Origin of the sequence: Halopseudomonas oceani, from assembly GCF_963677335.1 — a bacterium.
GTDB lineage: Bacteria > Pseudomonadota > Gammaproteobacteria > Pseudomonadales > Pseudomonadaceae > Halopseudomonas > Halopseudomonas oceani.
The window spans coordinates 1,293,653-1,351,323 of the sequence record NZ_OY781932.1 but is presented as its reverse complement, the minus strand read 5'-3'; the positions used below and the strand labels follow the sequence as shown (position 1 = coordinate 1,351,323).

Annotated in this window: 53 protein-coding genes (2 of these 53 running past the window's edge); 25 read left to right on the top strand and 28 right to left on the bottom strand. The window is 61.2% G+C overall.

All coding sequences use genetic code 11. The features are described 5' to 3' along the window. The 8 genes from ACKPCU_RS06330 to bioB form a co-directional block, all read right to left on the bottom strand. On the bottom strand, positions 1-1,593 hold the 5' portion of the coding sequence (locus tag ACKPCU_RS06330) for a phenylacyl-CoA dehydrogenase (protein WP_321350756.1). It extends 213 nt beyond the left edge of the window; only the first 1,593 of its 1,806 coding nucleotides appear in the window; its start codon is at positions 1,591-1,593; the stop codon falls past the left edge of the window. Positions 1,594-1,786: 193 nt separating this feature from the next. Further along, entirely contained in the window at positions 1,787-2,524 is a 738-nt protein-coding gene (locus ACKPCU_RS06325) for a putative metalloprotease CJM1_0395 family protein (protein ID WP_321350754.1), read from the bottom strand. A 33-nt stretch (positions 2,525-2,557) separates the two neighbouring features. After that, complete coding sequence (locus ACKPCU_RS06320; RefSeq protein ID WP_104739063.1) at positions 2,558-2,866, bottom strand: hypothetical protein; 309 nt, start codon at positions 2,864-2,866, stop codon at positions 2,558-2,560. A gap of 74 nt (positions 2,867-2,940) precedes the next feature. Further along, positions 2,941-3,621: a dethiobiotin synthase gene (gene bioD, locus ACKPCU_RS06315; RefSeq protein ID WP_104739062.1), complete on the bottom strand. Its 681-nt coding sequence runs from the start codon at positions 3,619-3,621 to the stop codon at positions 2,941-2,943. Positions 3,622-3,631: 10 nt separating this feature from the next. After that, the gene (bioC, locus tag ACKPCU_RS06310; protein ID WP_321350751.1) at positions 3,632-4,426 is read right to left on the bottom strand and encodes a malonyl-ACP O-methyltransferase BioC; all 795 of its coding nucleotides are present in this window, start codon (positions 4,424-4,426) and stop codon (positions 3,632-3,634) included. Next, entirely contained in the window at positions 4,423-5,136 is a 714-nt protein-coding gene (locus tag ACKPCU_RS06305) for an alpha/beta fold hydrolase (protein ID WP_321350749.1), read from the bottom strand. The genes bioC and ACKPCU_RS06305 overlap by 4 nt, the downstream gene beginning before the upstream one ends. After that, the gene (bioF, locus tag ACKPCU_RS06300) at positions 5,129-6,295 is read right to left on the bottom strand and encodes an 8-amino-7-oxononanoate synthase (RefSeq protein ID WP_321350748.1); all 1,167 of its coding nucleotides are present in this window, start codon (positions 6,293-6,295) and stop codon (positions 5,129-5,131) included. Before bioF ends, ACKPCU_RS06305 begins: the two co-directional genes overlap by 8 nt. Before the next feature lie 87 nt (positions 6,296-6,382). Further along, the gene (gene bioB / locus ACKPCU_RS06295) at positions 6,383-7,426 is read right to left on the bottom strand and encodes a biotin synthase BioB (protein WP_321350746.1); all 1,044 of its coding nucleotides are present in this window, start codon (positions 7,424-7,426) and stop codon (positions 6,383-6,385) included. Between the two features lie 175 nt (positions 7,427-7,601). On the opposite strand from bioB, the gene ACKPCU_RS06290 reads away from it, so the two are divergent. The 9 genes from ACKPCU_RS06290 (at position 7,602) to yaaA (ending at position 20,571) form a co-directional block, all read left to right on the top strand. Beyond that, complete coding sequence (locus tag ACKPCU_RS06290) at positions 7,602-8,234, top strand: ComF family protein (protein WP_321350743.1); 633 nt, start codon at positions 7,602-7,604, stop codon at positions 8,232-8,234. A gap of 83 nt (positions 8,235-8,317) precedes the next feature. Continuing rightward, positions 8,318-9,295, top strand: coding sequence for a serine/threonine protein kinase (locus ACKPCU_RS06285; protein ID WP_321350741.1), 978 nt, complete (start codon positions 8,318-8,320; stop codon positions 9,293-9,295). A gap of 87 nt (positions 9,296-9,382) precedes the next feature. Then, complete coding sequence (locus ACKPCU_RS06280; protein WP_321350739.1) at positions 9,383-11,185, top strand: acyl-CoA dehydrogenase; 1,803 nt, start codon at positions 9,383-9,385, stop codon at positions 11,183-11,185. 162 nt (positions 11,186-11,347) lie between these two features. Then, positions 11,348-14,761 carry a mechanosensitive channel MscK gene (gene mscK / locus ACKPCU_RS06275; protein WP_321350738.1) on the top strand — a complete coding sequence of 1,138 codons (3,414 nt, stop codon included), beginning with the start codon at positions 11,348-11,350 and terminating at the stop codon, positions 14,759-14,761. A gap of 81 nt (positions 14,762-14,842) precedes the next feature. Then, a complete protein-coding gene (gene efpL, locus ACKPCU_RS06270; RefSeq protein WP_104739054.1) occupies positions 14,843-15,409 on the top strand; it encodes an elongation factor P-like protein EfpL in 567 nt (188 codons plus the stop codon). A 111-nt stretch (positions 15,410-15,520) separates the two neighbouring features. Beyond that, positions 15,521-16,177 (top strand): alpha/beta hydrolase, encoded by a 657-nt coding sequence (locus tag ACKPCU_RS06265; RefSeq protein ID WP_321350736.1) that lies wholly within the window; start codon positions 15,521-15,523, stop codon positions 16,175-16,177. A 121-nt stretch (positions 16,178-16,298) separates the two neighbouring features. Further along, positions 16,299-17,828 (top strand): ATP-dependent RNA helicase RhlB, encoded by a 1,530-nt coding sequence (rhlB, locus tag ACKPCU_RS06260; RefSeq protein ID WP_321350734.1) that lies wholly within the window; start codon positions 16,299-16,301, stop codon positions 17,826-17,828. Between the two features lie 345 nt (positions 17,829-18,173). Continuing rightward, complete coding sequence (locus ACKPCU_RS06255) at positions 18,174-19,556, top strand: PhoH family protein (RefSeq protein WP_321350732.1); 1,383 nt, start codon at positions 18,174-18,176, stop codon at positions 19,554-19,556. Positions 19,557-19,794: 238 nt separating this feature from the next. After that, a complete protein-coding gene (gene yaaA, locus ACKPCU_RS06250; protein WP_321350730.1) occupies positions 19,795-20,571 on the top strand; it encodes a peroxide stress protein YaaA in 777 nt (258 codons plus the stop codon). A 16-nt stretch (positions 20,572-20,587) separates the two neighbouring features. Here the strand turns inward: yaaA and ACKPCU_RS06245 are convergent, their stop codons facing one another. Both ACKPCU_RS06245 and ACKPCU_RS06240 read right to left on the bottom strand, forming a co-directional pair. Then, positions 20,588-21,502: an alpha/beta fold hydrolase gene (locus ACKPCU_RS06245; protein WP_321351756.1), complete on the bottom strand. Its 915-nt coding sequence runs from the start codon at positions 21,500-21,502 to the stop codon at positions 20,588-20,590. Beyond that, positions 21,492-22,265 (bottom strand): class II aldolase/adducin family protein, encoded by a 774-nt coding sequence (locus ACKPCU_RS06240; RefSeq protein ID WP_104739048.1) that lies wholly within the window; start codon positions 22,263-22,265, stop codon positions 21,492-21,494. The genes ACKPCU_RS06245 and ACKPCU_RS06240 overlap by 11 nt, the downstream gene beginning before the upstream one ends. Positions 22,266-22,430: 165 nt before the next feature. On the opposite strand from ACKPCU_RS06240, the gene ACKPCU_RS06235 reads away from it, so the two are divergent. Then, positions 22,431-23,147, top strand: coding sequence for a Crp/Fnr family transcriptional regulator (locus tag ACKPCU_RS06235; protein ID WP_104739047.1), 717 nt, complete (start codon positions 22,431-22,433; stop codon positions 23,145-23,147). A 3-nt stretch (positions 23,148-23,150) separates the two neighbouring features. On the opposite strand, the gene ACKPCU_RS06230 is transcribed toward ACKPCU_RS06235, so the two are convergent. Continuing rightward, a complete protein-coding gene (locus ACKPCU_RS06230) occupies positions 23,151-23,603 on the bottom strand; it encodes a flavodoxin domain-containing protein (RefSeq protein WP_321350726.1) in 453 nt (150 codons plus the stop codon). 136 nt (positions 23,604-23,739) lie between these two features. On the opposite strand from ACKPCU_RS06230, the gene ACKPCU_RS06225 reads away from it, so the two are divergent. Continuing rightward, a complete protein-coding gene (locus tag ACKPCU_RS06225; RefSeq protein WP_104739045.1) occupies positions 23,740-24,171 on the top strand; it encodes a PAS domain-containing protein in 432 nt (143 codons plus the stop codon). 6 nt (positions 24,172-24,177) lie between these two features. Here ACKPCU_RS06225 and ACKPCU_RS06220 read toward each other — a convergent pair whose 3' ends face one another. Continuing rightward, positions 24,178-25,095 (bottom strand): MerR family transcriptional regulator, encoded by a 918-nt coding sequence (locus ACKPCU_RS06220; RefSeq protein WP_321350723.1) that lies wholly within the window; start codon positions 25,093-25,095, stop codon positions 24,178-24,180. Between the two features lie 187 nt (positions 25,096-25,282). On the opposite strand from ACKPCU_RS06220, the gene folM reads away from it, so the two are divergent. The 7 genes from folM (at position 25,283) to ACKPCU_RS06185 (ending at position 30,420) form a co-directional block, all read left to right on the top strand. Further along, positions 25,283-26,011, top strand: a complete 729-nt coding sequence (gene folM / locus ACKPCU_RS06215; RefSeq protein WP_407651827.1) for a dihydromonapterin reductase — start codon at positions 25,283-25,285, stop codon at positions 26,009-26,011. Between the two features lie 17 nt (positions 26,012-26,028). Then, complete coding sequence (gene folE / locus ACKPCU_RS06210; protein WP_321350721.1) at positions 26,029-26,592, top strand: GTP cyclohydrolase I FolE; 564 nt, start codon at positions 26,029-26,031, stop codon at positions 26,590-26,592. A 2-nt stretch (positions 26,593-26,594) separates the two neighbouring features. Next, the gene (gene folX, locus ACKPCU_RS06205) at positions 26,595-26,969 is read left to right on the top strand and encodes a dihydroneopterin triphosphate 2'-epimerase (RefSeq protein WP_104739041.1); all 375 of its coding nucleotides are present in this window, start codon (positions 26,595-26,597) and stop codon (positions 26,967-26,969) included. Between the two features lie 103 nt (positions 26,970-27,072). Continuing rightward, entirely contained in the window at positions 27,073-27,375 is a 303-nt protein-coding gene (locus tag ACKPCU_RS06200) for a DUF1244 domain-containing protein (protein WP_321350718.1), read from the top strand. Then, the gene (locus tag ACKPCU_RS06195; RefSeq protein WP_321350716.1) at positions 27,372-27,713 is read left to right on the top strand and encodes a HopJ type III effector protein; all 342 of its coding nucleotides are present in this window, start codon (positions 27,372-27,374) and stop codon (positions 27,711-27,713) included. Before ACKPCU_RS06200 ends, ACKPCU_RS06195 begins: the two co-directional genes overlap by 4 nt. A 3-nt stretch (positions 27,714-27,716) precedes the next feature. Further along, positions 27,717-28,211, top strand: a complete 495-nt coding sequence (locus tag ACKPCU_RS06190; protein WP_104739038.1) for an RDD family protein — start codon at positions 27,717-27,719, stop codon at positions 28,209-28,211. A gap of 118 nt (positions 28,212-28,329) precedes the next feature. Beyond that, positions 28,330-30,420, top strand: coding sequence for a hypothetical protein (locus ACKPCU_RS06185; protein WP_321350712.1), 2,091 nt, complete (start codon positions 28,330-28,332; stop codon positions 30,418-30,420). A gap of 36 nt (positions 30,421-30,456) precedes the next feature. Here the strand turns inward: ACKPCU_RS06185 and ACKPCU_RS06180 are convergent, their stop codons facing one another. From ACKPCU_RS06180 to lptF, 4 genes are all read right to left on the bottom strand, one after another. Continuing rightward, positions 30,457-31,128, bottom strand: a complete 672-nt coding sequence (locus tag ACKPCU_RS06180) for a response regulator (RefSeq protein WP_104739037.1) — start codon at positions 31,126-31,128, stop codon at positions 30,457-30,459. Further along, a complete protein-coding gene (locus tag ACKPCU_RS06175) occupies positions 31,125-33,323 on the bottom strand; it encodes a sensor histidine kinase (RefSeq protein WP_321350709.1) in 2,199 nt (732 codons plus the stop codon). The genes ACKPCU_RS06180 and ACKPCU_RS06175 overlap by 4 nt, the downstream gene beginning before the upstream one ends. A 90-nt stretch (positions 33,324-33,413) precedes the next feature. Further along, positions 33,414-34,475: an LPS export ABC transporter permease LptG gene (gene lptG, locus ACKPCU_RS06170; protein WP_104739035.1), complete on the bottom strand. Its 1,062-nt coding sequence runs from the start codon at positions 34,473-34,475 to the stop codon at positions 33,414-33,416. After that, positions 34,462-35,565 (bottom strand): LPS export ABC transporter permease LptF, encoded by a 1,104-nt coding sequence (lptF, locus tag ACKPCU_RS06165; protein ID WP_104739034.1) that lies wholly within the window; start codon positions 35,563-35,565, stop codon positions 34,462-34,464. The genes lptG and lptF overlap by 14 nt, the downstream gene beginning before the upstream one ends. 151 nt (positions 35,566-35,716) lie before the next feature. On the opposite strand from lptF, the gene ACKPCU_RS06160 reads away from it, so the two are divergent. The 5 genes from ACKPCU_RS06160 (at position 35,717) to yejK (ending at position 42,406) form a co-directional block, all read left to right on the top strand. After that, positions 35,717-37,210 (top strand): leucyl aminopeptidase, encoded by a 1,494-nt coding sequence (locus tag ACKPCU_RS06160; RefSeq protein ID WP_321350705.1) that lies wholly within the window; start codon positions 35,717-35,719, stop codon positions 37,208-37,210. A gap of 95 nt (positions 37,211-37,305) precedes the next feature. Beyond that, positions 37,306-37,737, top strand: a complete 432-nt coding sequence (locus tag ACKPCU_RS06155) for a DNA polymerase III subunit chi (RefSeq protein WP_321350703.1) — start codon at positions 37,306-37,308, stop codon at positions 37,735-37,737. Positions 37,738-37,740: 3 nt separating this feature from the next. After that, positions 37,741-38,232, top strand: coding sequence for a hypothetical protein (locus tag ACKPCU_RS06150; RefSeq protein WP_321350701.1), 492 nt, complete (start codon positions 37,741-37,743; stop codon positions 38,230-38,232). 185 nt (positions 38,233-38,417) lie between these two features. After that, on the top strand, positions 38,418-41,336 hold the full coding sequence (locus ACKPCU_RS06145; protein ID WP_321350699.1) for a valine--tRNA ligase: 2,919 nt from the start codon (positions 38,418-38,420) through the stop codon (positions 41,334-41,336). 62 nt (positions 41,337-41,398) lie between these two features. Then, positions 41,399-42,406, top strand: a complete 1,008-nt coding sequence (yejK, locus tag ACKPCU_RS06140) for a nucleoid-associated protein YejK (protein ID WP_104739029.1) — start codon at positions 41,399-41,401, stop codon at positions 42,404-42,406. Between the two features lie 17 nt (positions 42,407-42,423). Here yejK and ACKPCU_RS06135 read toward each other — a convergent pair whose 3' ends face one another. Together ACKPCU_RS06135 and ACKPCU_RS06130 are read right to left on the bottom strand one after the other, a co-directional pair. Beyond that, positions 42,424-43,185 carry an ABC transporter permease gene (locus ACKPCU_RS06135; RefSeq protein ID WP_088273194.1) on the bottom strand — a complete coding sequence of 254 codons (762 nt, stop codon included), beginning with the start codon at positions 43,183-43,185 and terminating at the stop codon, positions 42,424-42,426. After that, the gene (locus tag ACKPCU_RS06130) at positions 43,182-44,141 is read right to left on the bottom strand and encodes an ABC transporter ATP-binding protein (RefSeq protein WP_321350695.1); all 960 of its coding nucleotides are present in this window, start codon (positions 44,139-44,141) and stop codon (positions 43,182-43,184) included. The genes ACKPCU_RS06135 and ACKPCU_RS06130 overlap by 4 nt, the downstream gene beginning before the upstream one ends. Positions 44,142-44,351: 210 nt before the next feature. Between ACKPCU_RS06130 and ACKPCU_RS06125 the strand changes: the two genes are divergently transcribed. Further along, entirely contained in the window at positions 44,352-45,092 is a 741-nt protein-coding gene (locus ACKPCU_RS06125; RefSeq protein ID WP_321350694.1) for a hypothetical protein, read from the top strand. Between the two features lie 59 nt (positions 45,093-45,151). Here ACKPCU_RS06125 and ACKPCU_RS06120 read toward each other — a convergent pair whose 3' ends face one another. Both ACKPCU_RS06120 and ACKPCU_RS06115 read right to left on the bottom strand, forming a co-directional pair. Beyond that, positions 45,152-46,087, bottom strand: a complete 936-nt coding sequence (locus ACKPCU_RS06120) for a glutathione S-transferase family protein (protein WP_321350692.1) — start codon at positions 46,085-46,087, stop codon at positions 45,152-45,154. Positions 46,088-46,141: 54 nt separating this feature from the next. Then, on the bottom strand, positions 46,142-46,453 hold the full coding sequence (locus ACKPCU_RS06115; RefSeq protein WP_104739024.1) for a GIY-YIG nuclease family protein: 312 nt from the start codon (positions 46,451-46,453) through the stop codon (positions 46,142-46,144). Positions 46,454-46,484: 31 nt separating this feature from the next. Here ACKPCU_RS06115 and ACKPCU_RS06110 point away from each other — a divergent pair, with 31 nt between their 5' ends. Beyond that, entirely contained in the window at positions 46,485-46,967 is a 483-nt protein-coding gene (locus ACKPCU_RS06110; RefSeq protein ID WP_104739023.1) for an asparaginase domain-containing protein, read from the top strand. Between the two features lie 161 nt (positions 46,968-47,128). Here the strand turns inward: ACKPCU_RS06110 and tldD are convergent, their stop codons facing one another. From tldD to ACKPCU_RS06070, 8 genes are all read right to left on the bottom strand, one after another. Next, positions 47,129-48,571, bottom strand: coding sequence for a metalloprotease TldD (gene tldD, locus ACKPCU_RS06105; protein ID WP_321350690.1), 1,443 nt, complete (start codon positions 48,569-48,571; stop codon positions 47,129-47,131). Next, complete coding sequence (locus tag ACKPCU_RS06100) at positions 48,564-49,421, bottom strand: carbon-nitrogen hydrolase family protein (RefSeq protein WP_321350688.1); 858 nt, start codon at positions 49,419-49,421, stop codon at positions 48,564-48,566. Before ACKPCU_RS06100 ends, tldD begins: the two co-directional genes overlap by 8 nt. Beyond that, positions 49,421-53,314: a YhdP family protein gene (locus ACKPCU_RS06095; protein ID WP_321350687.1), complete on the bottom strand. Its 3,894-nt coding sequence runs from the start codon at positions 53,312-53,314 to the stop codon at positions 49,421-49,423. Before ACKPCU_RS06095 ends, ACKPCU_RS06100 begins: the two co-directional genes overlap by 1 nt. Positions 53,315-53,329: 15 nt before the next feature. After that, a complete protein-coding gene (rng, locus tag ACKPCU_RS06090) occupies positions 53,330-54,787 on the bottom strand; it encodes a ribonuclease G (protein WP_104739019.1) in 1,458 nt (485 codons plus the stop codon). A gap of 62 nt (positions 54,788-54,849) precedes the next feature. After that, positions 54,850-55,431: a Maf family protein gene (locus tag ACKPCU_RS06085; RefSeq protein ID WP_104739018.1), complete on the bottom strand. Its 582-nt coding sequence runs from the start codon at positions 55,429-55,431 to the stop codon at positions 54,850-54,852. Further along, entirely contained in the window at positions 55,421-55,894 is a 474-nt protein-coding gene (gene mreD / locus ACKPCU_RS06080) for a rod shape-determining protein MreD (protein ID WP_104739017.1), read from the bottom strand. Before mreD ends, ACKPCU_RS06085 begins: the two co-directional genes overlap by 11 nt. Continuing rightward, on the bottom strand, positions 55,884-56,789 hold the full coding sequence (gene mreC / locus ACKPCU_RS06075; RefSeq protein WP_321350684.1) for a rod shape-determining protein MreC: 906 nt from the start codon (positions 56,787-56,789) through the stop codon (positions 55,884-55,886). The genes mreD and mreC overlap by 11 nt, the downstream gene beginning before the upstream one ends. A 140-nt stretch (positions 56,790-56,929) precedes the next feature. Next, positions 56,930-57,671 carry the 3' portion of a rod shape-determining protein gene (locus ACKPCU_RS06070; RefSeq protein ID WP_104739015.1) on the bottom strand. Its footprint extends 299 nt past the window's final position, so 742 of the gene's 1,041 nt are visible here — the last part of the coding sequence; its start codon lies off the right edge, out of view; the stop codon is at positions 56,930-56,932.

The following is a 57,671-nucleotide window of genomic DNA, read 5'->3' as shown; positions in this document are numbered from 1 at the left end:
GCAGGCGTAACCGCTGTACATCAGATAATCCACAGACGCGGCGCCGACCATTTCGCGGTCTTTCATCGCGGCCATGCCGATCTTCATGGTCAGCTCACCCCATTCCTTGTTCAGCGCAGCCAGCGGTGCGACAAACTCGGCGATGGCTTCATTGCCTTCGTTGTTCTGGCAGAACTTGTGCACGATCTTGGTGAAGCCCTTCAGCGCTTCGCCCTGGGTCATCAGAACCTTACGACCCAGCAGGTCGAGCGCCTGAATACCGGTAGTGCCTTCGTACAGCATGGAGATACGGGCGTCACGCACGTTCTGTTCCATGCCCCACTCGGCGATAAAGCCGTGGCCACCGTAGATCTGCACACCGTGGTTGGCCGCTTCAAAACCAACTTCGGTCATGAACGCCTTGGCGATCGGCGTCAGGAAGGCCAGCATGGCGTCAGCCTGCTTCTTCTGCTCGGCATCCTGGCTGTTCTTCAGAATGTCGACCTGCTTGGCAGTGAAGTACACCATGGCGCGGTTACCTTCGGTGAACGCCTTCATGGTCAGCAACATACGACGTACGTCCGGATGGACGATGATCGGATCAGCCGGCTTCTCCGGTGCCTTGTTGCCGGTCAGCGAACGCATCTGCAGACGCTCACGGGCGTACTGGATACCGCCCTGGAAGGCAATTTCGCTGTGTGCCAGGCCCTGCAGTGCAGTACCCAGACGCGCGGTGTTCATAAAGGTGAACATGGCATTCAGGCCCTTGTTCGGCTCGCCGATCAGGTAGCCGGTGGCGCCGTCGAAGTTCATCACGCAGGTAGCGTTGCCGTGGATGCCCATCTTGTGCTCGAGCGAACCACAGGTGACACCGTTGCGTTCGCCTTTCTCGCCATCGGCGTTAACCAGGAACTTGGGCACGATGAACAGGGAGATGCCCTTAGTGCCGGCAGGTGCATCGGGCAGACGAGCCAGCACGATGTGGATGATGTTCTCCGACATGTCGTGCTCGCCGGAAGAGATGAAAATCTTGGTGCCGGATACCTTGTAGGTACCATCAGCCTGCGGCTCGGCCTTGGTGCGCAGCATGCCCAGGTCGGTACCACAGTGCGGCTCGGTCAGACACATGGTGCCAGTCCATTCGCCAGATACAAGCTTGGGCAGGTAGGTGTGCTTCTGCTCGTCGGTACCGTGGGCATCCAGGGTGTTCATGCAGCCATGCGACAGACCCGGGTACATGCCCCAGGACCAGTTGGCCTGACCGACCATCTCGCTGATAGCCAGACCCAGCGACTCGGGCAGACCCTGACCGCCGTGATCAACGTTGTGGGCCAGGCTCGGCCAGCCGCCTTCAACGTACTGCTGGTAGGCTTCCTTGAAGCCGGTCGGGGTAGTCACACCCTCAGGGCTCCAGGTACAGCCTTCGGTGTCACCAACGCGGTTCAGCGGGGCAATCACCTGCTCACAGAATTTCGCACCCTCTTCCAGAATGGCATTAACCATATCCGGAGTAGCGTCTTCGCAGCCGGGCAGGCTCTGATAGTGCTCTTCATAACCCAGGAGTTCATCGCGGACGAAACGAATGTCACGCAGGGGAGCCTTGTAATCGGGCATGGTACTGGACCTCAAGTATTGATCAGTATGCACGGGCAGCCGAGGCTGCGGTTTTGAGCTGATGGCCAGCTCGAATTCAAACAGACGTTTGAAACATACGTTTACGCCCAGGCATTGTCAACCCCCGCATGAATGCCACGGTATCAACAGCAATGAGTATAAAAGCGAAGCGTTTGTATACTGCTGGCTAAGCTCAGGCCTGCGCGCGCACCGCAGATTCCGGGTTGCCTGCAGCGATGCTGCGATAGAGAGACAAGTCCGCGCTGGAGGCATCACCTGCTGAACTGGCGTCCGCCTGCTCTTCGTCAGCCGCGGTAGCGGCGACCGAGCCCTTGTCGTCAGCCGTATCAGATGCCGTGGATGCCACTTCAGCCCTTGCCTGAGCAATCAGTTGGGCGGCCTGCGCAGCAATCGAGCGATCCTGCGCAGAGGGCTCTGCCGGCGCCAGTGCCGCGCGGCGCACCTGCTCCATCTTGTCGATGGTTGCCTGCGGATCACCGGGAACCGGGCCGGTATCAATAGGCACCTCGCCACCCACCGCATACATGCGCCCGTCAGGGCCACGCTGGTAGGTAAAGGATGCAGAGCCTGCATGTTGACCACCAACCGACATGTGCGCCTGTTCGTGCGTACGCACCTCACGATCACGGGCGGCAAGATCCCTGATTTCGCTCTGCTCGGACTGCGCCAGCTCCGCTTCAACCTTGGCAAGCCTCGAACGCTTGCTGCGCTCGGCTTCAGCCAACTCGGTGTCGCGAGAAGTATCAGAGGGGGCCGTTCCAACCGCCGCTTCGCCGGCTTGCTCTATCGGCGCAAAGCGGGTGTTGGCCTCAGCGGGCGGAACGTTATCATTGACCGCGATGGAACGCGCAGTCTGCGTAGTAACTGCGGAGGGGATATAGCTACTGTAACTGCTGCCGACAGGGGTCATCTGGGTGCAACATGCCGGTGAGCCTGATCAGGCTCAGGCGGTGACATCCAGCAAGGTACCAAGCACTTCGTCAGCCGTGTCGATCACCGACGCGCCGACCTCAGCCTCCTGGCGGCCTTGTTGCAACTCGACCAGACTGTCGACCAAGTTCACCGGGCGAGCGGTTTCTACCGGCGCAGAAGCGGCTGCTTGTCCGGTTGCAGGTTGAGCCGGCTGAGCGGTGCCTGCTGCCGGGTCGACTGGCAGCGCAGCACGGGCGATGTCAGACGCCGCACCGCTGATGCGGTTCTGGCCCTGACGCACACTGGTCAGGCCAGCGGAAATCAAGTCAAGGGTAGCCATGGCATGGTCTCTGGATAGATTGACACCCACATTCAAGCACAGACGGGGCCGCGCGCCCAGCACCGCTGGTCGCGTCAGACCAGCGGCGTCACATCCAGATACCGGGCCACAGAAGCCGCGTCAGCAGCTTCCAGCCAGGGTACGACGCCCAGACATGGCGCGTTGATCAGTTGCTTGAGGGTAGCCAGATTTTCTTCCGGCCGACTCATTTCCGGATCAACTTGGTTGGCGACCCAGCCCGCCAGTTCCAGCCCGTCAGCGACGATGGCGCGGCAACTAAGCAGGGCGTGGTTGATGCAGCCCAGGCGCATACCCACCACCAGCACCACTGGCAGCTTTTGGGCAACGGCAACATCCGACAGTAGCTCGGTAGCGTTGAGCGGCACACACCACCCTCCCGCGCCTTCCACCAGGGTCAGATCCGCACTACGTGCGAACACCGTCTCGCAAGCACCGGCCAGCCCCTGCGCCGAGAGTGCGACCTGCTCCTCTTGTGCTGCAATGTGCGGAGCAATGGCCGCTTCCAGCGTGACCGGGTTTATCAGTTCATAGGCCAGCGGCGGATTGCACTGGGCCTGCAGCGCGAGCGCGTCTTCGTTGCGCAGCCCGTCAGCCGTCCGCTCGCAACCTGCAGCAACCGGTTTTACCCCAGCCGTGGTCAGACCGCGCTGACGCGCGGCGCAAAGCAGACCAGCCGCGACGGTGGTCTTGCCAATTTCAGTATCGGTACCGGTGACGAAGTAGCGTTTGCTCATGAGGGTTCCTTCAGGCCTGGTGGCCTTTATGCAGAATGATCTGGGCGACCTGATAGGTCGCCGGCAAACCCGCCGACTGGCGGAAGGATTCATAGGCAGAGGTCAACGCCCGCAATCTGGCCCGCCCGGTCAACCCACCCGGCCGGCCCGCGTTCAGGTTGTGAGCGCCGAGTGCTTTCAGCTCATGGGTCAGGGCGCTGAGCTGCGGATAGTGCAGTACGTGGGTTTCGACCTCGCAGGACCAATGGGTGAAACCAGCGCTGGCAAGAATCTGCTGCAATTGTGCCAACGGCATAAAACGATTGACGTGCACGTAGCCATCGACCGCTTGCCAGGCATCGCGCAGCTCCTGCAGCGTGCCGTCAACCAGTGTGTTGAAAACCATGTGCCCGCCCGACTGCAACACCCGATGGGCTTCACGCAGCGCCTGCCCCAGGTCAGGACACCACTGCAACGCCAGGCTGGAAAACAACAACTGCTGGGAGTCCGAACGCAAAGGCAAGGCCTCGGCATCAGCCGTTACCCACGCACAAGAAGCCGGCCCCTGGCTGCGAGCGTAGCGCAGCATGCCCTCGGCGATGTCCAGCCCCAGCACCGGCTGCTGAAAGCGCGCGTTCAGCGCACGGGTGAAATACCCGGTGCCACAACCCAGATCGACAAGACGCTCTGCCTGCAGGTCCTTAGGCAAGCGCTCCAACAAATTAGTGCCGACGCTGCGCTGCAGCTCGGCGACCTGATCATAGGTTGTCGCCGCCCGACTGAAGGAGGCGGCGACGGCCTGCTTGTCGATCACCTCGGCGGTCATTGCGCTTCCAGCCACTCGGCGATTTCACTCGCCAGCCAGAGAGGCGCTTCCAGCGGCAGCGCGTGGCTAGCCTGCGGCAATACCCTGACCTGCGCTTTGTCGTTAAGCGCCAGCAGGTCTGACTCGACGGCTGCAGGCACCAGCGCGTCGTTACCACCGAGGCAATGCAGCACCGGCTGAGCGCAGCGCTGCAACGGAATTCGGTTATCAATGACGCCGAGCAGTGCCAGTTGGTTAAGCCGCTGCAGCGGGTCCGCATCACTCCACTGCAATTGCTTACTCAGCTCCCGGGCATTTTCGCTGCCTTGAGTGACCAGCAGGGAAAAACGCTTGAGGATACGCTCGGGGTGCTCACGGGCATCCCCGAGGAAAGCCTTGAAGGTATCGACCGGCATCGCCTGTGGCCACCCGGCGCGCACCGCAAAGCAGGCATTGCTGGCGATGGTGATGACGCCACAAAAGCGCTCGGGGAAACGCCGCTGCAGCTGCACCGCCAGCATGCCGCCGAGCGACCAGCCGGCCAGCCAGCCCGCAGGCAGTGCCTCGGCCAGCGCCGTCAGATCGGGTTCCAGCGTCGACATCTGCAATCGCGGCGGCAGCTCCGCCAGTTGAACGGTCAGCGAGGGGAGCCGCTCCTGCAGCGCCTGCTGTAACGGTCGCAGGTTGTCCGCGGACAGCGCCCAACCAGGCAGCAAAGTAAGGTTATTCATCATTCAGTTCCTTGTGCGCCTGCCCAAGCGCATAGAGCAGGCGATCAACCTGTTGTTCGGTGTGGGCGGCGCTGAGGGTAACACGCAGTCTGGCAGTACCCTGCGGCACGGTCGGCGGGCGAATGGCGGTCACCAACAGGCCGCGCGCGCGCAGCGCAGCGGACAGCGCCAGTGCACGCTCGCTGCTGCCGACCACAATCGGCTGGATCGGCGTTGGGCTGTCCATCAGTTCCAGCCCGAGCGCACTCACGCCTGCCCGAAAGCGGCTGATCAGCCCAGCGAGGTGGTCACGGCGCCAGTGTTCTTCGCGCACCAGCTGCAGGCTGGTCAATGTGGCATGGGCAACGGCGGGTGGCTGGCTGGTGGTATAGATGTAGGGACGGGCAAACTGAATCAGCGACTCGATCAACGCCTCACTGCCGGCGACAAAGGCGCCCGCGGTGCCGAACGCCTTGCCCAGGGTGCCGACCAGCACCGGCACCTGCTCAGTCGACAAGCCGAAGTGCTCAACGATGCCCCCACCCTGTGCGCCCAGACAGCCGAAACCGTGGGCGTCGTCCACCATCGTCCAGGCCTGCGCCGCCGTCGCCTCGGCGCACAGCGCTGGCAGATCAGCCAGATCACCATCCATGCTGAACACGCCATCGGTGACCACCAGCGTATTACCCTGGGCCTTGCTCAATCGGCCGCGCAGACTGCCGGCATCGTTATGCAGATACCGCGAGAAGCGCGCGCCACTGAGCAGACCGGCATCCAGCAGCGAGGCGTGATTGAGCCGATCCTCCAGCACCGTATCACCCTGCCCAACGAGCGCCGTGACCGTCCCCATATTGGCCATGTAGCCGCTGGACATCAGCAGGGCCCGTGGCCGACCGGTGAAGTCAGCCAGCGCATCTTCCAGCGCGTGATGAGCAGCCGAATGGCCAGTTACCAGATGGGACGCACCACCACCCGTCCCCCAACGACGCACACCATCGACGAACGCCTCGTTGATGCGCGGATCGTTGGCAAGGCCAAGATAGTCGTTACTGCAAAAGCTGAGCAATTGCTCGCCATCAACCTGCACCTCGACGCCTTGCGGCGTCTGCAGCAGCGGCCGTTGACGGTAGAGGTGCGCGGCGCGGCGTTCAGCGAGGCGTGCAGAAAGGTCGAAAGACATAAAAAAGCTCCAAGCGGCAAGCGGCAAGCTTCAAGCCACATCAGCGCTCGCTTGAGGCTTGCAGCTTATGGCTTGAGGCTGCCGTCGTCAGACGGCCGAATAAAACAGCTTGCTGTCCCGCTGCTCGACCAGCGCCTGCTCAATCGCCGCCTGATGCACCTCGTCCGCGTGCTCTTCGCGTTCTTCAGGCTTGATGCCGAGACGGGCGAACAGTTGCATGTCCTTGTCGGCCTGCGGGTTGCCGGTAGTCAGCAGCTTCTCACCGTAGAAGATGGAATTGGCGCCGGCGAAGAAGGCAAGCGACTGCATCTGCTCGTTCATCTGCTCGCGACCGGCAGACAGCCGCACATGCGACTTCGGCATCATAATCCGAGCGACCGCCAGCATGCGGATAAAGTCGAAGGGATCAACGTCCTTCTCCTCGGCCAGCGGCGTACCTTGAACCTTGACCAACATATTGATCGGCACGCTCTCCGGGTGCTCCGGCAGGTTGGCCAGCTGAATGAGCAGACCGGCTCGGTCTTTCAGCGACTCACCCATGCCAAGGATGCCGCCCGAGCAGATCTTCATACCCGCGTCGCGCACGTGCGACAGGGTTTTCAGCCGGTCGGCGTAGGTCCGGGTGGTGATAATGTTGCCGTAGAACTCGGGCGAGGTATCGAGGTTGTGGTTGTAGTAGTCCAGCCCTGCCTCAGCCAACGCCTCGGTCTGTTCCTTGCTCAGCTTGCCCAGGGTCATGCAGGTTTCCATGCCCAGCGCCTTGACGCCCTCGACCATCTTCAAGACGTACGGCATGTCCTTGGCGGAGGGATGCTTCCAGGCGGCGCCCATGCAAAAGCGAGTGGAGCCGATGGCTTTCGCGTCTGCGGCGGCCTTGAGCACCTTCTCGACCTCCATCAGCTTTTCCTTGTCCAGCCCGGTGTTGTAATGACCGGACTGCGGGCAGTACTTGCAGTCTTCCGGGCAGGCGCCAGTTTTGATCGACAGCAGCGTGGAGACCTGCACTCGGTTGGGGTCGAAGTGCGTGCGATGCACCGTCTGTGCTTGAAATAACAGATCGTTGAACGGCTGATTGAACAGCTCCAGCACTTCTGCCAGAGTCCAGTCGTGGCGGGTCACGGATGCAGTCATGGGGTCTTGTCCCTTCGAATTGGCAGGGGAACCGGGCGGGTTCCAAGTCTGCCGAGCATCATAACGACGGCACGGAGGCTGTCAACCATTGAAAACATCAAAGGTTTACAAGTGGACAAAAAACAATCTATTTACACAATGCATACTTTGTCTTGGTGCCAACCCACAACCTGGCATGCAACTGTGCGCCGGCTGTGAAGCTGACTTGCCCTGGCAACAGGCCTGCTGCCAGCGCTGCGCCCTGCCATTGCCGCAAGCGGCCGCGCAGTGTGGGCGCTGCCTCAAAGCACCGCCGCCGTTCAGCCATGCGTTGGCTCCACTGATCTACCGCTTCCCGGTCGACAGCTTGGTACCCGCCTTCAAGTATCACGACCAGACAACCATCGGCCGACTGCTTGGCCAGTTGCTCGCCGAGGCAGCTGCAGACTGGTTGCAGCAGGACATCGCGCCCTGCCCCGACCTGCTGCTGCCGGTGCCGATGCACCGCAAGCGACAGGCGCAGCGTGGCTACAACCAGGCTTACGAGCTGGCCCGCGATGTTGCTGCGCGGACAAACCTGAGCTGTCGCCCCGACCTGCTTGAACGCACCCAGGCCACCCTGCCACAGCAGGGGCTGGACGCCAAAGCCCGGCGCCAGAATTTGCGCGGTGCTTTCAGTTGCCCTGAACCCGGGCAACTGCAGAACCGACATCTGGCACTGATCGATGATGTTATGACTACCGGGGTCACCCTCGGAGAGGCCAGCCGCACGCTGCTTAGAGCAGGAGCCGCTTCGGTTCAGGTCTGGTGCGTCGCGCGCACGCCCTGAAACCCGTCTGTAACAAGCGATTCCACGGCCAACACCTGCTACCCTGTGCGGTCCAACCACGCTTTGCCGCCGAGTCGATCGCCATGTCCAGCCACCCCTTTTCCACCCTCACGCCCGACACCGTCCTGGACGCGGTCGAGTCGCTTGGCTACCTGTCGGACGCTCGCATCCTGACCCTGAACAGCTACGAGAACCGGGTATTCCAGGTTGGCATCGAAGACGCCGCACCGCTGATCGCCAAGTTCTATCGGCCAGGCCGCTGGAGCGACGCGGCGATTCTTGAAGAGCACACCTTCAGCCTGGAACTGGCTGAACGCGAGATCCCGGTGATTGCCCCCGAGCAGATCGACGGCCGCACGCTGTTCGAGCATGCCGGGTTTCGCTTCAGCCTGTTCCGCCGGTTTGGTGGCCACGCCCCCGAGTTCGACGATCCGGACCATCTGCTGATGCTCGGCCGGCTGATCGGCCGCCTGCATGCGGTCGGCTCAATGCGCCCATTCGAGCATCGGCCGACCCTCGACTGGCAAAGCTTCGGCGGCGACAGCCTGGATTACCTGCGCAGCGCCAATGTCGTCCCTGCCAGCCTGCAGCCCGCCTACTTCTCTGTCGCAGAAGACCTGCTGCAGGTCGTCAAACATCAGTTGGATGCGCATCCGGCCAAGCAGATTCGTCTGCACGGCGACCTGCACGTCGGCAACCTGCTGTGGCGCGACGACAGCCTGTATATGGTCGACCTGGATGACTGCCGCATGGGGCCGGCAATGCAGGATCTGTGGATGATGCTGTCAGGGGAACGCGACCAGCGACAAGCGCAGCTGTCCGAACTGATTGACGGCTACAACGAGTTCTACGATTTCAACCCGTCCGAGTTGGCCTTGATCGAGCCCCTGCGCAGCCTGCGACTCGTGCACTACAGCGCATGGCTGGCACGCCGCTGGGAAGATCCTGCCTTTCCCATGCACTTCCCCTGGTTCGCCCAGGAGCGTTACTGGGCCGACCAGATCCTGACGCTGCGCGAGCAGCGCGCGGCGCTGGACGAACCTGCGCTTCGCCTGTTCTGATTTGCGCATATCAAGGGCATCAATGGCCGTTCCCTGACTGAAACCGACTCAATACACTGCCCCGCGATTCCTATAGAGGTAAGAACTATGTCCGAACTGCTGATTGACCAACGCAACCTGGCGTTTGAACTCTATGAAGTGCTCGACGCCGAGGCGCTGACCGAGCGCCCGCGCTTTGCCGACCACAACCGCGAGACCTTCGACGCGGCCATCGGCACCGCCCGTACCATTGCGGAAAAGCTGTTCGCACCGCACAACCGCAAGAATGACGAGAACGAGCCGAAGTACGTCAACGGCGCGGCCGAGCTGATCCCGGAAGTCAAACCGGCGGTCGATGCCTTCCTCGAAGCGGGCTTTCTGAACGCGACCCGCACCTTTGAGCAAGGCGGCATGCAAATGCCGAATCTGCTGTCGCAGGCCTGCTTCGCCCACTTCCAGTCGGCCAACGCAGCGACCTCGTCCTACGCGATGCTGACCATGGGTGCAGCCAACCTGATCGAGAGCTTCGGCACCGAAGAGCAGAAAGAGCGCTACCTGCAGCCAATGATCGAAGGCCGTTTCTTTGGCACCATGGCACTGACCGAACCGCACGCAGGCTCCTCACTGTCCGACATTCGCACCAAGGCCGAACCGGCCGGTGACGGCAGCTATCGCCTCAAGGGCAACAAGATTTTCATCTCCGGCGGCGATCACCCGCTGTCCGAGAACATCGTCCACATGGTCCTGGCCAAGCTGCCCGACGCACCGCCCGGCGTCAAAGGCATCTCGCTGTTCATCGTGCCCAAGTTCCTGGTCAACGAAGACGGTTCCCTCGGCGAGCGCAACGATGTGGCCCTGGCCGGCCTGTTCCACAAGATGGGCTGGCGTGGCACGACGTCCACCGCACTGAACTTCGGTGACAAGGACAACTGCGTCGGCTATCTGGTCGGCAAGCCGCACCACGGCCTGTCCTACATGTTCCAGATGATGAACGAGGCCCGGATCGGCGTCGGCATGGGCGCGGTAATGCTCGGCTACGCCGGCTACCTGTACTCGCTGAACTACGCCCGCGAGCGCCCGCAGGGCCGCCTACCCGACGGCAAGAACCCGAGCGCGCCGCAGGTCTCGATCATCGAGCATGCCGACGTCAAGCGCATGCTGCTGGCCCAAAAATCCTACGTTGAAGGCGCGTTTGACCTGGGGCTGTACGCCGCCCGTCTGTTCGACGACACCGAAACCCTGGAAACCGAAGAGCAGCGCAAGACCGCACTTGAGCTGCTGGACCTGCTGACCCCGATCGTCAAGGCTTGGCCGTCCGACTACTGCCTCAAGGCCAACGAACTGGCGATCCAGATCCTCGGTGGCCACGGCTATACCCGTGAGTACCCGGTCGAGCAGTTCTACCGCGACAACCGCCTGAACCCGATCCACGAAGGCACCAACGGCATCCAGTCGCTCGACCTGCTGGCCCGCAAGGTGACCATGAACGGTGGCGCCGCGCTCAAGCAACTATCCGGCCTGATTCAGAGCTGCTGCAAGCGTGCTGCCGAATACAGCGACCTGAACGATCTGCGCGAGCCGCTGGAAAAACTGCACGCGCACATCGGCAGCGTCACCATGACGCTGCTGGGTGACATGGGTCAGGGCAAGGTCAACGAGGCACTGGCCAACTCGGCGCTGTACCTCAAAGCGTTCGGTCACATGGTCATCGGCTGGCGCTGGCTGGAACAGGCCGTCAAGGCTCAACAGGGCCTGGCTGCCGGCAACGACGCAGACACCGCGTTCTATCAGGGCAAGCTGCAGGCCGCCCGCTACTTCCTGCGCTGGGAAGTGCCGTCCTGCCACCATGACCTGAACGTGTTGGAAAACCGCGACCTGACCTGCTACGACATGCAGGACGCCTGGTTCTGATCGATCTGTGACCTCCATGCCGCTCGCGGCATCCCAGCAGGCCACCTTCGGGTGGCCTGCTGCGTTTGGGCCTGCGGGAACCCGGGAGTAGCAGCGTGGTCAGCTTCCCAATCGGCAGCAGGAGGGCTAACCTTGCGCACAGACTCATTCAGGAACATCACCATGCCGCTACGTGCGATCGTGCTTCTGAGCTGTCTGCTGCTCAGCTCGTTGAGCTGGGCTCAGGATAACCAGCAGACCGGTGATCTGGATCAACGGATTGAAAGCCTCACTGCGGAGATCGACAGCACCAACAACAGCAATATGCAGGAAGCGGAAAAGCGCGAACTGAGCGATCTGCAACAGAATACTCTGGGTTTTCTGAGGCAGACCCGGCAGACCCTGGATGAACAACAGGCCCTACAAGAGCAAATCGCCGAAGCCCCACGCCTGACCCAAAGCGTGCGTGCCGAGCATAACCGGCTGGCAAAGAAGGACGACAGCCTGCAGCGCGCGGCACTGGAGCGCCAGTCACTGGATCAGTTGGAAACCCTGCTCAGCGACAAGGTCAACCAGATGTTCACCTGGCAGAATGAGCTGACCGGCGTCAATGGCCAGTTGATCGCCGCCCAGACCCGGCCGGAGCGCACCCAAGCCAGCGTGTCCGAGAATCAGCGCCGCAGTCAGCAACTGAATGATCAGTTGCGCACCCAGCAACGCCTGGCCCCTACCACCCTCACCCGAGCCCGCATTGCCCTGCTGCAGTCGGAACTGGAATACCTCAGCGCCGACAGCGAACTGCTGCGCCAGCGGCTGGCCGGCAACAACGTATTGCAGGACCTGGCCACCCAGCAGAAGAACCTGCTGACGCTGCAGATTCGGGAAATTGAAGACGATATCAAGCTGCTGCAAACCGTCATCAATGACAAACGTCAGTCGGTATCCGAGAAGGCCGTCAGCGACGCCACCCTGCCGGAGGAAGCAAGTCAGAACAAGGTGCTGCAGGGCCAGAGCAGCATCAACCGCCAGTTGAGCGAGGAACTGCTGAACGCGACCAGACAGATTGGTGTGCTGACTCGCCAGAACATCGAGACCAAACAACAGACTGAGCACCTGACACAGATCGACAAGGCGCTGGAGCAACAGATCGAGGTGCTGGAAGGCAGCCTGCTGCTGTCGCGCATCCTGCACCAACAGAAGAACGAACTGCCCCGGGTGGAGGTAGACAAGGACCTGCCCAACCAGATTGCCGACTTGCGCCTGCGCCAGTTCGAGCTCAACCAACAGGCACAGAACCTGGCCAGCCCAGACGCCTACCTTAACGAACTGCTGCTGCAAATCCCGGTCCGCCAGCGCGATACGCTACGCCCGGAACTGGAGAAGATGGTCAACGCCCGGGTCAACCTGGTCGAGCAGCTTAACGGCAATATCAACAGCCTGATCAATCTGGCCATTACCCTGCAGATCAACCAGCGCCAGCTGCAGCAACTGAGCAGCGACCTTAAACGGACCATCGACGATCAGTTGTTCTGGGTTGCCAGCAGCCGCCCCATCGAACGCAGCTGGCTGACCAGCCTGCCCAAGGAAGTTGCCCGCCAGGTCAACAGCATGAACCTGCCCCGCCAGTGGGACAATCTGTTTGACGCTGCCAAGCGCCACCTCCCCTGGTGTCTGGGCACACTGCTGTTGCTGGCGCTGTACCTCTGGCGCCGACCACGACTGCGCAGCAGCCTCAATACGCTGCATGACGAGGTAGGCCATTTTCGCCGTGACAGCCAATGGCACACCCCGCGCGCGCTCCTGCTGACCGCGCTGCTGGTCAGCCCGATGCCCGCGCTACTGGCTGGAGCCGGCCTGCTGCTGCGCCTCGATAGCCAGCAAAGTGCTCCGGCACTGGGTATCGGCCTGCTCAAGCTTGCACTGGCCTGGTTCGTCCTGCACATGCTGTACCGGGTGTTCGATCCGCATGGTGTCGCGACCCGCCACTTCCGTTGGGACGACGATCTGGTTCACCGGCTGCGCAAACTGGTGCGCAATGTGGCCTGGATTCTGATGCCACTCGTATTGATGCTCGGCTTGCATGGCTCCATGCCCGACTACAGCGGTACCGACCCGATCGGGCGCACCGGCATGCTGGTCGGCATGGTGGCGCTATCACTGCTGCTGGGGCGCTTCCTGCTACGCAGTCAGCCGCTATACAGCTCCCGCGTGGTGCACTCTGTCGCCACCGCTCTACTGATCATCGCACCGCTGGCCCTGGCAGGCATGACAGCAATGGGTTACCACTACACGGCGGTCAAGCTGGCCGAGCGCTTTATCGACAGCCTTTATCTGATTGTGCTCTGGATGCTGGTCGAGGGTACCGTCGTGCGCAACCTGAACGTTGCCGGGCGACGACTGGCCTACCAGCGCGCCATCAGCAAACGTCAGGCCGCGCAGGCACGCGAAGGGCAAAGCGACACCGAGGTAGCCGTCGAGATCCCGGAAATGAACCTGCAGCAGATCAATCAACAGTCGCTGCGGCTGGCCAAGCTGACCCTGCTGCTGGCTTTTGGTATTGCCCTCTACTTCACCTGGGCCGACCTGATCAGTGCCACCTCCTATCTTGAGTCCGTCACCCTATGGCACTACGAAGGCACGGGCCTGAATGCCGGCGAAGCCGTACCGATCAGCGTCGGCGACATTCTCGGCGCACTGGTTACTATCGTCCTGACCATCACCCTGGCGCGAAACCTGCCAGGCCTGCTTGAGATCCTGGTGCTCTCGCGCATGCAACTGCGTCAGGGCAGCAGCTACGCCATTACCACCCTGCTGAGCTATGTCATCGTCGGCTTTGGCTTGGTGTCCTCTCTGTCGACCCTTGGCGTCAGCTGGGACAAACTGCAATGGCTGGTCGCCGCGCTCGGTGTTGGTCTGGGTTTTGGCTTGCAGGAGATCTTCGCCAACTTCATTTCCGGCCTGATCATCCTGTTTGAACGCCCAGTGCGCATTGGTGACGTGGTCACCCTCGGCAATCTGTCCGGCACCATCAATCGAATCCGGATTAGGGCAACGACGATTACCGACTTTGACCGCAAGGAAATCATCGTCCCGAACAAGAACTTCGTGACCGAACAGATCGTCAACTGGTCGCTGCAGGACACCATTACCCGGGTCATCATCAAGGTCGGGGTTGCCTATGGTTCGGACGTCAGGCTGGTTCGGGAGTTGCTGATGCAAATTGCCCAATCCAACAGCAGGGTCCTGAAGGACCCTGAACCGCTGGTGTTTTTCCTCAACTTTGGCGAAAGCACCCTGGATCACGAGCTGCGCGTGCATGTGAAGGAACTGGCCGATCGCAACATGGCTATCGACGAGATCAACCGCGAGATTGACCGCCAGTTCAAAGAGCACGGTATCGAGATCGCCTTCCGCCAGCTGGACGTCAACCTGCGCAACAGCGAGGGCCTGGAGAAGTTGGTGCACAGCTACCGCATCGAAGGCAATCCGGGGGCCGAGCCGTTATCCTCTCCGGCCACGGGCACCAGCGCTGATCCAATCACACCGGCCGATCAGGAAGGAACCGACAACACGCCTGACGCCCCGTCGGACCGCTGACCACGGGGCCTGTAGCCGCTTGCCCACGAGCCGCGGCTGCGGGCAGAATAGCGCCTCTTTTCATCCCCTGAGTGCGCCGTCATGCCCAAAGCTGCCGAACTGAAAAAAGGCCATATCGTCCAGATCAACAACCAGCCGTATATCGTCAGCCAGATCGAGGTGAAGAGCCCGTCCTCGCGCAGCGGCACCACCCTGTACAAAGTCCGTTTCAACCACGTACAGACCAAGCAGAAACTCGACCAGAGCTTTACCGGCGACGACATCCTGACCTTCATCGACTTCCAGAAGCGCCCGGTTCAGTTCCTCTATCTGGATGCCGACGGTTACACCTTCATGGATAATGAAGACTTCGCCCAGTTCACCCTGACAGCCGACCAGTTGGAAGACCAACTGCCCTACCTGCACGACGGGATCGAAGGTCTGTATGGCCTGCTGGTCGAAGGCAATCTGGTCGGTATCGAACTGCCTGCAGTAGTAGAAATGGCCATCGAGGAAACACCCCCAGCCATCAAGGGCTCCTCCGCCAGCGCACGCACCAAGACTGCGCGCTTTGCCACCGGCCTGGAAATCCAGATCCCCGAGTACCTGGAAACCGGCGAAGTGCTGCGCATCAATACTGAGTCCGGCAAGTTCATGTCCCGCGCCTGAGTACCCAGCTCGCCTGCAGCCCGCCAGCCGACGGGCTGCACTTGCGCTTGGTATTAGCCCCGCGCAGCAGTATAAAGGGCGTCCGAATTCGCTTTCCTGCAAGGAGCCCGCATGTCACCGCACATCATCGAACCCGCCTCGCCCGCCACTCGCAGCGTTATCTGGCTGCACGGTCTGGGCGCCGACTGCTACGATTTCGTGCCGGTGGTTGAAGCCCTGCAACTGCCCGCTGATCACGGCATCCGCTTCATCTTTCCGCAGGCCCCGACCCGCCCGGTGACCATCAACGGCGGTTTCCCGATGCCCTGCTGGTACGACATCCTCGGTATGTCACCGGCCCGCGCCATCAATCAGGCACACCTTGATGAAGCCGTCGCACTGGTGCGCCAGTTGATCAACGAACAGTGTGCACAGGGCATCGCGCTGGAAAACATCATTCTGGCTGGCTTCTCCCAAGGCGGCGCGGTTGTACTCTGCACCGCCGTCAGCAGCGAGCTGCCGCTCGGCGGTGTGATGGCGCTGTCGACCTACGGGCCCGGCCTTGAGCAGCTGTTGCAGCAGCACCCCATGCAGCATCCGCTGGAGCTGTTCTGCGCCCACGGCCGGTTTGATGAGGTACTGCCGCTGGCCATGGGCCGCGAAGCCCACGACCTGATGCAGAACGCAGGCCACCAAACGCGCTGGTTCGAATACCCGATGGGCCATGAGGTCTGCATGGACGAGATTGCCGACATCCGCCGCTGGCTGGTCGAGCGCCTCGGCCTCTGAGCTGTGTCGCGCCTCGACGCGCCGGTCACAGCTGTTCAAAAAACAACCGCAAGGCTTCGCGAACGCGCGGCCTTGCTTTACACTGCCTGATCTTTAATTTCCATGTAGTCGAGAGAAGCCTGTGCTCAAAGCACTGAAAAAGCTGATTAGCAAGACAGAAGAGCCGGCGCCGCAAGCGGCCGACACCAGCCCCAACCAGGCGGCACCCACTCCTGCTGCCAAGCAGAATGAAGGCGGTAATCGCGAACGCAAGCCACGTAACCGTGACCGCAAGCGTCCAGCCAAACCACCGGCGGCCCCGGTCAAGCCCTGGAGCATCAGTGACTTTCAGGTGCCACCGGCCGAGGGTAAAACCCGCTTCCACGATTTCCCGCTGCCTGACAGCCTGATGCGCGCCATTCAGGACCAGGGCTTCAGTTACTGCACCCCGATTCAGGCCGCCGTACTGGGCAGCACCCTGCGCGGACACGACGCTATCGGCCGGGCTCAGACCGGCACAGGCAAGACCGCCGCCTTCCTGGTGTCGACCATTACCCAGTTGCTGGAAACACCGCCGCCGGACGAGCGCTTCATGGGTGAGCCTCGGGCGCTGATCATCGCCCCAACCCGCGAACTGGTGATGCAGATCGCCAGTGACGCCGAAGGGCTGACCAAGCATTGCCCGCTGAACGTCATGACCTTCGTCGGCGGCATGGACATCGACAAGCAGCTCAAGCAACTGGAACAACGCTACTGCGACATTCTGGTTGCCACCCCGGGCCGGCTGCTCGATTTCTGCAACCGCGGCGAAGTCCACCTCGATCTGCTTGAAGTGCTGATCCTCGACGAAGCCGACCGCATGCTGGACATGGGCTTCATCCCGCAGGTACGCCAGATCATTCGCCAGACCCCGCGTAAGGGCGACCGTCAAACGCTGCTGTTCTCCGCCACCTTCAGCGACGACGTGATGAACCTCGCTCGCCAGTGGACGCACGAACCCGCGGTCGTCGAGATCGAGCCAGAACGCCCGGCCTCCGAGAACGTGACCCAGAAAGTCTACGCCGTCAGTGGCCGCGACAAGTACAAGGTGCTCTACAACCTGATCACTCAGCTGGAACTGGACCGGGTAATGGTCTTTGCCAACCGCAAGGACGAAGTGCGCCGGGTGCAAGAGCGCCTGATGCGTGACGGTATCAATGCCGCCCAGCTGTCCGGCGATGTGCCGCAACAAAAGCGCGTGCGTACGCTGGACAACTTCAAGAGTGGCAAGCTGAAGGTGCTGGTAGCAACCGACGTCGCGGGCCGGGGTATCCACATTGATGGCATCAGCCATGTGGTGAATTACACCCTGCCGGAAGACCCGGAAGATTACGTCCACCGCATCGGCCGCACCGGCCGTGCCGGCGCCAAGGGCACTTCCATCAGCCTGGCGGGTGAAGACGATGCCTTCCAGGTACCGCCGATCGAAGAGCTGCTGGGCAACAAGCTGGAGTGCATTCCGCCGGAAGAACGCTTCCTCAAGCCGGTCCCCAAGCGCGAGCAAAGTACGGAAGAAAAAGCCGCTACTGACGCCAATGAAGCGGAGCAGGCTGCGGCCGCAGCTGCAGCTCGTCGGCGCTCCGCAGGCAGCAATAGCCGCCGCGGCGGTGGTCGTACACAGGGTCGCCACTGACCTGACTCAGGTTGCGGCTCGACAGAGCCGCAACCTGCCCAAACCCTTGAAAAACTGACCATTTGGGCAAAAAAAACGGCCGCTTTCCAGTGACCGGGCTCATGACTATATCGCGCTTTTTTCTCCTCTGCCCAGCCCCTTTGATCAATTTTCGAGTTTTTTTGCCTTAAGCATTTTCCGCGCTTGTGAAGGTCATTCTGTTTGCGTTATACGTCGATCAACCGGTCCACGCCGTCGTGGTGATCCCTTGATACCCGAGTGCTGTGCGAGCCGGCCCAGTGGACTGCCAGGCGCAGCCGATGCTGCCTGATACAGTCGCGTCACCGGCACTGCGAGGTACAGCATATGGAAGCGTGCGGACCGACCGAGCACACCTTCTACGTTCTTGATACCAACGTACTCATTCACGATCCCAACGCACTGCTTAACTTCGAAGAACACCACGTCATCATCCCGATGACCGTTCTGGAAGAACTCGACAAACTCAAATCCGGCAAATCCAGCACCGCAGCAGACTGTCGTCAGGCGATTCGGCTGATCGATAAAACCCTCGGTGACGCACCACCCGATCAGGTAGAACAGGGCGTTGCCATCGAGCGGGGCAAGCTCGGCCCCAACGGCACACTCGCCATCCTGATGGACAAGGCCCCGATTCCCGCCCACTGCCTGCCCAACGACCTTAACGACAACAAGATCATCAACCAGCTCTGCCAATTGCAGAGTCTGCATCCCGATGACAGCATCGTGCTGGTGTCCAAGGACATCAACATGCGTCTGAAGGCGCGGGCTTGCGGCATTGACGCCGAGGACTACCACACCGACCAGTTGCTCGATGACATTTCCCTGCTGGCCCGTGGTTACCATGAAATCGAAGGCTCATTCTGGGAGCGGGTGGCGAAGGTGGAGACCCGCCAATTGACCGGTCAGACCGTGCATGAGGTTCAGCTCACCGACAACCTGCCTGCGCTGCACATCAACGACTTCATCATCGATGATCAGGGCTTTATCGGCTGGGTCAAAGGCATCGACGGCAGCAACCTGACCATCCGCGACCTGCACCAGGAACCTATGCTGCATCAGGAGTGCTGGGGGCTGCGCCCGCGGGACATCTTCCAGGCGCTGGCCATGTATGCCTTGATGGACCCGGACATCCATCTGGTCAACCTGACCGGCGCCGCAGGCTCGGGCAAGACGATTCTGGCGCTGGCTGCCGCCATCGAGCAAACCATGGTCACTAAGACCTACCGACGCATCATCGCCACCCGCAGCACCCAGGGCCTGGACGAAGATATCGGCTTTCTGCCCGGTACCGAGAAAGAGAAGATGGAACCCTGGCTCGGGGCGATCACCGACAACCTTGAAGCCCTGCACATGGATGACGAGAGCACCCACGGCAGCGTGGAATACATCCTCGATCGCGTACCGTTACAGTTCAAATCCCTGAACTACATCCGCGGCCGCAGTTTCCAGCAGAGCTTCATCCTGATCGACGAAAGCCAGAACCTGACCCCGCACCAGATCAAGACCATCATTACCCGTGCCGGCAACGGCTCGAAGGTGATCTGTCTTGGTAACCTGGCGCAGATCGACACCCCTTACCTCAATGCCACCAGCTCAGGCCTGACCTATCTGACCGAATGCTTCAAAGACTTTCCTCACGGTGTGCACATCCACTTGCAGGGCGTTCCACGCTCGGCACTGGCTGAGTACGCAGAAACGCACCTCTGACCGAGCTTTGGCCGGTAGCTGCAAGCCGTAAGCTTCAAGCTGCAAGAAAAACCCGCGTGGTGTCAGATCACGCGGGTTTTTCATAAGTCGAGCGTCCTCAACGTACCCGATAGCTCACCCCGGTTTCGCTTCTCGCTTGTAGCTGCGAAGCCCGATAGCCCCCCTCTATCCAACCCATTACCCATCGCGGCGCAGCTTTGCGGCATAATCCACGGCTAAAGCTGACAGGAGTACGCCCATGCTGATGGTGATTTCCCCCGCCAAGACCCTTGATTACGACACGCCCCCGGTGATCGAACAGAACACCCAGCCGCGCTTTGTCGAACACAGCGTCGAGCTGATCGAAGTACTGCGCGAAAAGTCGCCGCAGGAGATCGCCAAACTGATGTCGCTGTCGGACAAACTGGCCAGCCTCAACGTTGCCCGCTACGGCAGCTGGGAGCGGGAGAGTACGCCGCACAACGCCAAACAAGCGTTGCTGGCGTTCAAGGGCGATGTCTATACCGGCCTGAATGCCGAGGATTTCAGTGCCGACGACTTTGCCTTCGCCCAGCAGCACCTGCGCATGCTCTCCGGCCTTTACGGCCTGCTGCGTCCGCTCGACCTGATGCAGCCCTACCGTCTGGAAATGGGCACGAAATTGGCCAACCCGCGCGGCAAGGATCTTTACACCTTCTGGGGTGAGCGTATCAGCCAGTGGCTGAACGAGGACCTGGCGGCGCAGGGCGATCAGGTGTTGATCAACCTGGCCTCGCAGGAGTACTTCGGCGCGGTCAAACCCAAGGCGCTGAATGCGCGGGTTATCGATACGGTGTTCAAGGACCGGAAGAACGGGCAGTACAAGATCATCAGCTTCTATGCCAAGAAGGCCCGTGGCCTGATGGCCCGCTACATCATCAAGGAACGGCTGCAGGATCCGGAAGGACTGAAGGACTTCAACCTGGACGGCTACCGTTTCGACCCTGCCTCCAGCAGCGAGAACAAGCTCGTTTTCTTGCGCGAAGAACAGGCCTGAATACAACAACCCCGGCTCAGGCCGGGGTTGTTGCTTCTTCGGTCACATCCACCCGCTGCTGACGAAACGCCAGGTAGTGCTTCAACACCCGTTCAGGCGCCTCAACCTGCGGGTAATGGCCGATATCTGGCAGCAGTACGGTATCCGGGTTCGGAATCAGTTGCCGATAGCGCTCAACCATATGCGCACCGGAAACCGGGTCAACCGCACCATCAATGACCCGCAGCGGCAGGCAGGTTGCTTGCATTGCCTGCACCCAGCGATCACGATGTTCTCGGCGATCCGCCATGTAACGGATCAGCAGATGCATGATCTTCGGCCCCTGATTGAACTCGATCAGACGCCAGAAACCGTCGAGCTCGCGCTCATCGGGTTGCGTCTGCGGTCCAAAGACGTTGCCGAAGGTCCGCGCCATCCGTGCTCGGTTGTAGCGTCTACCGATAAGTGGACCAATCGGGCTCATCAGCAGTTTCTGCAACAACACAGGATGATGGGTCTCCGGGAACAGCCCACCGTTCAGAAAGCACATCGAACACAGAAAACCATCACCGGCTTCATGCCGCGCCAACAACTCCTGCGCGACGCTATCGCCGTAGTCATGCGCCAGCACGTGATAGCGGTCAATACCCAGGTGCTGCATCAGCGCCTGCTGAAGATCCGCCTGATCGAGCAAATTGTAACGGTACTTGCGCGGTTTTTCGGAGAAGGCAAAACCGATCATGTCCAGCGCAATGACCCGATAGCGCTCGGCCAGCGCCTGCCAGAGATAGTGCCAATCCCATGATCCAGTAGGAAAACCGTGAATCAGCAGGAGCGGCTCACCCGCTCCTGCTTCCCACCAGCGAATCTGATGCCCTCGATAATCGAACACCTGGCTCTGAGCGAGCCAGTCGTCCAAGGCAATGCCGGTAACAGCCACCTCAGGCGTCATAGCCCGGATTGACACGATCCAGCTTGCGCAGCAGCGCCGGCCAGGCAATACCGGCGCCAGCACCGTTGGTGGCCTTCTTCATGCTGGCAGCAGCACCGTCCAGCACCGACTGCGGAATCGGAATCAGCTCGGCGTTCTGCGCCTGGGCACGCACCTGGATTTCACAGCAGCGCTGCAGGGTGTACATGGTCAGGAAAGCATCAGCGACCGATTTGCCGCAGGTCAGCAAACCATGGTTGCGCAGCACCAGGTTGTTGGCGCGACCCAGGTCGGCCTGCAGGCGCGGCTTCTCTTCATGGTTCAGCGCAACCCCTTCGTAGTCGTGATAGGCCAGGCTGCTGAGTACAAAGATCGACTGCTGGGAGATCGGCAGAATGCCATCCTTCTGGGCGGACACGGCAATCCCGGCGGCGGTGTGCGTATGCATCACGCAGTTGGCATCATGGCGCACCTCATGAATGGCGCTATGAATAGTGAAGCCCGCCGGGTTGACGTTATAGGGAGATTCTTCAACCTTGTTGCCCTGCAGGTCGATCTTGACCAGATTGGACGCGGTGACCTCTTCGAACATCAGACCATAGGGGTTGATCAGAAAGTGCTCAGTGCCCGGAATCTTGGCAGAGATGTGGGTGAAGACCAGGTCGTCCCAGCCGTACATGGCGATCAGACGGTAAGATGCGGCCAACTCGACACGGACCTGCCACTCTTCGGCACTAACCTTGTTCTTCAGGCTGATTTCGGACAGAGCATGTACTGCATTCATGGGGAGTAATCCTCTATTGTTGGAATAATGTAATCGGGCCCGTACAGGCGGCTGACGCTACAGGACATCCCCAGCGCTCGTGCGGCATACTGTGGGACGTTCAGTATCAGTGGAGTCTAGACGGTGACGGCAAAGCGGACTGTCAAACACATTACAGTGTCCGAGATGGGCAACAACCCGCAGCTGGCCAAGCTGTTGCAGCAGAATCGCTGGTTTGGAGAATTGCCGCAGGACGTGCTGGATGAGCTGTTGGCGCTGGCGCGAATACGTACCTTGCAGGACGGTGAATTTGTCTACGCCAAGGACGACCAGCCCGATGGGCTCTATGGCGTAATCAGCGGCAGCGCCCGCATCAGCAATATCGGTCAGGACGGTCGTGAAGCAATTTTGGCCATTCTCAGCCCCGGCAGCTGGTTCGGTGAAATCTCGCTGTTCGATGGCCTGCCGCGCTCCCACGACACCGTCGCCAGCGGCCCGACCGAGCTGCTCATGATTCCTCGCCCGGCCTTTCATCAAATGCTGGAACGGCGCCCGGAGCTCTACCCGATGTTCATGCGCATCCTCTGCCGGCGCATCCGCATCTCCTTTGCAATGCTTGAAGACAGCGCGCTACTGCCACTGTCCTCACGGCTGGCCAAACGGCTGCTGATGCACGCGCACAACTATGGCCAGACGGATGACGAAGGGCGACGGCCCTGCGTGCAGCTGTCACAGGAGTCACTCGGCCAGATGCTCAACAGCTCAAGACAGAGCATCAACAAACTACTCAAGCGCCTGGAAAGTCTTGGCTGGCTAAAGATCCAGTACGGTCAGATCATCCTGCTGGAAGAGGACGCGCTGACGCAGTTGGCCAGCGGCGCTCCTTTGCCCAGCGAGGACTGACCCTCAGTCCTGCAAAAGACCGACCAGTTCCTGCAGCCAGGGTTCGGCATCGGTTTCCGGGGTAACGGTTTCGCTGGCATCCAGCCGCAGCATGGGCAGCGCCTCGCTGGCCTGCAGCTCCAGCAGCAGCTCACGAAACTGTTCGCCCGCCAGGCAGAAGGTATCGCCGTAGGCCGAGTCTCCGAGCGCGATCACGCCGAACGGTTTGCCGGTCAGCAGCGGGAAGCGATCCCGCATCTCGTGAAACAGAGGCACCAGGGTGTCAGGCAGCTCACCCATACCGGTGGTTGAGGTGCAGACCAGCAGTACATCCGGTGCCAGCGCCAGCAAGGCATCCAACGACAACGGCTGCAAGCGACTGACTTGCACACCGGCATTGCTCAGCAGGGTCTGTGCTTCGTCCGCTACCAGATTCGCGGTCCCGAATACCGAACCGCTGATGATCACCAGATGCATGAATTCTGTTCTCCCGAAATAATCACGAGGCGGCATTATGCCTCAAGCACAAAGGAACTGCCGGTACGCACTGCCTGCTGGACACCCCGGGGCCTTGCGATAGAATGGGCCGACACGCAACCCGGATAGATAACGCATGATCAACGCGAAGCTGCTGCAGCTGGTCGTCAACGCTTCCAACGACGGCATTGTCGTCGCAGAGCAGGAAGGTGACGACAACATCCTCATCTACGTGAATCCGGCCTTTGAGGCGCTCACCGGCTACAGTGCCGATGAGATTCTCTATCAGGACTGCCGCTTTCTGCAGGGTGATGACCGTGATCAGCAGGCACTTCAGGATCTGCGCGAAGCCATTCGCGACGGGCGCCCATGTCGCGTCACGCTGCGTAACTACCGCAAGGACGGTAGCCTGTTCTGGAATGAGTTGTCTGTTACCCCGGTGCTGAACGACGCCGACCAACTGACCTACTTCATCGGCATTCAGAAAGACGTGACCGCACGGGTCGAGGCAGAGCAGCGGGCCGACGCACTGCAAGCACAACTCGACGCACTGCGCGCAGACAGCTGAGCGATCTCAGCTGTCGAACTGTCCGGCCAGCAGCAACCGGGTGCTGGCGCACAATTCCTGCCCCAACCCACCCATGCAATGCACTCCTGCCGCAGCCAGCGCATCAGTCTGCAGCGCACAACAGCCACCCGCTACCGCAAGCTCACATTCCAGATGCTGGTTCAAAGCGCTCAACTGACGCTGCAGAAAAGCAGTTTCCAACGGCCCTTCGCTGAACATCACTAGTAGCTTGCAGCCAGACTGTTCAGCCGCAAGCAGCAAGCTTGGCAGCTCCGGCAGTGCAGGAAGGAACCCCAGATTGACCTGAGCGTCAGCGATCAGCGCGGCGGTAGCCAACGCTTCGACCTCACTCTCGGCGCCCTGCAGATTGACCAGCAGGACCGACGGCCGCCCCTCCTCCCGATGGGCACAACGCTGCAGCAGCCGACCGCGCAACACGCCGTCGAGCAGCAACGACTCGGACGTACCGCGACGCTGGCGCCGCAACACCGGCAGCAGCACGCCAGTGAGGGCCGAAGCCAGTGGCATTACCGCCAATAGCTGCTCATAGCGGCGCTCCAGCAGCGTCAGGTCGAACGCGCCCAGCGCGTCCTCCAGACTGCTCTGCCACTGGTCCAGCACCGTCGGCACTTCCGGGGTGGCTGCCGGACGCGGCGCGTCCAGACCACCCCGATCAATGATCGATGCCACCTTACTGACCGCAACGCCCTTGGCGATCCAGTTGGTAATCGTGCGGACCCGCTCAATATCTCGCTGGGAATAAAGCCGGTGACCGCTATCGGTGCGATGCGGTACCAGCAGGCCATAGCGTCGCTCCCACGCCCGCAGGGTAATGGGGTTAACACCCGTCAACCGCGAGACTTCGCGGATCGGGTAAAGAGTCTCAAGGGCGATAGACTGCTCGCCGTCAGCTGCTTCATTCATCGCATCATGTCCGTAGCGAACCGAAGCCCAACCGGGCAACTTGTACGGACATTGTACATGATCAGGCGTTTGGTACTGCCCTGTTACATGAAGTTGTCCGACCAACGTCTGCCAGCGTGTTAACATGCCCGCCGAAACCTGTGCAAAGACGCAGCATCCGCACTGCGGACCAAGGAATTCGAACTTCATGCAGACGAGTATGCCGAGCACATCGGCCGCTCCCGATACCATTGTCATTACCGGCGGTGCCCAACGTGTCGGGCTGCATTGCGCCCGCCGCCTTGCCGCTGACGGTTATCGGGTGTTGATTACCTGCCGTCGTTTGCGCCCTGAGTGGGAAGAGCAACCGCTGCCAGCCGGCATTGAAGCGATGCTGGCAGACTTTTCCAGCACGGCCGGTATTCAGCAGTTCATCGACCAGTTGCGCGCCCGCGCGCCGCGCCTGCGTGCCATCATCCACAACGCCTCACTCTGGATGGATGACAGTGCCAGTGCCGACGCCCTGCAGCAAATGTTCATGGTGCATATGCAGGCGCCTTATCTGATCAACCTGCAATGCAGCACACTCTTCGTAGCCGGCGCCCCCGCTGACATCATCCATCTTGGCGATGATGTCACCCGCAAGGGCAGCGCGCGCCATATCGGCTACTGCGCCACCAAAACCGGCCTTGAAGGACTGACACGCTCCTTTGCCGCCAGTCTGGCGCCCGCAGTCAAGGTCAATGCCATCACACCGGCGCTGATCATGTTCAACCCAGAGGACGATGCCGACTACCGCGCCCGGGCGCTGGCCAAGTCGGCAATGGGCATCGAGCCCGGACCGGATGTCGTCTACCAGTCCATCCGCTTTCTGATGGATAACCCCTATATAACCGGAAGCTGCCTGCCCCTGAACGGCGGCCGGCATCTCAAGTAAGCCGACGAGACAACGCCATGAGCCTGGAAAAACTGACGAAAAACTACCTCGACGTCCTCACCAACCTGGGAGAACAGCCGGACCGTGATGGCCTCAAGGGCACGCCGGAACGCGCTGCCAAGGCCATGCAGTTCCTCTGCCACGGCTATAACCAGTCACTGGACGAAATCGTCAACGGCGCACTGTTCGACTCCGACAACGATGAAATGGTGATCGTCAAGGACATCGAGCTGTACTCACTGTGTGAGCACCACATGCTGCCGTTTATCGGCAAGGCGCATGTCGCCTACATACCGACCGGCAAGGTGATCGGCCTCTCCAAGGTCGCGCGCATTGTCGACATGTTCGCCCGTCGACTGCAGATTCAGGAGAACCTGACCCGCCAGATCGCCGAGGCCATTCAGCAGGTTACCAATGCCAGGGGCGTTGCTGTCGTCATCGAGGCTAAACACATGTGCATGATGATGCGCGGCGTCGAGAAGCAGAACTCCTCAATGCACAGTTCGGTGATGCTCGGTGCCTTCCGTGAATCGGTCAACACCCGCCAGGAATTCCTGCAACTGATCAGCCGGGGTAACTGACCATGAACCAACTGCCACCGGGCCTGGCCCGCATCCGCATCAAAGATCTGCGCCTGCGCACCTATATCGGTATCAAGGAAGAGGAAATCCTCAACCGGCAGGATATTCTGATCAACGCCACCATTCTCTATCCGGCCGCCGACGCGGTCAGCGTCAACCAGATAGAGCAGGCGCTGAATTACCGCACTATCACCAAGGCACTCATTCAGCATGTTGAAGAAAACCGCTTCGCGCTGCTGGAACGGCTAACTCAGGAGCTGCTCGACATCGTCATGCAGCACGAGCAGGTCCGCTATGCCGAAGTGGAAGTCGACAAGCCACATGCACTGCGGTTTGCCGAGTCGGTATCGATCACCCTCAGCGCCGCGCGTGACTGAGGCTGATTGACAATACCCGGTAGCCAATTATCCTTGCGCTCAGAGTCGGTGCGCCGTATCGACGCGCCATGCCCCGCCATCGCAGCATGAAGGAAACCCGATCATGACCAAGCAGGAGCGTCTCGAACTGGAAGCTGCCGCCTTCCGCAACCTCGTCAGCCATCTGCGCAACCGTAAGGACGTGCAGAACATCGACCTGATGACCCTCGCCGGCTTTTGTCGCAACTGCCTGTCAAAATGGTACAAGGCGGCGGCTGATGACATGGACATCGAGGTGAGCATGGATGAAGCGCGCGAAGCGGTCTACGGCATGCCTTACGCCGAGTGGAAGGCAAAATACCAGACCGAAGCCAGCCCGGAACAAAAAGCCGCCTTCGACAAGGCGCAGAAACAGGACAAAGCATGACCCCCGAGCAGTTCATTGCCCGCCTGGGCAACCCAGAGCACCAGTTCGCCGAGACACTGGCCTTTATCGACGCGAACTATGACCACCAGCCCACCGCCTTTGACAACGGCCCGGTGCATAACAGCGCTGAACAGAATCAGGGCTCCTGCAAGGTGCTGGCAATGGCACTGGACCAGGGACTGAGCGATGAGCAGGCATTGCAGTGCTTTGCCGAGCACTACCGCTCGGTCGTGCAGACACCAGAGGGGAGCGACCATGGCAACATCCGGGCGCTGATGCAGGGCGGGCTGAGCAAGGTTCGCTTCGCCGCCCCCCCATTGACCCGCCGCCAGAGCTAAGCCATGGCCGTCAAACAACTACAGCCGGTTGGCGATTTCCCGCCGACCGGGCTCTTCCGCCGGCTGTTCGCCGCTGGCTACGATCTGTTGCTGCTACTCGCGGCGCTGATGGTCGCGACCCTGATCTATCTCAGCGTGCATATCTGGATCAGCGGTGAAGCGGTGGCTCACGCCGAGGCCGAACAGGGCGCCTACGTCGGCGACCCAATCCTCACCTTGATCGTGATAGCCATCACCATCGGTTTCTACAGCTGGTTCTGGACCAAGAAGGGGCAGTCCCTGGGCATGCAAGCGTGGCGTATTCGCCTGCAGCAATCAGACGGCAGCTCGATCACCGGTCGCCAGGCGCTGATCCGTCTGGCGGTGGCACAGCTGTCCTGGCTTTGCGCTGGGCTCGGCTTTCTCTGGCAACTATGGGACCGCGAGTCTCGCAGCTGGCACGACATCGCCTCCGGCACCCGCCTGATCACCCTGCCCAAGGGCACTTTCAAAGACTGACCCATGCGTACCCAGTTCTGGGTACGCTGATGGCAAATACCCATTATTGGGTACGACACTGCTCCTGCCCCCCTCCTACAGTCCCGCCTGCGATCACTCACATCAAGGGACTATCTGCATGCATACATTCAGGACCTGGCCGCTGGCTGTTGCCATCTCATCTGCCCTTACCCTCACCGCCTGTGGCGGCGGAGGTGGTGGCGGTAATGGCGGCGGAAATACTGCGGCGACAACCACATTCAACCTGAGCGTCGGCACACCCACCACCGTCACAGCCACCCCGGTTACTGCCCAGGAGCGCCTGGCTGCCGCGCTGATAGACTTTCTCATCACACCCGCACTGGCCCAGACGTTTGATGAGCTGGACCCGGGTACCTTCCGGGTGCTAACCATCAATGCCGACGGTACCACCAGCGAATTGATCAATGGCGAGGACTTTTCCGCGCAGGGCAGCGGCGGGACATATACCCTCGAGCTACCCTTTAGCAGCCGTTTCAATAGCTACGTGGAAGTCCCGCTGCCGGGCAACATCGTCTATCAGGTCCCGACCACCCGCACCGATTTGCTGGCCAATCCGCTGACAACCTTCGTCACCCAGCAGATTGCCAGCCGGGTGGCACAGTTCGACCAACTGACGCTGGAAGAAGTCGACGACATCATCGCCACCGTCATCGAAATGGCCGCAGACCCGCAGGTGCAAGCCCAGCTGGAACAGGCCATCAACACCAGTTCCAGTACCGAACAACTGCTTGCTGCGGTGGGAGAGCAACTGTCCGCCAGCATCGAGCAGGCGCTGGACGACAAAGCCGCACCACCCCTTACCAGCGCGCAGACCAACGCAGCGTCTGGCGACTACTACAGCTCCTCCATCACCATCGGCGGCTTTTCCGACCAGGCCTCAGGCCTGTTGGTTGGCGGCTTCAGCACCGACGATATTGCCTTGAGTGTCAGCAGCGGTACCGGCAGCTACGGGGTTGCTGCCAACGGCGACTTTGACTTCGAAATCATCAGTTCGCTCGGCCCCTACGCCGGAACCAGCGCCCGCGCTGAACTCGACGACGAGGCCAGCGGCGGCAGCTTCCCGGTCGACAGCAGAGGTTTCACTTTCCCGGAAAGCGAAGATTTCGGCCCTTACGAGAAAGGCAGTGACAACGTGCTGACCTGTGAGACCGTCAACGCCGCCTGCACAGACCGGGAATATCAGGCTGGCAGCCGCACCACCGCCGCCGGCTCGGCCAACGCACCATTCAACACGCTGGTCAGCACCGGCTTTTTCACCCGAGACGTCCGAGACGCCGGGAACGTACAATTGCTTCAGGTGTTCAACGGCGACATTGGCCTGTTGATCAAGAAATCGACCAGCACCCCGCCACTGGATGGACATTATGGCTCGGTTGAGCTGCTGACCGCCGGGGGAGGCCACGCTCTGGACCTTGAGGTCTACACTACCGAGCTGCAGTTCAACAACGCGACCGGCGTCGCTTACTGCGAAAAGGCGCTGCGCTGGATGGAGCTCGAACTCGACACCCTTAGCAGCGAATCTGATATCGAGCACACTGCCGACTGCCTGGACTCCGGCAGCAACCCGGTTGAGCTGGGGAGTGACGGCGCGCTAGACGTCGACCTGGGGTTGACCGGCTGGTTGTCGCCAGATGGGCTGACGCTGGTTACCAGCCTCGAAGAACCGATGGACCGGCAGACGCTGCTGGGTCAGCAGGAAACACACCTGCAGACCGACAACGGCCTGCGCCAGTATGTGATGGCCGTTAAGACGGCACAGAACGCCGATCTCAGCAACCGCCAGTACCGTATGGTCGCAGTAGGGCTGTTGAGCGAGTACGGCGCCGTGGTCGAACCACACCGACTGAACGCAGGCTACCTGAGCTTCGACGGTCAGGGTCAGGCCAGCCTGTCGACCGCCTGGATGTGGCAGAGCATCGACGGCAACGGCTTTGGCAACGCCTCACTAAACGACCAGGTGCGCTTTGAGTTCAGCGCTGAGGATATTGAGCTGGACGCCAACAGCGGTGGGCTGTCACTCAATACCAGCGTGAACACTGGTAGCGATACCACCCTGTTCAGCGCCGACGGCTGGGTACAGGAAGGTGGCCAGCTGATCATCCTTGGCTACGATGTGCAGCTCACCGGTTCGGTTGACGCCAGCATGCTGGGCGTAATGATTGGTGTCTGCACCAACTGCGACCAGTAAGCAGATGCCGCCGGGCCTTGCGCCCGGCGGCACCCTTCAATTAAGCAACCCCATCCGAATGGCTTCCTGCACCGCTTGGGCACGGCTGCTGATTCCGAGCTTGGCGTAAATGTTTTTGATGTGCTTGGCGGCGGTGTGATAACTCACACCCAGCATATCGGCCGCCTCCGCCGTCTTGTATCCATTACCGATGACCAGCAGAAACTCGCGCTCACGGGCGCTGAGACAATCAGCCGCCTCCTCGTCGGCCGGATCACGCCGCGCTGTTTCGGCGGCCGCACCGCTGGGCAGTTGCTGAAAATACCCCAGCATGCGCTGGGCAATTTGCGGTGACAGCGGCGGAATTCCGCGTACGATTCCCTGCAGTGCAAGCGCAATCTGCTGCTGAGAGTCTTCCTTGAGCAAGTAGCCATTAGCTCCCGCCTGCAGCGCCGGAAACAGGTGCATGTCATCATCGTACATGGTGGCGACCACCAACTGCGCCGCTGGATAGCGTTGCCGGCAGCCCGCAATGAAGTCGACCCCAGATCCATCCGGCAGCTGCAGATCGACCAGACACAGCGCCGGCTCTTCCTGCTCAAGAGCTGCCAGTGCCGAATCCAGCCGGGCATACAGCTGAATGCCTGCCTCTGGCCAGGCCAGTCTGACCGCCTCGCTCAACCACACCTGCGCGTCACGCAAATCTTCCAGAATCATGACTCTGTTCATGTTCGCCCGCCCCCTCCCATCGGGACCTCACAGTGCACAGCCAAGCCACCCTGCAGTGGCGACCAGAGCGCCACCTCTCCGCCCAGCTCCTCACAGCGCTGGCGGATACCCGCCAGCCCCAGGCCATCCAGCCCGTCCAGTACAGCAGCCGCCAGTCCACGGCCGTTATCGGCGTACTCCAATGCCAACCGCCCCGCTGTCATCCTTAAGCTGACCGTGATTGACGTTGCCCCGGCATGCCGAAAGCTGTTCGACAGGCACTCGCGCAGCACGCGCGACAGGTTACGCTCCAAGCGCGGACTCAGCAGGTAGCTGCCGATATCCGGGGCCAGCTCCATGCTTAGTTCCACGCCGAACAATGTGCAGCGCTCACGCGCTTCGGCGTGCCAGCGTGAATAGCTCTGCAGCAGCGGCACCTCGCTTTTCTGCAGCCCCTGAATGACCTCACGCAGCTCACCGAGGCACTCTCGGGCCAGACGCTGCAACCGCTCATCGCCCTGGGCGCGATAGACCACTGACAGCAGGCGCGCCCCCACATCATCGTGCAGGTCACGCGCTACTCGCCGACGTTCACTGATCACGCCATTCTGGAAGGACTGGTGATAGTCGCGCGCATAACGAAACAGGGTCAGGGCTTGTACACTGAACTGCAGATCACGCGGGTTGAACAGGCGTCGGCCGCCAGCGGCATAACTGAGCAAATAGCTTCCCTGCGAAGCTACCGCAGGCACCGCCATGCGCAACCCGTTGTCACGCAATTGTGGCGTATCTATCCGTTCGCTCGACGACTCGCAGCTCAGTGGATGGTAGATATCCTGCAGCGCCTGCCCCCATTGCTCGGCAACCGGCCGCTGGTACTCGAACGCCTGCTGCAGGATCGCCGGTAAACGCTTGTGCAGCGTCTCGGGTGCATCACGGGGTGACAGCCAGTTCATCATGCTGTTGCGCAGCGGCAGGTAAACCCAGCCGACCAGCGCCAGCGACATCAAAACGCCGATGCTGGTCTGCAGATCCAGCAGCAGCACCAGACTGGCGTCAATCGCGACAAACACGATCCCGAAGGCAAACCAGAACCACGCCATCAGTATCCAGCGGTCCAGATCAAACAAGCGGTAGCGGACAATACCCAGCGCAATGCCCAGGTAGCTGACAACAAACAGCCCCCAGGCATACTGCTGAGGTATGAGTGGCAGGAAACCCATTACCTGTGGCGCAATCACTGCACCAAGGTATCCCACTGCGCCGGTAAACCAGGCCACCAGCATCCATTTCAGGCGCGCCCGCTCAACCGGCTCAAACCGGGTCCGCTGCCATTGCAGAAAGGCAAAAACGAAGTCGACTATCAACCAGACTAGCAGCGGATAACGGGCCGCCAGATCCAGGTTCGGCCACCACTGAAGCCAGTTTCCGATCAGGGTCAGCAGCACCAGCGGCAGCATCAGGTACTCGAATGCCAGCCGCCCCAGCCTGACCGGGTAGTACCAGAACAGCGTGGTTCCCATACCCGCGAACAGCATGGCACCGGCTTGATTAAGCCTCGATAGCAGCAGGAACCAGTCCGGCGCGAGCGTGAGTTCACGGCTGGTGTAGATCGCGCTAGCCGTCATCGCCACAGCAACCACCAGACCTGCCATGGCGTAGAGTTGAGGCCCGCGTTCGGTGTTGACGAAAGCCCAGGCGGCAACGCCCATCAGCAGCACGGCGAGGGCGCAAGCCATCTGATACCAGAACGACAGCGGTAGCGCGCCAATACCGCGCAGCGGTGCGGGTGTCAGCGCAAGCCAGCGCGGTGGCGGTGGCTGCCCCTTGAGCACATACGGCTGTACCAGCACCTCAAGCCCTTCACCGTGAATGATCTGCCAGAGGGCTTCATGGCGCTGAAAGAAACGGTTGTAGGTCGCATACTCGACAGCATCGTCGGGCTCGGCAACGGCGTCCCAGCCTTCCAGCGCCATCAGTCCTGCACTGCTACGCAGGGCCAGCACAAGATCTCCCGGTGTTATCTGCTGTGCCAGCAGGCTTCGCTCATCAACCGAGCGGACAGCCACGCCGCTGGCCGCAGATCCAACAGAAAAGCCCAGCCCGGGCTGGCTTGAGGCGACATGAATGGCGAGAAGAAACAACAACAGTGCAATCGCCAGTCCGGCGGACAGCACACTGGATGGAGGTGTTTCCTTGAGCATTGGACGGAGCAACCCTGCTTACCTGTCGGGACAACTGCTTCGGCCCAAGCATGCCTGAGCCACAGCTGGTGGTCATCCCCCAATTGCGTCAAAGGGCCAGCGTCACCCGGCCCTGCGCAACAGATAGCTCCCCAACAGCACCAGCACCAGGATCGGCAGTAGTACAGCGATCAACGGCGAAAAGCCGAACACCAGACTGGATGGCCCCAGCAGGTCCTGACCAATCTGGAAAACAAAGCCCACCAACACCCCGGTAAACAAGCGCTGGCCCATAGTCACAGAGCGCAACGGACCAAAGACGAAAGACACCGCCACAAAAACCAGCGCAGCGGTTGCCAGCGGCTGGAACAGCTTCTTCCAAAACGCCAGCCAGTAGGGCTGATTGTCCAGCCCTTGGTCGGCCAGATACTTCTGGTAATGCCAGATCCCGGTAAGCGGCAGAGCGTCGGCGTCCAGCACCACCACCTTGAGCAACTCAGGTGACAGATGAATGCTCCAGCGCTCCTGCAGATTAACCGTCACGGTACTCTCACCCGATTCGGCAAAGTGGGTGGAGCGAACGTCTTCCATCAACCAGTCATCTTCCTGTACCGAGGCGCGACTGGCAAAACTGGCATCCAGCAGGCGGCGCTGGTCGTCAAAGCGATAGCGGGTAACGCCGTACAGAACGCCATTGGGCTGGACCGCGTTGATGTGCAAAAAATCATTGCCCTCACGGTGCCAGAGCCCCTTGGACTTGAGCGCTTCGTTACTGCCCACCGCGATTGCCTTGCGGCTGGCGGCCATGTTCTCGCTGTAGGGCGCAACATACTCGCCCACCAGCACACCCAGCAGCATCAATACCAGCAACGGCTTCATGACCGAAAAGGTAATGCGCGCGATGGACACGCCAGCGGCGCGCATGATGGTCAGCTCGGAGTTGCTCGCCAGTGTACCCAACCCGACCAGACAGCCGACCAGCGCGGCCAGCGGCAGCAGGTCATGCACCCGGCGTGGCAACGACAGCAGCGTATAGCTCAGGGCCTGGGCCGCGCCATAGCCACCCTTGAGTTCGTCCAGTTCGTTGATGTAGGCAAACAGCAGATCCAGCCCGAGAATCACAGCCAGCACTACCAGGATGCTCAGCAGTACCGCACTGCCGATATGTCGATCAAGCCGCCGCATGCGCACCTCCCTGGGCACGGCTGGGCGCAGTCAACGCCCGCCAGTTGAATCCCAGCCCTATCAGCAGGAACAAACCATGCACCCACCACAGACCGATCTGCGGCGACAGCTTGCCCGACTCGATCCAGCCGCGAGCACTGATCAGCAACGCCAGATAGGCCATATACAGCAGAATCGCCGGTAGCAGCTTAAGGAATCGTCCCTGGCGCGGATTTACCCGCGCCAGCGGCACAGCGAAGAAAGCCACAATCGGCACCAGCAGCGGAATAGCAATGCGCCACTGCAACTCGGCACGCTCATCAAGCCCGTCTTCGCTCAGCAGTTGAGTCGTGCTCATCGCTTCGCGATCACTGACTTCGGTCTGCACTTCCGGCTTGGGCAGCAACACACCGTAGGTGTCATAGGAAATACTGCGAAAATTGGCCGCACCGGGCTGACCTTCGTAACGGAAACCGTTTTTCAGCACCAGATAGCGACTGCCATCCGGATTCAGCTCCTGGGTACCGGACTCGGCCACCAGCACCCCCAGTACCGCGTCTTCGCCCTGGCCGCGGCGCTCGGTGATGAAAACGTCCTGCAATTCGGTACGGTCATCCGACAACCCGCCCGCGTAGGTTACCCGCTGGCCGCTGCCGAGCGCTTGGAAACGGCCGGCAGAGAGTGTGTCGAATTCGGTCAGAGCATCCTGCTGATTGAGCAACTGTTGGGTTTTCAGCACCCCGGCCGGAGCGCCCCAAAAACTCAGCAACGCGACCAGCAGCGCAACCAGCAGCGCCGGTCCCTGGGTATAGGCCAGCAGCTTGCGGTCGCTCATCCCGGTCGCCGAGAGCACCGTCATCTCGCTGTCGAGATACAATCGCCCGTATGCCAGCAGGATGCCGAGGAACAGCCCAAGCGGCAGGATCAGCACCAGAAAGCCGGGCATCCGATAGGCCATGATGGAGAACAGCACCGCTGCGTCGAGCTGACCGGCGGCGGCCTGCGCCAGATACTTGATGAAGCGCCCACTGACGATAATCAGTAGCAGTACACCGCTCACCGCCGTCAGGGTCAGCAGCACCTCGCGACTCAGATAACGAAAAACAATCACGGATAAGGTCCTTGGCTCCGGGGTCTTTAAGGGGCTGCACGAATAGGCCAGAATGCAGGACTGACATGTCTGCCAGCAGCAGCCCGACAGACACCCACGGGAATTTGCCCGTATTATCAGCCAATCATCTCGATTTGTCTTGGGGAGTACCATGGAGTTCAACGTAAAGCACGGCGCACTGGAAACCATCAAATGCGGCTGTCTGGTTGTCGCGGTCAACGAAGGCAAGACCCTGAGCGGCCCGGCCGCTGATCTGGACAAGGTCTGCGGCGGGCAATTGAGTGCCGCGCTGAAGAATGGTGACCTCAGCGGCAAGAGCGGCAGCAGCCTGATGCTGTTTGCCCTCCCCGGCGTCGCCGCCCAGCGCGTGCTGCTGCTCGGCAGCGGCAAGGAAGAAGCACTGAGCGATCGCGCCTGGCGCAAGCTGGTGCAACAGGCCCTGACAGCAGTCAAGGCCGGGCCGGCGACCGACGCCGTGTTTGCGCTCAACGCCAGCGGCGTGAAGAACCGCACCACCGCCGAGCAAACCCGCCTGCTGGTCGAAGCCTGCTACGACAACCTCTACGGCTTTGACCAATTCAAGAGTAAGAAGGCCGATAAGCCGAAGCTGAAAAAGCTCAGCCTGTGGGCAGCCGACAAGGCCGATGCCGACGCGCTCAAGCAAGCCATTGCCGAAGGTACTGCCATCAGTGACGGCATGTCATTGACCCGCGACCTGGGCAACCTGCCGGGCAACGTCTGCACTCCCACCTACCTGGCCAACCAGGCCAAGGCGCTGGCGAAGGCGCACAAGGGGCTCGAAGTCGAAGTGCTCGACGAGAAAGCCATGAAAGCCCTCGGCATGGGCGCCCTGCTGGCAGTCAGCGCCGGGAGTGCCGAACCGGCCAAACTGATCCGCATCAGCTACAACGGCGGCAAGGCCAAGGACAAGCCACACGTTCTGGTCGGCAAGGGCATCACCTTCGACACCGGCGGCATCAGCATCAAGCCAGCCGCGACCATGGACGAAATGAAATACGACATGTGCGGCGCGGCAACCGTACTCGGCGTGGTCAAGGCGGTCGCCAGCCTGCAGCTGCCGATCAATCTGGTTGGCCTGATTGCCTCGGCCGAGAACATGCCGAGCGGCACCGCGACACGCCCCGGCGACATCGTCACCAGCATGTCCGGCCAGACCATCGAGATTCTCAACACCGACGCCGAAGGCCGTCTGGTGCTGTGCGACGCACTGACCTACGCCGAACGCTTCAAGCCCGCCAGCGTAGTCGACATCGCCACCCTGACCGGTGCCTGCATCGTCGCCCTTGGCAGCAACGCCTCCGGCCTGATGGGCAACAACGACGAGCTGATCGCTCAGTTGCTGGATGCCGGCACCCGCGCGGGCGACCGCGCCTGGCAATTGCCGCTGTTTGAGGAATACCAGGAGCAGCTCGACAGCCCGTTTGCCGACATGGCCAACATCGGCGGCCCGAAGGCCGGCACCATCACCGCCGGTTGTTTCCTGTCGCGCTACGCCAAGGCCTACCCGTGGGCGCACCTGGATATTGCCGGCACCGCCTGGATCAGCGGCGGCAAGGACAAAGGCGCCACCGGCCGGCCGGTTCCGCTGTTGATGCAATATCTGCTTTCTCAGGCTGGCGCCTGATAAAGCAGTCGCAAACTGCAAGCGACAAGCCTCAAGCCGACCTGGTGTTGTGGTTTTAGCTTGCAGCTTGCCGCTTAAGGCTTGAAGCTACCGTTATGACCCGCATCGACTTCTACCTGCTATCCAGCGATCAGCCGGACACCCGGCTGGCATACGCTTGCCGCCTGGCTCAAAAGGCCTGGCACAAGGGCCACCGGGTGTATCTGCACTGCCCGGACGAGGCCATTACCCGTCAGGTCGACGACCTGCTCTGGTCATTCCGACGCGAGGCTTTTGTGCCCCATGTGGTGCTGGGCGAAGGCCCGGAAGAGCCAGTCGCCTGTGGCTGGGCCGACCAACCCGGCAGCTACAACGATCTGCTGATCAACCTCTCGGACCAACCGCCAGCGTTCTTCAGCCGCTTCCAGCGTATGGCTGAGATCGTCATCGAACACGACCCGGTGCGGCTACCGGCGCGGGACCGCTTCCGTTTGTACCGTGAACGGGGCTATCCTCTGAATTCACACCCCATTCGCACAGCAGGATGAATGATGAAGCAGCGCGATCCCTCGGAGCCATCACGGCTGCTGGAAGATCTGGAGTCCATCCGTACGCTGCTGGATGAGCACCCGGAAGCACCATCAGGAGACCAGGCGGCTGATGGCCAACTGGACATCCCGCTGCTGCAGGACGTGATCATCAACCCGAATGAAGCACCGTTGAGCGCGCTCGACTCCACCGAACAGCCAACCCCCCAGGCACCGCTAAGCAAATCGCATAACCCATTCCTGCCCTATGCCTCGCTGGCCCGGCTGGCTGAAGAACGTATGCAGCTAGACCAGTTGCTGACCCAGCCGACGCCAAGCCAACCAGTGCCCGCCACCAGCAGTGCCCGTGAGATGCGACTGGAAGCCCGGCTGCAGTCCGAAGCCCAACTACTGCTGCAGGAAGTGATCGACGATCTGATCCCAACCATCGAGGCAGAACTGCGCAAACGCATGCAGGGCCGACTGCAACAGATCATCCGCGAGCAGCTCAAGTAAGCCGCTGATTTCCGCGTCAGAGCCGCAGTTAGCCGCTCACTGGTAATTATTCCTCGCTTCACGCGCCCGACGGGCTGGGCCTTGATCGCCTCAGCCCGCTATAATGGCGGCTTTTCCTGCGCGCTCGACGCCTGCCGCGTCTCCAGCGCCTGCCACTCCTGAACAGCCGGATAGCCACGACACCCATGGACAAGACTTACCAGCCCCACGCCATCGAAACTTCCTGGTACCAGACCTGGGAGCAGAACAACTACTTTGCCCCCCAGGGCTCGGGCGAGTCCTACACCATTGCCCTGCCGCCGCCAAACGTGACCGGCAGCCTGCACATGGGCCACGGCTTCAACAACGCGATCATGGATGCGCTGATCCGCTTCCGCCGCATGCAAGGCCGCAACACCCTGTGGCAACCGGGCACCGACCACGCCGGTATCGCCACCCAGATGGTGGTCGAGCGCCAGCTGGCCGCACAGGGCGTCAACCGCCACGATCTGGGCCGCGAGAAGTTCCTTGAAAAGGTCTGGGAGTGGAAAGAAGAGTCCGGCGGAAACATTACTCGCCAGATTCGCCGACTGGGCAGTTCGGTCGACTGGAGCCGCGAGCGCTTCACCATGGACGACGGCCTGTCCGAGGCGGTCAAGGAAGCCTTCGTGCGCCTGCATGAAGACGGTCTGATCTACCGCGGCAAACGTCTGGTCAACTGGGATCCGAAACTGCACACCGCGATTTCCGATCTGGAAGTGGAAAACCACGACGAGCAGGGCTCACTGTGGAACCTGCGCTACCCGCTGGCTGACGGTGCTACCACCGCTGATGGCAAGACCTACCTGATCGTCGCCACCACGCGCCCGGAAACCATGCTGGGTGACAGCGCCGTTGCGGTTAACCCGGAAGACGAACGCTATCAGGCGCTGATCGGCAAGTTCGTCGAGCTGCCTCTGGTGGGCCGCCGCATCCCGATCATCGCCGACGACTACTGCGACCCGGAGTTCGGCACCGGCTGCGTGAAGATGACCCCCGCCCACGACTTCAACGACTACGAAGTCGGCAAGCGCCACAGCCTGCCGCTGATCAACGTCCTCGACCAAAACGCCGCCGTACTAGCCCGCGCCCAGGTGTTCAACATCGACGGCAGCGTCAACAACGAGATCGACGCCACCCTGCCCGAGGCCTACGCCGGCATGGACCGCTTCGAGGCGCGCAAGAAGATCGTCGAGGACTTCGATGCCCTTGGCCTGCTCGAGAAGATCGAGCCGCACGCCCTCAAGGTGCCCAAAGGCGACCGCTCCGGCGTGGTCATCGAGCCGTGGCTGACCGACCAGTGGTACGTCTCCACCAAGCCGCTGGCCGAGCCGGCGATTGCCGCCGTCGAAGACGGCCGCATCCAGTTTGTGCCCAAGCAATACGAGAACATGTACTTCAGCTGGATGCGTGACATTCAGGACTGGTGCATCTCCCGTCAGCTGTGGTGGGGCCACCGCATCCCGGCCTGGTACGACGCCGCTGGCAACGTCTACGTTGGACGTGACGAAGAGGAAGCCTATCGCAAGGCGCTGGAAGCCAACGACCGTGAAGCGGAAGCCGAGCTGCCGACCCTGGAGGAACTCAAGAGTGCCGCCTCGGCCTGCGGTCTGGGCTTGCTGCGTCAGGATGAAGACGTGCTCGACACCTGGTTCAGCTCCGGCCTGTGGACCTTCTCCACCCTCGGCTGGCCGGAACAGACAGAAGCACTGAAAACCTTCCACCCGACCGACGTACTGGTGACCGGTTTCGACATCATCTTCTTCTGGGTGGCCCGCATGATCATGCTGACCATGCACCTGATGAAGCATGACGACGGCACGGCGCAGATCCCGTTCAAGACCGTCTACGTGCACGGTCTGGTGCGCGACGGTCAGGGCCAGAAGATGTCCAAGTCCAAGGGCAACGTGCTCGACCCGCTGGACATCATCGATGGCATCGACCTCGAATCACTGGTCAAGAAACGCACCAGCGGCATGATGCAGCCCAAGCTGGCGGCCAAGATCGAAAAGCAGACCCGCGCTGAATTCCCGGACGGTATCGCCGCCTACGGTACCGACGCGCTGCGCTTCACCAACTGCTCGCTGGCCTCCACCGGCCGCGACATCAAGTTCGACATGGGCCGCGTCGAAGGCTACCGCAACTTCTGCAACAAGATCTGGAACGCTGCGCGTTACGTGATGATGCAGTGTGAAGACAAGGACTGCGGCGCCGCTGGCGAAACCGTCGAGCTGACGCTGGCTGACCGCTGGATCATCTCCCAGCTGCAGCGCACCGAAGCCGAAGTCACCCGCCAGCTGGACCAGTTCCGCTTCGACCTGGCCGCCAACGCGCTCTACGAGTTCATCTGGAACCAGTACTGCGACTGGTATCTGGAACTGTCCAAGCCGGTGCTGTGGGACGAGAACGCTCCGGCCGAGCGCCAGCGCGGCACCCGTCGCACCCTGGTGCGCGTACTGGAAGCGGCCCTGCGCCTGGCCCATCCGTTCATGCCCTTCATCACTGAGGAAATCTGGCAGCGTATCGCGCCGCTGGCAGGCAAGAGCGGCCCGACCATCATGCTGCAGCCGTGGCCGGAAGCGGACAACAGCCGCATCGACGCCGGCGCCGAGGGCGATGCCGAGTGGCTGAAATCGCTGATTCTGGGTGTGCGCAACATCCGCGGCGAGATGAACGTGGCGCCTGGCAAAGAGCTGGAAGTCATGCTGCGCAAGGCCAGCGACGAAGATATTCGCCGCCTGACGGAAAACGAAGCCTTCCTGAAGAAGCTGGCCAAGCTGTCCAGCGTGCAGGTGCTGGCGGAGAATGAAGAAGCGCCGCTGGCCGCGACCGCACTGGTCGGCGAACTGGAAGTGCTGGTGCCGATGGCCGGCCTGATCGACAAGACCGCCGAGCTGGCGCGTCTGGACAAGGAAATCGGCCGCCTCGACGGCGAGGTCAAACGGATTGGCGGCAAGCTGTCCAACGCCGGCTTCGTCGACAAGGCTCCGGCTGCGGTGATCGACAAAGAGCGCGCCAAGCTGGCCGACGCAGAACAGGCCCTCACCCAGCTGAGCGAGCAGCGCGCCCGTATTGCCAGCCTGTAACCCCACCTGACCCTGCCGCTCACCGAGCGGCAGGGTCGCCCTGAGTGATTGCGGACCGTCCCATGCCCATCGACAACAGCATCGTTCATCAGATTCACAAGAAGCCCGACGGCCAACCGGCCAGCCTGACCCTGCGTGACGCCGAGCTGGCCAGCTCCGAAGCACTGGAGCAACTGCTGGCCGGTCTGATTGAGGCTTACAACAGCAAGCCGAACAAGGCCTGGGGCTACTTCCACGAGGAAAGCGGCGCCTACCCGTTCAGCGGCTGGCTGCAGCAGTTGGTGGATCAGGAGCTGGACTTCGTGCGCTTCTCCAGTCAGGCGACCGAGCACCTCAAGACCCTGATGGAAGGCTCCAATCTGGCGCTCGGCGGCCACGTGCTGTTCATCCGCTACCGTCAGGGCATGACCGCGTTTCTGGTCATCGCCCTGCTGCACCACACCGAAGGCGTCACCGTAACCGATGAGCTGGATGTGGCTGCTGCCCGTCACCTGGACCTGTCCAGTCTGAACATGGCGGCACGCATCAACCTGACCGAGTGGAAGCAGAACGCCAGCGCGAAGAACTATATCTCGTTTATTCGCGGCCGCAGCGGCAAGCGGGTGTCGGACTACTTCCGCGACTTCATCGGCTGCGTGGAAGGCTCAAACCCGGAAGAAGACACCAACACCCTGCTGCAGGCCTTCAGCGACTACGTCGGCGAAGCCTCCCTTGAGCCCGAGCTGGTCAAGGACAAGGCCAAGGCGATGAGCAGCTACGTCAACAGCCAGAGCCGTGCCGGTGAGCAGGTCGCACTGGAAGAACTGTCGGGCGTGATCGACGAAGAGCATCCCCGCGCCTTCTACGACTACATCCGCAACAAGGACTACGGCCTGAATCCGGAGATGCCCGCCGACAAGCGCGCAATCAACAATTTCATGCGCTACTACGGCAAGGCCGATGGCTTGTCGATCAGCTTTGAGTCACACCTGCTTGGCGAGCGGGTGGAGTACGACGAAAGCGAAGACGCCCTGGTTATCCGCCACCCGCCCAAGGGGCTGGTACAGCAACTGCGCAACAAGCGGCGCTGAGCGCCGCTTGCCTCACCTCAGGGCTTGATCCGATATCCGGTGCGGAAGATCCACCAGACCGCAGTGGTGCACAGGGTCAGAAACACCAGCGTCATCCCTACGCTCACGCCAATGTGCACATCAGCCGCGCCGTAGAAGCTCCAGCGGAAACCGCTGATCAGATACACCACCGGGTTGAACAGCGTCACCGTCTGCCAGAATGGCGGCAGCATGGTGATCGAGTAAAAGCTGCCACCCAGAAACGCCAGCGGCGTCACAATCATCAGCGGGATGATCTGCAGCTTCTCGAAACCATCCGCCCAGACGCCAATGATGAAACCGAACAGACTGAAGGTCACCGCCGTCAGGATCAGAAAGCCGAGCATCCAGACCGGGTGCTGGATTTCGTAATCGACAAACAACCGTGCCGTAAGCAGTACGAGCAAGCCGAGCAGTACCGACTTGGTCGCAGCCGCGCCGACATAACCGACGACTATTTCAACCGGCGATACCGGCGCCGAAAGCACTTCGTAGATGGTGCCGGTAAAGCGCGGCATGTAGATGCCGAACGAGGCGTTGGAGATGCTCTCGTTCAGCAGCATCAGCATGATCAGACCCGGAATGATGAAGGCACCATAGCTGACCCCGTCCACCTCGGTCATGCGCGTACCGATTGCAGCACCGAACACGATGAAATACAGCGAGGTCGAGATTACCGGCGAGGCGATACTCTGCAGCCGGGTACGCATCATCCGCGCCATTTCCGACAGATAGATCGCCTTTACCCCATACAGATTCATGCCGATTCTCCCGCTGCCTGTTGATCCGTCTGCGCCCGGCTATGAACGAGGCCAACAAAGATGTCCTCCAGCGAGCTTTGGCTCGAATGCAGGTCACGCACCTCGATCCCCAACTGGTCGATGCGCTTGAGCAGCTCCGCAATGCCGCTTTGCTCAGCCTTGGCATCAAAGGTATACACCAGCGCATAGCCCTGTTCACCGAGCGCCAGTGGATAGCCGGTCAGCGCTTCGGGCACCGCCTCCAGCGGCTGCTGCAGCTGCAAGGTCAGCTGGCGAGTACCTAACTGCTGCATCAGGGTGTTCTTGTCTTCGGTGAGAATCAGCTCGCCCTGACGAATCACCCCAATACGGTCGGCCATCTCCTCGGCTTCTTCGATGTAGTGGGTGGTGAGGATGATGGTTACCCCACGCTCCTGCAGCCGGCGCACCATGTTCCACATATCGCGCCGCAGCTCGACATCAACGCCGGCGGTCGGCTCGTCGAGGAACAGCACCTCAGGCTCATGGGCCAGCGCCTTGGCAATCAGCACCCGACGCTTCATGCCGCCAGACAGCGCCATGATCCGTTCGTCACGCTTATCCCACAGCGACAGCTCGCGCAGGATCTGCTCCAGCAGCGCGTCATTGCGCGGTTTGCCAAACAGACCACGACTGAGGCGGACCGTTGCCCAGACGCTGTCGAACATGTTGTTGGTCAGTTCCTGCGGTACCAGGCCTATTCGACTGCGTGCCTTGCGATACTCACGCACGTTGTCATACCCGTCGACCAGCACTTGGCCGCTGCTGGCGTTAACCAGGCCGCAGATGATGCTGATCATGGTGGTTTTGCCTGCTCCATTGGGTCCGAGCAGGGCGAAAATCTCGCCGCGCCGGATGCTCAGACTGACACCCTTGAGCGCCCGAAACCCGGTCTCGTAGGTCTTGGTCAGGTTGTCTACAACGATGATGCTGTCCACACGCCCCCCAACAATCATGACTCGAATAGATCACTACGCCATTTTCGCAGCGCACCCAGCGGTCAGACAGCATACGCCGATCTGCCCATGCACGCAGCCGCCCGGCACCTTGCCGTTGACCTGTCGGTGATCCTGAACTAAACCTTTTCCACAGCGATGGTGATCCTTTGCCCCCATCATCAAAAGAACAATAAATGGGAGGAACAGGCCGTGTTTAACCTGTTGCTGGTGGTCCTGTTTGTACCTCTGATCGCAATCAACGTGATCGGTCCGTGGCTGGTTATGCGCACCCAGCGAATTCCTGCCAGGGTCCGCTTCAGCGATACCGACCGCGAATGCTTCCTCGCCGAACGCGGCGACGTCTTCCAGCAACTCGATGAACAGCTGCAGGAACTGCAGTTTGCCCACGTAGGCTCTTCCGCTCTGCCTTCCAGCCACACGGTCAGCCACTTTTCACTGTACGTTCACCCGCGGGATCAGGCGGCGGCCATGCTGGTCACTATGACCAGCGGGAAGCGACGGGTAACCTACGCCGAGTTCACTCAACTGTACGCCGACGGCAGTTTGCTGGATGTGCACAACGCGCCTACCTTGTCGTCATACCCGAGCATGCCATGCCGTCTGGGCGTCCGTCTGAGCGAGGTCAACAACCTGAAACTGCTGTTTGGCACCCTGCAGCGGTTGCGCAAACGACTACCCAACTCGGCGCCCGCAATCCCCTACCCCAGCGATCAGGGCTTTCAGCCGATCGAGGCGTTCATCGCCCGCGAGTCAGATGAGCTGGTTCGACTCGGCTACTGCAAACCCGAAATAGACGATCAGGGCAGGCGTGCTTTGACACTGAAGGGTGCACTGTTCCTGACTTGGAAGAACGCCCTGCCGGGCAAGCTGATCTTTAACCTGCTGGAGCAGCGCCACACCCGGCTCCTGCTGGCCGGCTCACACCCGTAGGCCGGAGACGATACTGCTCATAAGGATTGGCGGCGTGACAAGCACGCCGCACGCAAGGATCAGACCGCGCGAATACGGAACCCGAACCGGGGGAAGTGGACGTGCACCAGACCCGCGCGCTCGTCTTCGCGGGCAATGATAATCTCTTCCTCACCCTCGAACACCAGCGTACCTGAGACTTCATCCGTGCCGTAATCAACGGCACTGACGGTCACTACCTGACCGGTTTCGAAGCCACCGGGACTGGCAATCGCATCCGCTGGCAGTGCTGCCGGCGCGCTGTCGCGAGCAATGACAATGGCCTGCTCACCAGCCATCTCCGTGTGTGAGCCATGACCAAAGTCAGCCACTCGCTGCATCCAAGCGCGCACCGCAGGGTAGGGTTCAAGCGCCGCAGCAACAGCACGGTTGCTGGCAACAAACCAGAGTGCATGGTAATGGGCAAAGTCAGCGACGCTGGCGTGCTCGCCGAGCAGGAAGTCGCCATCGCGCTCCAGCTGCAGCTCCAACCGCGACAGCAGTGCCGGCCATTGGCTAAGAGCCACTTCAGTCTCCAGTCGGCTTGCCGTGCCGCCGCTGAACAGTTTCTGGCGGTCTGCCACAAACGCCTTGACCACCTGCTCTGGCAGGCCGGCAAAGCGCTCGGCTAACCCCTGCGGCTGGAAGTTGATCGCAACCGCGTGCTGAAACAACACCTGATCGGCCACCTGAGCCAGACCGGCGGCAGCAGCTTCCTGCCCCTCGGGGAACAGCGCCGGACCGGCCTTCTCCTGCTCCAGGCGGCGGGCGATAAGCGCAGTATCACAGTAGATATCAGCGCCGATTTGCAGAACGGGAGTGCGACGATAACCACCGGTCAGTGCTGTCAGGTCCGGTTTTGGCATCACTGGCGGAATCATCACCGAGTGCCAGGACAAGCCTTTGAACCCCAGCATCAGGCGTGCCTTTTCGGCAAAGGGAGATTGCGGGTAATGGTGCAGAATCAGATCAGTCATGACAGCTCTCCGGCAAATTGAGCAGCCACTTTAGACCCGCAAGCGGCGCGCTGACTAGTCTCTCGCCGCAGTTGATGAAGGTTCATCCAACTGACTGATGAGCCGCTCCTTGGCCTTGCGCGTGAGCGCCTTGATGGCGATTTCCTGCCGCAGCGCATCGCCGTGGTCGGCACACTCGCGGCGCCACACCAATGCCGCCGCCGGGCTGCGATTAAAAAACCTCGCACCCTTGCCGCGCTGGTGCTGGGCAAAACGGCGCTGCGGATCAACGCTGATCCCGGTATAGAGGTGACCATTCTCGGCGCGCACCATATACACCCACCAGGTCCGCATCGGCGCGGTACACTGTTCAATATCAGCAGACATGTGCAGACAGACTCATCAGCAAGGAAACAGGATGTTTATTCAAATTTTCTCTACCGGTGGAACCATCGACAAGGTCTACTTCGACGCTCTCAGCGACTTTCAGATTGGTGAGCCGATGGCGACGGACATTCTGCAGCAGGCCCGCGTCGGTTTTGAGTACAGCGTCGAATCGCTGACCCGCAAGGACAGCCTGGAGCTGACCGATGCCGATCGAGACCTGATTCACGCCAAAGTCGCCGCCTGCCCCTACGAGCATATCCTCATTACCCACGGCACCGACACCATGACGGTAACCGGCGCCGCACTGGCCGATATCGACGACAAGGTCATCGTACTCACCGGAGCCATGCAGCCCGCGCGCTTTCGGGACACCGATGCCAGCTTCAACCTCGGCCTGGCAGTCGGCGCGCTCAACTGCCTGCCCCACGGAGTCTATGTCGCCATGAGCGGCAAGGTGTTTCCAGTCGACCAGGTCCGCAAGAACCGGCTGGCCGGACGGTTTGAGGGGCGATGATAGCTGCAAGCCTCAAGCTGCAAGCAAAAAACCGTGCGAGGCAGACCTTGGCTGTAATCAAAACATCATTGGGTAACAGCACCAGCTGAGAACCCAAACCAAAGCACAATCCGGTTTGACTTGAAGCTTGCCGCTTGAAGCTTGTGGCTGCGGGACCGGCGTCAGCCGGTGCCGCCTACCGTAATCTGATCAATCTTCAGCGTCGGCTGGCCGACGCCGACCGGCACCGACTGTCCATCCTTGCCGCACACACCGACGCCGGTATCGAGCTTGAGGTCGTGGCCGACCATCGACACCCGGCTCATCGCCTCAGGACCATTGCCAATCAGCGTTGCGCCCTTGACCGGCGCGGTGATCTTGCCGTCCTCGATCAAATAGGCCTCGCTGGTGGAGAACACGAACTTGCCGCTGGTGATATCCACCTGACCACCGCCCAGATTGGCGCAGTAGATACCCTTCTTGACCGACGCGATGATTTCTTCCGGATCGCTCTCGCCAGCCAGCATGTAGGTGTTGGTCATGCGCGGCATGGGCAGGTGCGCGTAGGATTCGCGGCGACCGTTGCCCGTCGCGGCCACACCCATCAGACGGGCATTGAGCTTGTCCTGCATGTAACCCTTGAGTACGCCGTTCTCGATCAGCGTGGTGCAGTTGCTCGGCACGCCTTCGTCATCCATCGTCAGCGAGCCGCGACGACCGGGCAGAGTACCGTCATCGACGATGGTGCAGAGACTTGACGCAACCTTCTCGCCAACACGACCGCTGTAGGCCGAGCTGCCTTTGCGGTTGAAGTCCCCCTCAAGACCATGACCGACCGCCTCGTGCAGCAGCACGCCGGACCAGCCGGGGCCCATTACCACCGGCATGCTGCCAGCTGGCGCCGCAATGGCTTCAAGGTTGATCGAAGCCTGGCGCACTGCCTCACGGGCATAACCAAGGGCACGTTCTTCGGCTGCAAAATAGAGATAGTCGGTTCGCCCGCCGCCACCGCTGCTGCCGCGCTCGCGGCGGCCATTGTGCTCCATGATCACGCTGATGTTCATGCGTACCAGCGGACGAATATCACCGGCCCAAGTGCCATCACTGGCCGCCACCATAACGGTGTCGTGCACACCACTGAGGCTCACGCTGACCTGAGTGATGCGCGGATCAAGGCTACGGGTGAAGGCATCAATGCGCTGCAGGAAGCTGACTTTGTCGGCCTGCGGCATGACATCCAGCGGGTTGACCGCCGAGTACAGCGGCGAGCATTCAGGGCGCCGCCAGGCCTGTACACTGCCAGACTGACCGGCCCGGGCAATCGAGCGGGCGGCACCGGCGGCCTGGGTCAGCGCGGGCAATCGAATATCATTGCTGTAGGCAAAACCGGTTTTTTCGCCAGACAGGGCACGCACGCCGACGCCTTGGTCAACGTGAAAGCTGCCATCCTTAACGATGCCATCTTCCAGCACCCAGGACTCGCTCAGCTGATGCTGAAAATACAGGTCAGCGGCGTCGACGCCCGGTGCCTGCAGCAAGGTACCAAGGACGCCGGCAACGGCATCGGCGGAGAGATCGGCAGGCTGCAGCAGCGCCTGCTCGGCGCGGGTAATCAGGTCACTCATGTTCGGACTCCTTGGCCACGGGCAGCGGCTGGGCTGCCAGGGCAAAACGACGGTGGCTGAGGATGGGCATGCGTGTGCGCACGGCCTCGAGCTGAGCAGGATCCAGTTTGCCGACAACGACCCCTTCGCCGCTCGGCAGGCAGGCCTGCACGGCTCCCCAGGGATCAATCAAACAACTGTGGCCAAAGGTCTGACGACCACTGGGATGCTGACCGGTCTGGTTGGCCGCCAGCACCCAGCACTGTGTTTCGATCGCCCGCGCGCGCAGCAGAACTTCCCAGTGCGCAGCGCCGGTAACCGCAGTAAACGCTGCCGGGACCACAATCAGCTCGGCACCATCGGCACGCAATGCCTGATACAACTCGGGAAAGCGCACATCGTAGCAGATACTCAGACCAACTCGCCCAACCGGACTGTCGACACACAACACCTGCTCACCAAAGCCGTAATCACGGGACTCGCGGTAGCTGCCGTGGCTGTCGGCCACATCCACGTCAAACAGATGCAGCTTGTCGTAGCGCGCCACCTCGTGTCCCCGCTCGTCCACTACCAGCTGACATGCCAGCGGTTTGCCGCTCGCACTCACCGGCAACGGCAAACTGCCGCCAATCAGCCAGAGGCCGTGGGCCCTGGCCTGATCGGCAAGGAAACGGCGAATCGGGCGCTCAGCCCCCCACTCTGCCTCAGCAATGGCCTGCAGCGAGCGGTTACCGAAAGCGCCAAAACACTCGGGTAACAACACCAGCTCAGCGCCCTGCTCCGCCGCCTCGGCGATCAACTCGGCGGCCCGCCTCAGGTTATCGGCCACCACCGGGCCACTGGTCATCTGAATCGCAGCAACCGTGGACATCAGTCTTCCTCCAGTGCGGCCTTGTCATCAAACGCGCGGTCAAACTCGACCGTGGGCTGCTGCCAGTCACCGCTGATCTTGTATTTCACCGAAGCAAAGCGGGCGACCTTGTCGCCGAGGATCTTGTCGGCCAGAAACAGTACGCCGCCAATCTGGGGGGCGCCGGCGATCAGCGCCGCCAGAGGCAGGTTGTTGGTCACCGGCAGGGTCACCACCATGCCCATATCAACCTGATTGTTGCGCAGATCGAGGCTACCTTCGCCCTGAATCTTGACGCCGGGCCCTTCCAATACCATCGGCTGTTCACTATGCAGCACACCGTTCTCGACATACAGCCCTGCGTCCAGGGTGTCGTAGGCTGTGCCCTTGCTGAAGATATCCGAGAAATCGAGTCGCAGGCGCCGGGTCAAGGCATTGAAATTGAGCAGTCCAAATACCCGAAGCGCCTCGGCGCTGGTCTCGCCGCTCTGCAACATGCCATCACGGGCCTCAATACCCAACGTACCCGACGCCCGGCGCAGCTTGAATGCCGCGGGTGAGCCCGTCCAGTTCAATGCCGCATTGACCACAAAGCGCTTGCTAGTGATCGTCGGCGCATACCCCCAGGCCTTCAGCGCCTTTCCAACATCTTCCGTTTCCAGACTACCCTCAAAAACGCTGTGAGCCGGCTGTTCACGCCAGCCCATCGTACCCTTGAGGACAAGCCCGCGAAGATTTAGCTCCAGATCAGGCAGCCGCGCCCCGGTTGCGTCCGGACGCAGGTTGAACCGCGCCAGGCCGATGGGCTTATTCCCCCAGGAAAGCTGTTCAATACGAACATCCAGTGGCGGCAAGGTAGAGGGTCGGAAATCAGCGAGAGGGTCAGGCGGCTCGGCTTCGCTTGCGACGTCGCTTGGCATTACCACCGGCAGCTTGCTTATGTCTTCATCTACCGCGTTTAGTCGCAGTCTCTGCAGCGCGATGTCAATCGGCTGCGCCGAGTCGTCCGGTACCAGGATCCGACCAGCGACATCGGCCTGATCAACAGTCACGCGCCAGTGCGCGGCCTCACGCGCAACCAACGCGTGGGTATCAGCGAGAGTCAGGCCAAATCCGGTAAAGGTGTCGGCACGCACGTCAAGCTGACGCACGAGCTCTGCCAGTACGCCGCCATCGGCGCTGGCTGTCCGGCTGGTACCATTGGCATTGCTGAGGCCTGCAGCCCAGCTACGCCAGCTTTCCCAGTCCAACGTCGGCACCCGCGCCTGAAGGTTTAGCCCCTGGCCGGTCGGTTGCTGCGGCGAGCCACTGGCGTAACGCAGATCTCCCGCAAGTTGACCGTTACGATAGCGCAGCAGACCGCGCAGGCCATCGTCTGAACTAACCTGCCATGTCTGCGTCCCCCTGGCCAACGTCATCTGTAGCGTCAGTTCTCGTGGTGTCTCGGCCGACTTGGCGAAAGGCTCAGGTACCGTCAACTCGACCCCTTTGAGGTCGCTGGTCACAGTCAGATCCTGCTGACCAGCGCGAATATCCAGTACCGCCTGCCAAGCCACCGCCCCCTTGGCGATCCCTGAGGGAATACGCGGCAACAGTCGCCACTGGCGCAACGCCTCAACCGGGTGTTGCCCGTTAAGCCGCAAACGCTGACCACGCGCGCCTCTCGGCGCCATACTGCCGCTGACGGCAGCACCCAGAAAGCGGCCGTTCAGGTTGTTGGCACTCAGCCCGTCTTCACGTGAGTAGTGCAGATGACCGCTGGCGTTCTCGATGGGTGCCTGCAGCATTGGAATATCCACCCGACTGGCCTGTACGTCGGAGCTGAGATCAACCGCAAGCTGCGCTGCCGGATCTTCGGTACGCTGCAGCGGAATGGCAAGTTCAAGGGTTCCGGACACGGTTCCGTCACCGCGCCAGCCGACCAGAGGATTACCCGTCAGTTCTGCCAGCGGACCATCCTGCATCAGCTTCAGCGCGTCAGCGAGCGGGCCGCTGAAATTGGACTCGACAGCGAGTACCGCCGGACCGGTTCGGTGTAACAGCTGAGCCTGCGCCTGCGCCTGGGTCGAAACCGAATCCAGCAAACGGGCATGACGACTGGACACGGTCAACTCGCCGTCACGCAGCAGCAGTTCACCATCAATCTCAGTCAGAGCAGGCCAGCCCGGCTGAAAGTGCATCTTGCCGTCACGCAACTGCGCATACAGACCGATTTGCCGTTCCTCCGGTGTAGCCCCCTTTAGCAACGAGCCGTGATACTCGAAGATCGCCAGCGGGACGCTGCCCTTGACCTCACTGGCGGCCAGCCACTTGGCCAGAGCAGGGCTAAAACCCGGCGAGCGCAAAGGGAGATAGGGTTGATGCTGGTCGGCCGTCGAATTGCGCAGGGCGACGCGCAAATCCATAGTCGGCGTCTGCCCCTTGGGCGGCAGGTGCAGGTCAAGCAGCGCACTGCCTTGCCCCTGCGGGCCGGTGACAGCCATGCCCGGCACATTCAGCAGCAGGCCCTGCTCGCGGGACCAGCTCCAGTGGAGGGCACCCTGAGCGCGATCATACTGCCAAGCCTGCGGAAACAGGTTCGGCAGCTGCATGCTCCACACATCGCTATTGACACGCAGCTCGCCCTGCGCCGGGCTGCCGCTGAGGGTGCCACTGACACCGCTGAACGCCGGTGCATTATGAAACGCCTGCACTCCTACCTGTTCCAGCGCTGCGTCGAAGCGCATTGACTGCCAGTCAGCTAGTGCCCCCTGGCCGCTGACAGACAGCTGACGCAAAGTGCCCTGCGGCGCGAGTTCAGTGACGAGATCAGCAACAGGCTGGTTGGGCGCCAGCGTCGTCAGCCAGAGCGCCGCACGGTCAAGCAGCAGCCGGTCCAACGCCAGGGACCAGCGCCCCGAGCTACGCTCGCGCTGGCCTTGCAGGTTGGTCGTCGGCCACACATCCTCACCCAGGTGCATGCTGAAGTCCTGCACCGTCAGGCTTTGCCGATCGCCGTCATCCCGGTATTCAAAGCGGGCAAAGAGATCATTAAGTGCCGGTTCCGAGGTTTCTGTCCGCAGACCGATCTCGGGAGCAACGAGCGTGCCTTGAAAACGCTGCAGACGCTGGTCCTGCCAGCTTCCCCAGAACCGCCCGCCAGCCGAAAGCTGACGTAGATGAGCTCGATCAAGCCAGTCTTCCGGCAGCCAGCGACTCCAGTCACTGGCCGGGATTTCCAGAAAGAAGCCAAAGGACGCAGCGCTCAGGTCATTGCCGGGCACCAGTGCACTGATTTGCCAGTGCAACTGCTCACCATCCGGCAAGCTCACGCGGCCATCCAGCCGCTGCCAACCCAGCCCGTTTAGCAGTGTCATTTCGCCGTGCTCAAACTGCCACTCAGGCTCACCGAACGGGCTCACCCGAATCTGGGTGTCGAGCAGGGTAATACGGTGATGCTCACGCAGTGCGGTGAGCGCCTTTTCCAGCCCGCCAACCTGCCGTGTTCGCTCGCCCAGCCCCTGCAGATGCCAAAGCCCCTGCTCATCTTCGCTCAGCGCCAGCGCCAGACCGCGAATCTGCAGCGCGTCCATCACCGGCCGGCGTAACCAGAGACTGCGCCAGACATCCAACCGAGCAGTCACATCATCCAGATCAAACAGCACCGGACTATCGGGGTCGGCGTTTTCATGCACCCGCAGCCCCCGCAGCGTCAGCACCGGCTGGCTACCCTGCATCTGGCCACTGAGCGAGCGCAGCTCGATGTGCCGGCCAGACAAGGACTCGGCCTTGGCCACCAGTTCAGCCTGATAGTCGGCGACCACCGGCACCAGCTGACGGCCAAGGCTGACATAGGCAGCCGCCGCCAGCAGCCAGGCGACCAGCAGCCAGATCAGACCGTTAAGGCCTCGGGTAAGCCAACGTTGCCAAAGCACCGGATCAGCGTCCCATTACATCAACACCACATCATACTGCTCTTGGGTGTACATGGTTTCCACCTGAAACTTGATCGGACGTTCGATGAACAGCTCCAGATCAGCAACGTTTCCAGATTCCTCATCCAGTAACCGGTCGACTACAGACTGTGAGGCCAACACCATGTAGGCACCGGCCTGATAGGCGCGCGCCTCGCGCAGAATTTCGCGGAAAATTTCGTAGCACACGGTTTCTGGCGTTTTTTGAATACCCCGCCCCTGACAGCTCGGACAGGGCTCGCACAGCACCTGCTCAAGGCTCTCACGCGTGCGCTTACGGGTCATCTGCACCAGCCCCAACTCAGTAATGCCGATGATATTGGTCTTGGCGTGATCGCGCTCCAGCTGCTTCTCCAGCGTGCGCTGAACCTGACGCTGGTGCTCCTCGTCTTCCATGTCGATGAAGTCGATAATGATGATGCCGCCCAGATTACGCAGCCGCAGCTGACGGGCAATCGCGGTCGCCGCTTCCAGATTGGTCTTGAAGATGGTTTCCTCAAGGTTGCGGTGACCCACGAAGGCGCCGGTATTGACGTCGATGGTGGTCATCGCCTCGGTTTGATCGATCACCAGATGACCGCCGGACTTGAGCATTACCCGACGCTCCATCGCACGCTGGATTTCATCCTCGACGCTGTATAGGTCGAAGATCGGTCGCTCGCCGGGGTAGTGCTCCAGCAGCTCCTCTACCCCCGGCATCAGCTCGTGCACAAACTGCTCAACCTTCTGGAAGGTCTCCCGCGAGTCGATGCGAATCTTTTCCAGACGCGGGTTGGCCAGATCTCGCAAGGTCCGCAGCGCGAGCGGCAAGTCTTCATAGATGACCGAGGGAGCCGGGGCCGACCCCATCTGCTGGCCGATCTGCTGCCACAGCCGACGGACATAACAAATATCAACCAGGATGTCTTCCTGCCGAGCCCCTTCGGCAGCCGTACGCAGAATGTAGCCGCCAGCTTCCTGGATACCTTCCTGCTCCAGACAATCAGCAACCACCTGCTTGAGACGCTCGCGCTCGCCTTCATCCTCGATTTTGAGGGAAATGCCAACATGCGGCGTGCGCGGCATGTAGACCAGATAGCGCGAAGGCACCGACAGGTGGGTTGTCAGCCGCGCCCCCTTGGTGCCTATCGGGTCCTTGGTAACCTGAACGACCAGCGCCTTGCCTTCGTGCACCAGCGCACTGATCGGCTCGACCGCCTGGCCTTCGCGATCGGAAATTTCGGAGGCATGAATGAAAGCGGCACGTTCCAGGCCGATGTCGACAAAGGCCGCCTGCATGCCAGGCAGCACACGCACCACCTTGCCCTTGTAGATGTTGCCGACAATGCCGCGGCGCTGGGTGCGCTCGATGTGGACTTCCTGCAGCACGCCGTTCTCGACCAACGCAACGCGGGTCTCCATCGGCGTGATATTGATCAGAATCTCTTCACTCATGGGCTCTACCACTCCTGTTCTGTCACCAGAATACCGGTGATCCGAGCCCTGGAACAGCCGCGTCAGAGCCGCTGCCAGCAGGGGATGTCAAATGACTTGAGCAGCGTAGCGGTTTCCAGCAGTGGCAACCCCACCACAGCACTGTAACTGCCCTCAATACGTTCTACGAAAACCGCTGCCAGCCCTTGAATACCATAGGCGCCAGCCTTGTCAGCGGGCTCGCCGGTATCCCAGTAGGCGCTGATTTCCGCGTTACTCAGCGGCCGAAAACGTACCCGTGTATCAACCCGGACCAGCTCGATGCGCTGATCGCAACCGACCGCCACGGCGGTCATCACCGTATGTTCGGCTCCGGATAACAAACTCAGCATGCGCAGCGCGTCAGCCCGATCGACCGGCTTGCCAAGGATGCGGTCGCCCTGCACCACCGCCGTGTCTGCGGCCAGCACCACGCGTCCGGGCGCGGCCCGAACCGCAGCCTGAACCTTATCGCGGGTGACGCGCTCAACATAATTCGCAGGCAACTCGCCTGGCTGCACCTGCTCATCAACACTGCAGGTCAGTCGCGTTGCCCGAACACCAATCTGCGCCAGCAACTCGGCGCGCCGTGGCGACGCGGAGGCCAGCAGTAGCTCAGTTGACATGGAAGCGACGTCTTACCCCGCGCAGCAGGGAGAACACCCAGGGCCAGAGTACGGTGCTGACCACCGCAGGCAGCAGGAACAACAGGGTTGGCGGCCGATTACCGCTCAGACTATTGAGCCAAAGCATGACCATCTGGGCGATACCGAATACCGGCAGCATCACCAGACTCTGCTGCCACAAAGGGAAACGACGAATACGCTGGTACAGCAACAGGACCATCCACACGACCAGCGTCATAACCAGCGCATTCTGGCCGAACAACTGACCAAACAGCACATCCGAAACCAGTCCTGCCAGCCAGGCAGTCAGCAGACCAACGCGATGTGGCAGCGCCATAACCCAGTAGGCAAGCACCATGGCCAGCCACATCGGTCGCGCCAGACTGATCGGCTCGGGCATCGGCATGACACTGAGCAACAACGCCACCAGAATACTGAAGATGATTGCCAGACTAGTCTGCATTGCCGGAGCCCTCCGATTCAGCGTCAGACGCCGGGACCTCAGTCGACTGCGGCTCGTCTGCTGCGGCCCCCGCAGCATCGTCGGCCCGCAACTCCAGCGCCGGCAACACATCGCCGTAACCACTCTCGGGACTGAACACCAGCAGCAGATAGCGACTGCGGTTCAGCTGGGCCGACGGTGTTACGCGCACCTCGGCAAAGGACTGGGCAGGATGGCGAATGACCGATTGCACACGGCCAACCGGATAGCCCGCCGGAAAGCGCTGTCCGAGGCCCGAGCTGACCACGATGTCGCCCTCACGCACGTCGGCCGTATCACCGACAAAGCGCAATTCCAGCCACTCATTGCGGCCGGTTCCGGCGGCGATGGCGCGCAGGCCGTTACGATTGATCTGCACCGGCAGACTGTGGGAAGCATCGGTAATCAGCAGCACCCGGGCGCTGTGCGGCAACACTTCGACCACCTGCCCCATCAGGCCGGTAGCGTCGAGTACCGGCTGACCAAGGAAAACGCCGTCGACTTCGCCCTTATCGAGCAGAATACGCTGGGTAAAGGGATTGGGATCAACGCCGATCAGCTCAGCTACCAGTACCCGCTCGTCAACCAGCGAAGAGGAATTGAGCAGTTCACGCAGACGCACGTTCTGCTCGGTGAGCGTTGCCAGCTTCTGCAGCTTGCGCTGGGTCAGCAGCGCCTCGGCCCGCAGTCGCTCGTTTTCCGCAATCAGCTGAGCGCGACTGGTCGCCAGCTCAGTGACCGACTGCCAGGCACGGACCGGCATCTCGGCCGCCGTGTACAGCGGCGCGACCAGCAGCCCCAACTGAGCGCGGAGCGGTTTCAGGGCATCGAACCGGGCGTCCACCACCATCAGAACGATGGACAGCACGGTCAGCACAACCAGACGAACGCCGAGCGACGGCCCCTTGATGAATAGCGGTTTGATGGCAGGCTCCTCGCAGCCACAGGTTAGTCGCCGTCAGCGGCAAGCCGGACAGAGCCGGAACTCCCGTCCCGCAAGGCTTGCCACCAGTCAGATCACTCGGTCGACAGCAGATCCATGGTGTGCTGATCCATCATTTCCAGCGCCTTGCCGCCGCCACGGGCAACGCAGGTCAGCGGATCTTCCGCGACGATAACCGGCAAGCCGGTTTCTTGGGTCAGCAGCTTGTCCAGATCACGCAGCAAGGCACCACCGCCGGTCAGAATCAGGCCGCGCTCGGCGATATCGGACGCCAGCTCCGGCGGCGATTGCTCCAGCGCGCTCTTGACCGCTTGAACGATAGTTGCCAGCGACTCCTGCAGCGCTTCGAGCACTTCAGTTGAGTTCAGGGTAAAACTGCGCGGCACACCCTCGGCCAAGTTACGACCACGCACATCCACTTCCAGCGTTTCGCCGCCGGGGAAAGCCACACCGATTTCCTGCTTGATGCGCTCAGCGGTGGACTCACCGATCAGGCTGCCGTAGTTGCGGCGCACGTAGGTCACGATCGCCTCGTCAAAGCGGTCACCACCAACGCGGACGGACTCGGCGTAGACCACGCCGTTGAGGGAAATCAACGCGATTTCAGTGGTACCACCACCGATGTCGACAACCATCGAGCCGCGTGCTTCTTCAACCGGCAGGCCGGCACCGATAGCGGCAGCCATCGGCTCCTCGATCAGATATACCTCGCGGGCACCCGCCCCGAGCGCCGACTCACGAATGGCACGGCGCTCAACCTGGGTAGACTTGCACGGAACGCAGATCAGCACGCGGGGGCTGGGCTGGATAAAGCTG

Coding starts and splice junctions, on each gene's coding strand:
- ACKPCU_RS06290 (WP_321350743.1), top strand. CDS start 7,602: ATGCAACTGTGCGCCGGCTGTGAAGCTGACTTGCCCTGGCAACAGGCC.
- bioC (WP_321350751.1), bottom strand. CDS start 4,426: ATGACCGCCGAGGTGATCGACAAGCAGGCCGTCGCCGCCTCCTTCAGT.
- lptG (WP_104739035.1), bottom strand. CDS start 34,475: ATGCGGCGGCTTGATCGACATATCGGCAGTGCGGTACTGCTGAGCATC.
- ACKPCU_RS06150 (WP_321350701.1), top strand. CDS start 37,741: ATGAAGCAGCGCGATCCCTCGGAGCCATCACGGCTGCTGGAAGATCTG.
- ACKPCU_RS06320 (WP_104739063.1), bottom strand. CDS start 2,866: ATGGCTACCCTTGACTTGATTTCCGCTGGCCTGACCAGTGTGCGTCAG.
- folX (WP_104739041.1), top strand. CDS start 26,595: ATGAACCAACTGCCACCGGGCCTGGCCCGCATCCGCATCAAAGATCTG.
- ACKPCU_RS06305 (WP_321350749.1), bottom strand. CDS start 5,136: ATGAATAACCTTACTTTGCTGCCTGGTTGGGCGCTGTCCGCGGACAAC.
- ACKPCU_RS06240 (WP_104739048.1), bottom strand. CDS start 22,265: ATGAATGCAGTACATGCTCTGTCCGAAATCAGCCTGAAGAACAAGGTT.
- ACKPCU_RS06225 (WP_104739045.1), top strand. CDS start 23,740: ATGATCAACGCGAAGCTGCTGCAGCTGGTCGTCAACGCTTCCAACGAC.
- mscK (WP_321350738.1), top strand. CDS start 11,348: ATGCCGCTACGTGCGATCGTGCTTCTGAGCTGTCTGCTGCTCAGCTCG.
- ACKPCU_RS06220 (WP_321350723.1), bottom strand. CDS start 25,095: ATGAATGAAGCAGCTGACGGCGAGCAGTCTATCGCCCTTGAGACTCTT.
- ACKPCU_RS06285 (WP_321350741.1), top strand. CDS start 8,318: ATGTCCAGCCACCCCTTTTCCACCCTCACGCCCGACACCGTCCTGGAC.
- ACKPCU_RS06230 (WP_321350726.1), bottom strand. CDS start 23,603: ATGCATCTGGTGATCATCAGCGGTTCGGTATTCGGGACCGCGAATCTG.
- tldD (WP_321350690.1), bottom strand. CDS start 48,571: ATGAGTGACCTGATTACCCGCGCCGAGCAGGCGCTGCTGCAGCCTGCC.
- mreD (WP_104739017.1), bottom strand. CDS start 55,894: ATGCAGACTAGTCTGGCAATCATCTTCAGTATTCTGGTGGCGTTGTTG.
- bioB (WP_321350746.1), bottom strand. CDS start 7,426: ATGACTGCATCCGTGACCCGCCACGACTGGACTCTGGCAGAAGTGCTG.
- ACKPCU_RS06245 (WP_321351756.1), bottom strand. CDS start 21,502: ATGACGCCTGAGGTGGCTGTTACCGGCATTGCCTTGGACGACTGGCTC.
- ACKPCU_RS06255 (WP_321350732.1), top strand. CDS start 18,174: ATGGAAGCGTGCGGACCGACCGAGCACACCTTCTACGTTCTTGATACC.
- ACKPCU_RS06115 (WP_104739024.1), bottom strand. CDS start 46,453: ATGTCTGCTGATATTGAACAGTGTACCGCGCCGATGCGGACCTGGTGG.
- ACKPCU_RS06190 (WP_104739038.1), top strand. CDS start 27,717: ATGGCCGTCAAACAACTACAGCCGGTTGGCGATTTCCCGCCGACCGGG.
- ACKPCU_RS06180 (WP_104739037.1), bottom strand. CDS start 31,128: ATGAACAGAGTCATGATTCTGGAAGATTTGCGTGACGCGCAGGTGTGG.
- ACKPCU_RS06265 (WP_321350736.1), top strand. CDS start 15,521: ATGTCACCGCACATCATCGAACCCGCCTCGCCCGCCACTCGCAGCGTT.
- bioD (WP_104739062.1), bottom strand. CDS start 3,621: ATGAGCAAACGCTACTTCGTCACCGGTACCGATACTGAAATTGGCAAG.
- ACKPCU_RS06200 (WP_321350718.1), top strand. CDS start 27,073: ATGACCAAGCAGGAGCGTCTCGAACTGGAAGCTGCCGCCTTCCGCAAC.
- ACKPCU_RS06280 (WP_321350739.1), top strand. CDS start 9,383: ATGTCCGAACTGCTGATTGACCAACGCAACCTGGCGTTTGAACTCTAT.
- ACKPCU_RS06235 (WP_104739047.1), top strand. CDS start 22,431: ATGGGCAACAACCCGCAGCTGGCCAAGCTGTTGCAGCAGAATCGCTGG.
- efpL (WP_104739054.1), top strand. CDS start 14,843: ATGCCCAAAGCTGCCGAACTGAAAAAAGGCCATATCGTCCAGATCAAC.
- folM (WP_407651827.1), top strand. CDS start 25,283: ATGCAGACGAGTATGCCGAGCACATCGGCCGCTCCCGATACCATTGTC.
- folE (WP_321350721.1), top strand. CDS start 26,029: ATGAGCCTGGAAAAACTGACGAAAAACTACCTCGACGTCCTCACCAAC.
- ACKPCU_RS06325 (WP_321350754.1), bottom strand. CDS start 2,524: ATGACCCCTGTCGGCAGCAGTTACAGTAGCTATATCCCCTCCGCAGTT.
- ACKPCU_RS06160 (WP_321350705.1), top strand. CDS start 35,717: ATGGAGTTCAACGTAAAGCACGGCGCACTGGAAACCATCAAATGCGGC.
- ACKPCU_RS06100 (WP_321350688.1), bottom strand. CDS start 49,421: ATGTCCACGGTTGCTGCGATTCAGATGACCAGTGGCCCGGTGGTGGCC.
- ACKPCU_RS06145 (WP_321350699.1), top strand. CDS start 38,418: ATGGACAAGACTTACCAGCCCCACGCCATCGAAACTTCCTGGTACCAG.
- rng (WP_104739019.1), bottom strand. CDS start 54,787: ATGAGTGAAGAGATTCTGATCAATATCACGCCGATGGAGACCCGCGTT.
- ACKPCU_RS06135 (WP_088273194.1), bottom strand. CDS start 43,185: ATGAATCTGTATGGGGTAAAGGCGATCTATCTGTCGGAAATGGCGCGG.
- yejK (WP_104739029.1), top strand. CDS start 41,399: ATGCCCATCGACAACAGCATCGTTCATCAGATTCACAAGAAGCCCGAC.
- ACKPCU_RS06085 (WP_104739018.1), bottom strand. CDS start 55,431: ATGTCAACTGAGCTACTGCTGGCCTCCGCGTCGCCACGGCGCGCCGAG.
- ACKPCU_RS06195 (WP_321350716.1), top strand. CDS start 27,372: ATGACCCCCGAGCAGTTCATTGCCCGCCTGGGCAACCCAGAGCACCAG.
- ACKPCU_RS06110 (WP_104739023.1), top strand. CDS start 46,485: ATGTTTATTCAAATTTTCTCTACCGGTGGAACCATCGACAAGGTCTAC.
- bioF (WP_321350748.1), bottom strand. CDS start 6,295: ATGTCTTTCGACCTTTCTGCACGCCTCGCTGAACGCCGCGCCGCGCAC.
- yaaA (WP_321350730.1), top strand. CDS start 19,795: ATGCTGATGGTGATTTCCCCCGCCAAGACCCTTGATTACGACACGCCC.
- ACKPCU_RS06120 (WP_321350692.1), bottom strand. CDS start 46,087: ATGACTGATCTGATTCTGCACCATTACCCGCAATCTCCCTTTGCCGAA.
- ACKPCU_RS06185 (WP_321350712.1), top strand. CDS start 28,330: ATGCATACATTCAGGACCTGGCCGCTGGCTGTTGCCATCTCATCTGCC.
- ACKPCU_RS06155 (WP_321350703.1), top strand. CDS start 37,306: ATGACCCGCATCGACTTCTACCTGCTATCCAGCGATCAGCCGGACACC.